Origin of the sequence: Streptomyces sp. Tu 3180, assembly GCF_009852415.1 — a bacterium.
Lineage (GTDB): Bacteria > Actinomycetota > Actinomycetes > Streptomycetales > Streptomycetaceae > Streptomyces.
This window is the reverse complement of record NZ_WOXS01000002.1, coordinates 912,832-969,744: the sequence shown is the minus strand read 5'-3', so window position 1 is coordinate 969,744 and position 56,913 is coordinate 912,832. Positions and strand designations below refer to the sequence as shown.

Below are 56,913 nucleotides of genomic sequence, written 5' to 3'. Positions count from 1 at the left end.
CCGGGCGGGAGGTCCGCCGCGCCCGGGGACGACGGGGCGGGCGCGGACGGGGCCGGCGGCCGGGAGGCCCCCCGGTCGCCCGGCGCGGAGGCCGAGGCCGGCGGGGCCGTCGGCGCGGGGGCGGCGGAGCCGGCGCCGGGCAGCCCCCGCGCCGCGGCGAGCACGGCCACCGCCACGGTGACGACGGCCAGCGCGGTGCCGAGGACCGCCGTCCGTCCGCTCCGCCCCCGGCCGGCGGCCCGCCGGCCGGCGTGTCCGCCGCGCAGCCGGGGGCCCGGCACGGTCTCCGGGGCGGCCCCGGGGTCCTCGTCGAGCACACGGGTGAGCACCTCCCGGACCACCTGGCGGGTCAGCCGCTCCCGCGCGTCCTTGCGCAGCAGCCCCTGGACGACCCGGGTGAGCGGACCGGCCCGCACCGGAGTGCGCAGCGGCAGCCGGTCCACCCCCTTCAGCGTGGCTTCGGGCCGGCCCCGGTCACGGAACGGCGGACGCCCCTCGAGCATCGTGTAGAGGATCGCGCCCAGCGCCCACAGGTCCGCCGCCGGGCCGGTCCGCTCGTCGCGGGCCTGCTCCGGGGCGGCGTACGACGGTGCCGTGAGCCGGGGCGCGGGCGTCGAGCCGGCCAGTCCGTAACCGGTGACGACCACGGGGCCGCTCTCCCGCACGAACACCCGGCCGGGGCTGAGTTCCCCGTGGGTGATGCCCGCGGCGTGCGCGGCGTCCAGCACGTCGAGCAGCTCCAGCGCGATGCGGGCGGTCCGCACGTAGTTGAGGGTGCCCTGCTCGGCGAGGACCTCGCCGAGCGGTGTGCCGTCGATCCAGGCGGTGACGGTCCACAGCGAGCCGTCCTCGCCGACGGCGTCGACGACGGTGGCGATCCGGCCGGGACACAGCCGCGACACGCTCTCGGTCGTCCGCAGGATCCGGGAGGCGGCACGGCGCGCGGTGCCGCCCCCCGGGTCCTCCGGCAGCCCGGTCTGCGTGACCAGGCACGGGCGTCCCGTCTGCAGGTCGTCGGCGTACCAGCAGACGCTGTTGGTCTCGCGGTGGGTGATCTCGACCAGCCGGTACCGTCCGCCGACCGACCGGTGTGTGGAGACGTGCGCCCTGCCCATGGCCATCCCTCTTCGAAACCGCCGGTTCCCCCTTTCCCCAGAGGTACGGGGGACCGGACGGGGTCCGTTCAAGGGGAGATCCGGAAATTGCAGGTAACCGGCGGTAATGAGGAGAGGCGCGCGGCGGCGGCGCCGGGCGCGCCCGTCCGCGAGGGCGAGGACGCTCAGCGCAGCCCGAAGCGGTCCGCCCAGGCGATCACGTCCCCGGTGGTGGCGTTGCCCCCGCACACCACCAGCCCGAGCCGGGCCCCCTCGCCGACCCGCTCCAGCACCCGCCGCGCGGCGGGCAGCAGACAGCCGGCGGCCGGCTCCGCCCACACCTTGGCGTGGTCCGCGAGGTCGAGCGAGCCCCGCACCGCCTCCCGGTCCGGCACCACCAGCACCTCGGTGACCAGCTCGGAGACGTGCTCGTACGTCAGCCGCGAGACGGCCGGTGCGCTGAGCGTGGAGACGACCGACGACAGCGCGACCGGCACCGGGCCGCCCGCCGCCAGCGCCTCGGACATCGCCTGGGCGCCCTCGGTCTCCACGCCCCAGACCCGCACCCCGGGCCGCAGCGCCCGCAGCGCCACCGCCACGCCGGCGATCAGTCCGCCGCCCCCGATGCTCACCAGCACGTCGGTGAGGTCACCGGCGTCCGCGGCGAACTCCAGCCCCACGGTGCCCTGTCCGGCGATCACCACGGGGTCGTCGAAGGGGTGGACGAGGGTCAGCCCCTCCTGCCGGAGCCGCGTCGTCAGCGCGAACGCGCCGTCCATGTCGTCGGTCAGCCGCACCGACGCGCCGGAGGACTCCGCGATCTCCACGGCCCGGGCGGGCGCCGAACGCGGCATCACCACCGTGGCCTTCACGTCGAGGGCCGCGGCCATGACCGCGAGGGCGATCCCGTGGTTGCCGCCGCTGACCGCCACGACCCCGGCGGCCCGCTCGGCCCCGCTCAGCGACAGCAGCTTCGCCACCGCGCCCCGCACCTTGAACGAGCCGGTGCGCTGCAGCAGTTCCAGCTTCGCGGTGACCGGCACCCCGAGCAGCGCCGACAGCCCCGGGCTGTCCACGGTCGGGGTCCGCACCACGTGCCCGGCGATCCGCCCGGCCGCGTCCTCGATGTCGGCCATCCCGATCACGACTGCCGCCTCTCCGGCGCGGGGGACGTGATCCGCGCCGTGAGGAACCCTCACCCGGGAGGGCGGCCGAGGTCAACACCGTTCGCCCGGCCGCCGCGGAACCGGCCGGGTCACAGGTCCCGCCGGACCAGGAAGTCGAGCAGCGACCGCAGGTCGGCGGCCGCCCGGTCCTCCAGCGGTACGGCGGTGAGCGCGGCCTCGACGGCCGCGAGGTGACGGCGTGCCTCGGTGAGCGCCGCCGAGCGGCCGCCCGCCTCCTCGATCAGCGCGGCCGCCGCCCGCGGGTCCGCGCCCGACTCCAGGAGCGCGGCGAGGCGCGGGGCCGCCGGGGTCCGAAGCGCGACCAGGACCGGGAACGTCTTCTTCCGTTCGCGCAGATCGCCGTGCACCGGTTTGCCCGTGACCGCCGGGTCGCCCCAGACACCCAGGACGTCGTCGACGATCTGGAAGGCGACCCCGAGGTGCCGTCCCGCCCGGTCGAGTGCCGCGGACGTCTGTGCGGCGGCGCCGCCGAGCACGGAGCCCAGCGCCGCCGCGCACCCCAGCAGCGCCCCCGTCTTGCGCTCCGCCATGGCCCGGTACTCCTCCGGCCGCACCTGCTCTGGCCCCGTCCAGGGGCGGGCGGCGAACAGCAGGTCGTCGGCCTGCCCGCGCACCAGATCGCCCAGCGCGGCCGACAGCGTCCGGACGGCCGCGGGGCCGCCGGGGCGGGCGGCGAGGGTCTCGACGGCCAGCGCGAACAGGGCGTCGCCCGCCAGGACCGCGGGCCCGGTGCCGTAGGCCTTCCACACGGCCGGGCGGCGGCGCCTGGCCGCGTCGCCGTCCATGACGTCGTCGTGCAGCAGGGAGAAGGTGTGCACCAGTTCCACGGCGACCGCGGCGGCCACCCCGGCCCGTCCGGGCGCGCCGGCCGCCTCGGCGCCGAGCACGGCCAGCGCCTGCCGTACGCCCTTGCCGCCGGAGGCCGCGGCCGGGGCGCCTCCCACCTCGCACCAGCCGAACGCGTACGCCGCCATCTCGCCGACCCAGGGGTGCAGCCGCCCCACGGCCTCGGTCAGCGCGGGCCGCACCAACGCCCGGCAGCGGTCGAGGACCTGGGGGGCGAGGGCCGGCGCGGTGGAGTCGAGCGCCGTCACCGGGCGGCCCCTGCCGCCGTGCCGGCGCCCACGCCGAGCTCCTCCTGGGCCCGCGCGACCATGTCCCGGGCGTGCCTGAGGCCGATCCCCTCCAGCGTCCTTGCCAGATCGGCCAGTTCGGCGGCCGTCTCGCGGCGGTCGCGGCCCAGGCGGGCCAGCGACTTGGCCAGGCCCAGCCGGGAGAGCGCCTCCCCGCGCGGTTCGCCCATGGCGCGGAACTCCTCGAGCGCCCGCTCGTACCACGTGCGCGCCTCGGCGTGACGCCCGGCGCGGTACAGGACGTTGCCGCGCATCTTGTGGTTGTAGGCCAGCGCGCCGGACAGCCTCATGGCGCGGCACGTCGCCTCCGCCTCGGAGAGCAGAGCGAGCGCGCGCCCGGTGTCGCCGTCCCGCACGGACACCACGTCGGCCAGTCCGCGCAGCGCCCAGGCGTGACCGCGCCGGTCCTCGGCCCGGGCGGCGATGTCCGCGGCCTCCTCGAACAGGGCGTACGCGGTGTCGTACGCGCCGGTGTTGCGGTGCATCTGCGCGATGCCCTCCAGCGCCCAGACGGTGTGCCGGGCCTCACCGCGCCGCCTGGCCTCGGCCAGGAGCTGCTCGTGCAGCCGGCCGACCGCCTCGTAGTCGCCCTGGATCCGGCCGGTCTCCGCCAGCCCGGCGAGGGAGTAGCCCCGTACGACGACGTCCCCGCCCTGCTCGCCGAGTCCGGCCGCGAGGCCGAGCAGACGGCGGGCCAGCGGGAACGCGCCGCGCTGCCGGGCGAGGGTGCCGCCGCTCCACAGTGCCCAGGCCATCGCCGCCACGTCCCCGGCCGCACGGGCCGCGCGGTAACTCGCCTTCCACGCCCGGTCGGCCTCCTCGACCCGTCCCAGCCGGCGGTGCGCCTCGGCCACCGCGAGTCCGGAGCGCGCCGCCTCGCCGTGCCTGCCCTCGCGCTCGGCCGCTCTCAGCTGCTCGGTACCGGCGGCCAGCACATCGGTCAGGGAGGAGTTCACCGACAGGGTGGTGAGGGCGCCCTGGTATTCCGGGGCGAATGCCTTGCCGTACATCGAAGCCTTTCGGTCCGTCCGGACGCCCGCCGCTGTACATCACGTGTATACAACACGCGTATACATGGTGTGTATACACACCGTGCAGAGAGGGCCGGAAAAGAGCCCCGGCCCAGGGGCCGGGGCGTCGCCTGTTGCCGGTCAAGACGTCGGCGGAACCGGACGGGTTGCCTCCGAGGCGCAGATCACACCGGCGGTCAGTGCTGCTGCGCCTTCTGCGGCGTCGCCTCGCTGGGGCGCACCACGACATGGCCCTCGCCCCGCAGCACCAGCTGCACCGCCTCGCCCGACCCGCCGCGCAGCATCGAGCCGAGCGACTGCGAACGGTGCAGCGAGGTCGCCAGGCCCGCGGTCCAGCCGACGATCGCGTCCGTGTCCACGTACACCGGACACTGCGGCGAGACCGGGATGACCAGCGGATCGCCCTCGCAGACCAGCCCCAGCCGGCCGTGCCCGGTGAAGACGCTGTTGAACAGGCCGCCGCCGGTGATGCCGGCGCCCTTCACGGTCGCGATGCGGTACGACAACGTGGAGTCGAAGCACAGGACGTTGCGTCCGTTGACGGTGAACTCGTCGCCGGGGTCGACCTCGACGATGAAGCAGTTCTGCGCCTCGTGCGCGAACCAGGCCTCGCCCTGTCCGCGCACCGTCATGAGCGGCAGGCCCTCGCCGGTCACCGCGCGCTTGAGCATGCCGCCCACGCCCTGGCCCTTGCGCTCGAACTGCAGATCACCGCGGTAGGCGACCATCGCGCCCTGCCGGGCGAGCATCTCGCCGTTCACCGCGTACCTGAGGCACTTGGCGTTCTCCACCGTCATGCCCGGGGCCGTGGCGGGTTGCACCATGTGCCGACTCGAAAACAGGTCACCCTTCATGGAGGCATCCTCGCGCGGAGTCCGTCCCTTCGCCACCATCGCGGAAGGCCGCGCACGGTTGAGGCTCCGTCAGGCGCCGAAGAGCTGGGTCCAGTAGGTGCCCGCCCGGCCTCCGCCGGCCAAGCCGACGCCGATGTGGGTGAAGTCCGGCTTGAGGATGTTGGCGCGGTGACCGGGACTGTTCATCCACCCCCTGACCACCTCGGCGGGCGAGCGCTGGCCGCAGGCGATGTTCTCGCCGATGGTCCGTCGCGCGGAGCCCGCCGCCGCGGCCCGGTCCCAGGGCCTGCTGCCGTCGGGCGCGGTGTGGGAGTAGAAGTCGCGGGCCACCATGTCGGCGCTGTGCGCCTGCGCGGCCGCCGCCAGCAGGGGGTCGCGGGACAGGGGCGGCAGTCCGGCGCGCGTGCGCTCCCGGTTGGTGAGGCCGACGACCTCGGCGGCCGTCCGGTCCAGGCCGTCCGGGGTGAGCGGACTGGCCCACACCGCCGTCCAGTAGGTGTCACCGGAGGGACCGCCGCCGGCGTGGGCGAGACCCGCGTGGGTGAAGGCGGGGTCGTGCAGGGTGCGGCGGGGCGGCTCGTTGCGCAGGCAGTAGGAGACGAACTCGGCGGGGGTGCGCGGCCCCGAGACCAGGTGCTCGCCCACGGTGAGATACGGGTATCCGGCGGCGATGACGCGCTGGTAGACGGAGACGCCGTCCCGGCTCTCGACGCCGAGGCGCCCTCCCGCCGCCATGGCCGCGGCGTGCGCCCGCGCCGCGGACACCAGCCGGGCGTCGAGCCCGACCGGAGGGGAACCGGCCATCGAACGGGCGGAGTTGACCAGCCCGAGGAAGCCGTCCGGGCCGGGGGAGGGGCCGGGCCCCGGGCCCACCGGCCGCGCGCGGTCGGCCGGTCCGGGGGCCGCGGGGGGCACCGGGGCGGCGGCCACGGGCTCGTCGTCCGCGACGTCCACGCCGAAGTCCCGGGCCAGCCCGGCCAGTCCGTCGGCGTACCCCTGACCCAGCGCGCGCAGCTTCCACACCTCGCCGCGCCGGTAGATCTCCGCGAGGAGCAGGACCGTCTCCCGCCCGGGACGCGGCGGTGAGAACCGGGCCAGCGGGCGGCCGCGGACGTCGGTGACCCGGAGCGTGGGGGAGGGCAGCTCGCTCAGGGGCGTGCCCGGCTCGGTGGGGCTGACCACCACCGTGACCCGGGTGGCGCCGGGGCGCAGTGCCCGCGGGTCGACGGTGAGCGTGTCCCCGGTCAGGCGGGCTCCCGGCGCGGACGGCTGGTTGTAGAACACGAAGTCGCCGTCGTCCCGGACCGTGCCGCCGTCGTCCGTGATCAGCGCGGACACGTCGAAGGGGCCGGGCACCCGGACGGTCAGGGCACCGCCCGGCAGGGGCAGGTTGCCGCCGGGGACCAACTCGCTCATGGCACCGCCCTGCTGTCGTCGTCCGGACCGGTGGGGGTGTCCGGACAACGACCGGCCGGGAGCGCGGGTTCCCGGCCGGTCGCTCAGTCCGGGACCCGCCCCGCGGTGACGTCCTCGTGCCGCCGGACGGGCGCCCCGGCACGCCGCACCGCCGGCCGCTTCCCGCAGAACGCGGACTCCAGCGTGCGCAGCATCGTGCGCATCACCGCCGCGTTGTTGGAGGTGGTGGCCAGCGCCGTGAGGCTGCGCCGGCCGTCCTCGGAGGCGAACGCGTACGTGTAGTAGCCCTGGACGGCGCCGGTGTGCCCGTACACCGACACGCCGCACGACAGGTCGCGGCGCCGCAGCCCGAGCCCGTACGCCTGGCCGGTGCCGGACGGCACCCAGTGCCGCATCCGGGCCAGGCCCGCGGCGGAGGTCAGCCGCCCGGCGAGCAGTGCCGAGAGGAAGGTGTTGACGTCCCGGGCGCTGGAGACGACGGCGCCCGCGCTCTGGGCCCAGGACACGGTCTGCTCGGTGGCGTCGACGAGGGCGGCCCCGTCCGCGTCCGGGGTGAGGTGGCCACGGGCGTGGCGGCCGGGGATCGCGGTGCGGGGGTGCGGGTAGAAGGTGTCGCGCAGCCCCAGCGGGGCGATGATCCGGTTCCGGTACTCCGTGGCGAGGGAGTGACCGGTCAGCTTCCTGATGAGCATCCCGGCGACGACGAAGTTGGTGTTGGAGTAGCGGTGGGCGCCGCCGGGCCGGGTGGTCGGGGGGTGCCGCAGCGACAGCCGCACCAGCTCCCGGAGGGTGAACGTCCGGGTGCGGACCGCCTCGAAGCCCGGCACGGTCCGCGCGAACATCTCGTCGGTGTGGTCGTGCAGACCGCTGCGGTGGCTCAGCAGATGGCGCACGGTGACGCGCTCGTCCGGCAGCAGCCCGGGCAGGTGGCGGCCGACCGGCGAGTCGAGCTCCAGCCTGCCCTCGTCGACGAGTTGCAGCAGCACCGTGGCGGTCATCGTCTTGGTGACGCTGCCGATGCGGAAGCGGTCGGCGGTGGAGATCGCCCGGCCGGTGCCCGGGTCGGCGACGCCGACGGCCGCCCGGTGGACGGCGCCGTGGTCGTCGAGCCGGGCCAGGGCGCCGGGCGCGCCCTGCGACCGCGCCGTGCGCAGCACGTCCGTGAGGCCGGCCGGATCGGGCGCGGGCAGCACGGTGTCCCGCGCCGGGGGAGCGGCATGCGCCGGGACCGCCAGGAGGAACAGCACGGCCGCCGCTGCCGCGGCACCCCTGCGCGTCGTCGCCGCCGAGACCATCCCGCTCTTCTCCCGCCTTCGCCGGTGCCGGAGAGCGGAACAGTACTGCCGCGAGAGCGTCTCACCGCGGTCATCCGGAGGCGGACGGCGGGTGTGTCGCGGGCGCGCGGACGACGGCGGCCGTCCCCCGGCCCCGGTGGCGCGGGGCCGGGGGACGGCCGCCGGTGACAGGGGTCGGCGCCGACCGACCCGACCGACCCGATCGGCCCCGGCCCGGAGCCCGGCGGCCGGAACCGCGGGCGGAGCGTCAGGCGCCGCCGACGGCCGGACCCGCGCGTCCGCCTCCGTGACGACGGCGCCGGGCGCCGGACCTCAGCGCCGCAGCGTCTCGGCCCAGTTCGCCGGGACCCTCCCCGCCGGGCCCGGGGCCGGCTGGTCCGCCGGACGGCTGACCGGCGGCGCCAGCTCGGGACCGGACTCGTACAGCTCACCGGTGGCGTAGTTCCAGAACCAGTCCTCGCCGGGCTCGTAGCTGCGGATCACGGGATGCCCCGTCGCCTCGTGGTGCGCGGTGGCGTGCCGGCCCGGCGAGCTGTCGCAGCAGCCGACGTGGCCGCACTGCGCGCAGCGCCGCAGATGGAACCACCAGCCCCCGGCGGCGTCGCAGTCGGCGCACCCCGCGCCGCTCGGCGGGACGCTCGGGTCGATGGCGTGGTCGCTGGTCATGCCTGCTCCTCGGGGCTGTCGTCGGGGGACCGCGCGGTGAGCGGAAGGAGCACCTGGAAGCGGGTGTCGCCCGGCTCGGACGTGAACCGCAGGGTGCCGCGGTGCTTGTTGACCACGATCCGCCAGGAGATGTCCAGGCCGAGCCCGGTGCCCTCGCCCACCGGCTTGGTGGTGAAGAAAGGGTCGAAGACGCGGTCGCGGATCTCCGGCGGGATCCCGGTCCCGGTGTCGCGGAACTCCACCAGCAGCCGGTCGTGGTCGCGCGCGGTGCGCACGGTCAGGGTGCCGCCGTCGCCTCCCGCGCCGTCGATGGCGGAGACCGCGTTGTCGATCAGGTTCGTCCACACCTGGTTGAGCTCCGCCGGATACGCCGGGATCCTCGGCAGCGTGCGGTCGTACTCCTTCACGACCTGGATCCGCTGCCCGATCTTGCCCGACAGCATCAGCAGGGTGCTGTCGAGGAGTTCGTGCACGTCGGCCACCTGGTAGGGGGCGCGGTCGAGCTGGGAGTACTGCTTGGCGGCGTCGACCAGGTGGGAGATGCGGGTCGTGGCGTCCTCGATCTCGTCCATCAGCAGCTCGGTCTCGACCGTGTAGTTGAGCCAGCCGACCGCGCCGGGCAGGAGATCCTCGTCCACGGCGGCGACGACCTGGTCCAGCCAGTCCGCGTCGAGCCCGGCCTGCACGAAGGTGGGGGCGATCCGCCAGCCCTCGGCGATGCCGTGGTCGTCGAGCCAGTCGGAGAGGACGTCCTCGCGGTCCGCCGCCTCGAGGGGACTGAGCGAGGGGGCCTTGGCGACCCGTTCGGCCGTGCGCTCCTGGATCTCGATCAGGTTCGCCAGCGTCTCCGGCTCGTACGTGCCCGTCGAGATCACCCGCAGTTTGTGCCGCATCTTGGCCACGCGCTCCCGCAGGGTCGCGGTCGCCCGCACGGCCGCCGCGGCCGGGTTGTTGAGCTCGTGCGTCAGCCCGGCCGACAACGAGCCGAGCGCCAGCAGCCGTTCCCGCTGCCCGATGGCCCGCTGGGTGTTCTTCGAACCGAAGAACAGCCCCTCCAGCAGATGGACCGCCATCGGGAACCACTCCTGCATGATGCCCGCGAACGTGTCCGCGGGCAGCACGAAGAACCGCGTCGGCTCGGTCACCCGCATCGAGTTGTTGTAGACCTGCGGCACCCGGTCCCCGAGGTACGCCTGCATGGCACCCGCGTACACCCCGCGCTGGGACGTCCGGTTGACCTCGACGTCGTCCCCGCCGACCCGGCGGGACAGCACGACGGTGCCCTCCAGCATCACGTAGAAGCACGTGGCCGGATCGCCCTCCGCGTACACCGGACCGGGCTCGAACCGCTCCACCCGCCCCTCGGCGCACAGTCGTCCGAGCTGCTCCGGGGCGAGCTTCTCGAACAGGAACAGCGAACCGATCTCCTGCGGGCTGCAGGGCATCGGCCGCCCGCTCACGACTGCTCCAGGTACCGGTGGACGAGCATCACGGCCATGGCTCCCTCTCCGACGGCGGACGCGACCCGTTTCGCGGACTCCGCGCGCGCGTCGCCCGCCACGAACACGCCCGGAATGCTGGTCTCCAGGTGGTACGGCGGCCGGTCCAGCTCCCAGCCCGCGGGCGGCCGGCCGTCGGGGGTGAGGTCCGGTCCGGCGAGGATGAACCCGCCGGCGTCCCGCAGCACCGTCCCGTCGAGCCAGTCCGTCAGCGGGGCCGCGCCGATGAACACGAACATCCACTGCGCGTCGACGGACTCCGTCTCGCCGCTCCCGACGTCCCGCAGCGTCAGCCGTTCCAGACGGCCGTCACCGTGCGCGGACTCCACGACCGTGCCGGTGCGCACGAAGATGTTGGGGGCCTCGTCGATCTGCTGGATCAGGTAGTACGACATCGACGCCGTCAGGGACTCGCCACGCACCAGCAGCGTCACCGACTTGGCGCCCCGGGCCAGGTACATGGCCGCCTGCCCGGCGGAGTTGGCGCCGCCCACGATGTGGACGTCCTGCCCCTGGCAGGAGGCCGCCTCGGTGAGCGCCGACCCGTAGAACACCCCGCAGCCGATCAGGTCGTCGCAGCCCGGTGCCGTCAGCTGCCGGTACGACACGCCGGTCGCGAGGATCACGCTGTGCGCGGCCACCGACGAGCCGTCCGAGAACCGTACGACCCGTGCGGACCCGTTGACCTCCAGTCCCGTCACCTCGCGCGCGGTGAGGATCTCGGCGCCGAACCGCGCCGCCTGCCGCCGCGCCCGCTCGGTGAGCTGCGCGCCGGACACCCCGTCGGGGAAGCCGAGGTAGTTCTCGATCCGGGAGCTCTGCCCGGCCTGCCCCCCCGTGGCCGACCGCTCCACCAGCACGGTCCGCAGCCCCTCCGAGGCGCCGTAGACCGCCGCGCCCAGCCCGGCCGGTCCGCCGCCGATCACCACCAGGTCGTAGAAGTCGGCCGTCGGTGTCGTCGCCAGCCCCACGTGCGCGGCGAGGTCCACGGGCTCGGGCTCCACCAGCGCCGTCCCCTCCGGGGTGATCACCACCGGCAGCCGCAGGCCGTCCTCGCCCGCGGCCGTCAGCAGCCGCCGGCCCTCCGGTTCGTCGGAGGAGTACCAGCGGTACGGCACCTGGTTGCGGGCCAGGAACTCGCGCACCTCCGAGGAGCGCGCCGACCAGCGGTGCCCGACCAGCTTGGTGCTGGGCACGGGCCGGTGGTCGCTGCGCCGCCACGCCTCGAGGAGGTCGTCGAGGACCGGGTAGAGCTTCTCCTCGGGCGGGTCCCACGGCTTGAGCAGGTAGTGGTCCAGGTCGACCACGTTGATCGCGTCGATCGCCGCGCCCGTGTCCGCGTACGCGGTCAGCAGCACCCGCCGCGCGCCCGGGTACACGTCCAGGGCCTGCTCGAGGAACTCGATGCCGTTCATCCGCGGCATCCGGTAGTCGGCGAGGATCACCGCGACGAGGTCCCCGCGCAGCTTCAGCTCGCGCAGCGCGTCCAGCGCGGACTCGCCGGACTCCGCGCGCACGATCCGGTACGACGCCCCGTAGCGCCGCCTCAGGTCCCGGGCCACGGCGCGGGAGACGCCCGGGTCGTCGTCCACGGTCATGATGACGGTCCGCGCCGCGTCGGCGGCCTGTGCCATGCGTCCCCCACGTGGAGCGGTCGGAATCCCGGCACGGCGGCCTTCCGGGTGCGACCGCGGCCGCCGCGCCGACCAGGCCCATCGTATGTTCGATCGCGCCGGTCCGCTCGGGTATGCGCGAGCCGCACGCGGGGCGCGGGCAGACGGGCGGCCTCGCCCGCTCCTGTGCGAGGGCCGTGGCGGTGGTGTGGGGGAGACTGGTGCGCGCTGAGTGGACACGACACCGGGAGGAACCGCATGACGCGCCCGATCACCGCAGGGATCGACGGAACCGAGGAGAGCCTCGCCGCGCTGGCCTGGGCGGCGCGGGAGGCGGTGCGCCGCGGGCTGCCGCTGCGGGTGGTGCACGCCTGGCGGTTCCAGGCGCACGACGCGGTGGACACGGGTGACGCCGCCACGCAGGAGCGGTGGGCGCGCGAGTCGGCCGGCGGGGCGGCCCGCACCGTCGCCGAACGGCACCGGGGTCTCGCCGTGACGACGGACGTCCTCGAGGGCGACCCCGTCGAGACCCTGGTCGGTGTCGCGGCGGACGCCGAGATGCTGGTGCTCGGCTCGCGCGGGCACGGGCGGATCATGGGCTTCCTGGTCGGCTCGGTCGGCCAGCAGGTGATCGTCGAGGCCCGGCGGCCGGTGGTGTTCGTCCGGGCCGGGGACCAGCCGTCGAGCGAGGTCGCCGGGCGCGAGATCGTCGTCGGCCAGCACGGCGACCCGGAGGACAGCGCCGCCGCGCTCGGCTTCGCCTTCGAGACCGCCGCACGGCGCGGGGCCACCGTCCGCGCCGTGCGCGCCTGGACCCTGCCGCCGATGTTCGCCTACAGCTCCGCCTCGCTCCAGATGCTCGACGAGGCCGGCGGGCTGGAGCCGTACGAGCAGAAGGCCCTCGCGGCGGCGCTCGCGCCCTGGCGGGAGCGCCACCCGGACGTGCACGTGGTCGAGCACGTGGAGATGGGCAGCGCCGGCCAGGTGCTGCTGTCGGTGGCCGGCACGGCCCAGCTGATGGTCGTCGGGCGCCGCGCCCACCGCACGGCCGTCGGCGCCCGGATCGGCTCGGTGGCCCACGGGGTGCTGCACCACGCGGACTGCCCGGTGGCCGTGGTGCCGCAGGCCTGAGGCCGGCCCCGCCTCAGTCGGTCGCGGGCTGCAGCGTGTCCCGGGCCTTCGGCAGGATGTTCCTGATGTAGTCCTCGACCGCCGTGTCCAGACCGATGTCGTGCTGGGCCCGCTCGGAGAGGTACCAGCGGTGCTCCAGGAGCTCGTGGTAGATCTCCGCCGGGTCCATCGCGCCGCGCAGCTCCGGCGGGACGGCGCGCACGGTGGGGCGGAACACCTCCCGCACCCAGCGGTGGGCGAGGACCTCGGGGCGGGCCCCGGGGATTCGCCCGGGGCGTAGTCGTCCTGGGTGGCCATCCAGCTCTCCAGGTCGCTCAGCAGCCGCCGCGCCTGGTTCTCCTCGGCGTCCAGCCCGGTCAGGCGCAGCAGCTGCCGCTGGTGGTGACCGGCGTCGACGACCTTGGGGACGAAGGTGACCGTGTCGCCGTTGGAGGCGTGCTCGATCTGCATCTCGGCCACGTCGAAACCGAGTTCGTTCAGGCGGCGGATGCGGCGCTCGATGTAGTGGTACTTACCCGCCGGGTAGACGGAGGTGCGGGTCAGCTCCTCCCACAGGCCCTGGTAGCGGGAGCAGATCTCGGTGCCGAAGTCGATCGGGTCGACCGACGGGTGCAGCGCGCCCGAGGCCTCCAGGTCCAGCAGCTCGCCGCTGATGTTGACGCGGGCCAGCTCGAGGTCGTACTGGCGCTGACCGGTGCTCAGTTCCGGGTGCAGGTCGCCGGTCTCGGCGTCCACCAGGTAGGCGGCGTAGGCGCCCGCGTCGCGCCGGAACAGCGTGTTGGACAGCGAGCAGTCGCCCCAGGCGAACCCGGCGAGGTGCAGCCGCACCAGCAGCACCGCGAGCGCGTCCATCAGGCGGTGCATGGTGGCCGGCCGCAGCGTCGTCTCGAACATCGACCGGTACGGCATCGAACCGCCGAGGTGCCGGGTGACCAGGACGCTCTCCAGCGGCTCCCCGGCGCGGTCGGTGCGGCCGGTGACCACGGCGAGCGGGTCCACCGCGGGAATGCCGATCCGGTCCAGGTCGCGCAGCAGTTCGTACTCGCGCAGCGCGGGCCGCTGGGCGAGCTCCTTGACCGCGATCACCTCGTCGCCGGCGCGGGCGTAGCGCACCACGTGCCGGGAGATGCCGCGCGGCAGCGGCACCAGGTACTCCTCCGGCCACTCCTCCAGCGGCAGGTGCCACGGCAGTGCCAACAGGAGCGCGGGGTGCTCCGGGTTGGTGGCGTTGATCTGCAGTGCCATGGCGGGTGTGTCCTCTTCTCCTGGGCGGTTCCCGGGCGGTCGTCACCTCACCCTATTGCGCGCGTTCCCGGGCCAGCCGGGCGGCGTCCCGGACGGACCCCTCGTACAGCGGGCCGTGCCCGGGCAGCAGCAGGCCGCCGTCCAGTTCGGCCAGGACGTCCAGTGAGGCCACGGCGGTGGCGCGCTCGTGGTGGAACATGTCCGTCAGCATCTGCGGCCCCTCGACCCGCGAGGTGGGGTGGCCGCTCACCAGGGCGTCGCCCGACACCACCGCTCCGATGTGCGGCAGGTGGAACGCGCAGTGCCCGGCGGTGTGGCCGGGCGTGTGCACGGGCACGGGCCGGCCGGGCAGGTCCAGCGGACCCGGCTCCGGGAACGCCTCGGGCGCCGTGACCGCCACGTCCGCCGTCCCGCCGGAGCGCAGGGCGTGCGCCGCCCAGGGCAGCACGCCCGGCCGCCAGCCGTTGCGCAGCACCTGCCCGACGGTCACCTGGTGCAGGAAGTCCCGCCGGGCGTGCGGGACTTCCGCCTTGTGGGCGTACACGGGAGTGCCGTACGCGGCGCTCAGGTACTCGGCGGATCCCAGGTGGTCGCTGTGGGCGTGGGTGATCAGCACGGCCGCCACCGCCTCCGGTGAACTCCCCACCTCGGCCAGGGAGGCGAGCAGCCCCTCGCGGTCGCCGGGGTAGCCGGTGTCGATCAGCGTGACGGCGTCCCCCTCGCTGAGGATCACCCAGTTGGTGTTCGTGCCGTGCACCAGATAGGTGCCCTCCGCCACGTGCCGCACATCCGCCCGCATGGTCGCCCCGCTTCCCTCGTCCCGGTTCCCGGCACCAGGAAAGCAGGTCGGGAGGACGGCGGAGGCGGCGGGCCGGATCCCGGCGGCTCCGGACGGCCGGTGCCCGCCGGTCGCTCCGTGCCCGCGCCCGTCGCCGCCCCCGCCCGGAGGCGCGGCCCGGTGCGGGGGAGCGGGGCGGCGAAGTTCCACCGCTCCAGGATCTTCGGATACGCCGGTGTATCGGATACGTTCCCGTATCGAACGCAGGAACCGGGAGGACGGAGGGGCGGACGTGGCGGCGGACGGCACGACCGGGCGCGTGACCGGGCGCCGTGCCCGCACGCGCGCGAACCTGCTCGGGGCGGCGTTCTCCGTGTTCGCGGCCAAGGGGTTCGGGCACGTCTCGATCGAGGAGGTCTGCGAGGCCGCCGGCTACACCCGGGGCGCCTTCTACTCCAACTTCGCCGGCCTGGACGAGCTGTTCTTCGCCCTGTACGCGGAGCGCGCCGAGCTGATCGCGGATCAGGTCTCCGCGGCCCTGGCCGCGGACGGCCCCGACCTCGACGTGCCCGCCGCCGTGGACCGGGTCACCGAGGCGCTGCTGCTCGACCGGGACTGGCTGCTGGTCAAGACGGACTTCCTGGTGCACGCCGCCCGCGACCCGGACGTGGCGCGCACACTGCTGGAGCACCGGGCCCGGCTGCGGCGGACCGTCGCGGACCGGCTGGCCAGGGCCCGCGGGCACACCGAACTGCCCGCCGTGCTGGGCGACGCGGACGGCGCCGCGCACGCCGTGGTCGCCGCGTACGACGGCGTCACCACCCGACTGCTGCTGGACCGGGACGTCGCGGGCGCCCGCGCCTGGCTGAAACAACTGCTGACCGCGCTGCTCACCGACGGCAGTGCCGAGCCGGCCGCGCACGGGCGCGGATGAGGAAGGGACCTCTCGCCATGGATGCGGACGTCATCGTCGTCGGAGCGGGCCTCGCGGGCCTGGTCGCGGCCCACGAACTGACCAGCAGGGGCCGCAGGGTCGCCCTGGTCGACCAGGAGAACGCCGCCAACCTCGGCGGCCAGGCCTTCTGGTCCTTCGGCGGGCTGTTCCTCGTCGGCTCCCCGGAGCAGCGGCGCCTGGGCATCAAGGACTCCTTCGACCTGGCCTGGAGCGACTGGCGCGGCAGCGCGGGCTTCGACCGGCTGGACGACGAGGACAGCTGGGGGGTGCGCTGGGCGCGGGCCTACGTCGAGTGGGCGGCGGGGGAGAAGAGGTCCTGGCTGGAAGGGCACGGCATCGGGTTCCTGCCCACGGTCGGCTGGGCCGAGCGCGGCGACCTCCGCGCGGACGGGCACGGCAACACCGTGCCCCGCTTCCACATCGCCTGGGGCACCGGAACCGGTGTCGTCGAACCCTTCGTCCGGTACGCCCGGCAGGCCGCGCGCGACGGACTGCTCACCTTCCACCACCGCCACCGGGTCGACGAACTGGTCGTCGAGGACGGCGCCGCGCGCGGGGTGCGCGGCGCCGTGCTGGCCGAGGACGACGCACCGCGCGGTGTCGCCTCCGGCCGCGAGGCGGTCGGCGAGTTCGAGCTCACCGCCCAGGCCGTGATCGTCGCCAGCGGCGGCATCGGCGCCGACCACGACATCGTCCGCCGCCACTGGCCCGAACGGCTCGGCACCCCGCCCCGCGAGATGGTCACGGGCGTCCCGGCCTACGTCGACGGGCGGATGCTCGACATCAGCGCCCGCGCGGGCGCGCGGCTGGTCAACCGGGACCGCATGTGGCACTACACCGAGGGCCTGCACAACTGGGACCCGATCTGGCCCGGGCACGGCATCCGCATCCTGCCCGGACCGTCCGCGATGTGGTTCGACGCGCTCGGCCGCCGCCTGCCCGAGCCCTGCCTGCCCGGCTACGACACCCTCGGCACGCTGAAGCACCTGCGCACCACCGAGGACATCGCCGGGTACGACCACTCCTGGTTCGTCCTCACCCGGAAGATCATCGAGAAGGAGTTCGCGCTGTCGGGCTCCGAGCAGAACCCCGACATCACCGCCAAGGACCGGGTCGGGTTCCTGCGCGAACGGGTCCTGGGCAAGGGCGCCCCCGGACCGGTGGACGCGTTCCTGCGCAACGGCGCGGACTTCGTGACCGCCCCCACCCTGGAGCAGCTGGTCGAGAGGATGAACGCGCTCACCGACGAGCCCCTGCTCGACGCGGCCGGCCTCCGCCGCCAGATCGAGGCCCGGGACCTCCAGATGGGCAACGCGTACAGCAAGGACGCCCAGGTGCAGGGCATCCGCAACGCCCGCCGCTACCCCGGCGACCGCCTCGGCCGCGTCGCCGCGCCGCACCGCCTCCTCGACCCGGCGGCCGGCCCGCTGATCGGGGTCAAGCTGCACGTCCTCACCCGCAAGACCCTCGGCGGCATCCAGACCGATCTCGACTCCCGCGCGCTCGGCGCCGACGGCCGGCCGGTCGAAGGGCTGTACGCGGCCGGCGAGGTCGCGGGCTTCGGCGGCGGCGGCGTCCACGGCTACAACGCCCTCGAGGGCACCTTCCTCGGCGGCTGCCTCTTCTCCGGCCGCGCGGCGGGGCGGGCGGCGGCCGGACAGACGGCGTAGGGAACGCGGTGCGGCCCGCCCCTCAGTCCTCGAGGAGGCGGGCCAGTACCCCGGCGTGGCTGCGCTCCGGTGTCCTGGACGCGGTCAGCAGCGTCACGGGACCCTTCCCGGCGAGCTCGCGCACCCGCTCCAGCAGCCCGGCGGCCTCGGGAGCGGCCAGCTCCGCCTCGTAACGCTCGCGGAACTCCTCGTACGATCCCTCGCCCGCGTGGTACCAGCGGCGCAGCCCGGTCGACGGGGTCAGGCCCTTGGGCCACTCGTCGACCCGCGCCGCGTCCTTCGACACGCCGCGCGGCCACAACCGGTCGACCAGGACGCGGACCCCGTCGTCCGGCTCGGGCGGTTCGTGGACACGGCGCACGCGCACGCTCATGATCGGCCCCTTCCGGTGGTGTCCGGCGAGCGTACTGCCGTGCGCCGGGACCGGCACGGCGGGCACCGCCCGGGGCCGGACCCCGACGCGTGCGGGCGGAGGACCCGGTTCCGATCGTGTCGGGCGGGTACTACGTCCGCCTGACGTCGTGGAGGGAGGTCATCCATGAGTGCATCGGACGATCTGCCGGTGGTGGAGTCGCTCGCCGAGCTCACGGCACGGGTCGAGCGCGACCGGGGCCTGTACGTGCGCTGGTCCCGGGGGCCCGCGACCGACCTGCGCTCCGTGTCCAGCAAGGACGACCTGACCGGAGTGGCCATGCCGGGGCTGTCCGCCAACCCCCTCGACGTCGAGGAGTGGTGGAGGGACCGCCCGGTGGAACTGTGGGTGGCCCGCAGGCTGCACGACTACGCGCACCTGCCGCACGAGAAGGGCCACGGCGTACGCCCCTGGGTGCTCAAGGGCCGGGAGGCCGGCCGCGGCCCCGACAACGAGCCGCTGGTCACCGACGTCCGGCCGCTGTGCTGGATCGACCTCGGCGTGATCGACGAGGCGCAGACGCAAGTGGCCCGCCAGGAACAGCCCTGGGGGCCACTGCGCCGGACCGGCCGCTGATCGCCGGAGGGGCCGCGGCCGGCCGCCGTCGCACCGGGGTGGAGGAGGGTCAGCCGGAGCCGCGCCGTGCGGCGGCGCGCCGCTTGAGCACACGCCGTTCCGTCTCGCTCGTGCCGCCCCACACCCCGATGGACTGACTCGTGTCCAGCGCCCACTGCAGACACTGCTCCTGCACGGGGCAGCGGCGGCACACGGCCTTGGCCTGCTCCGTCTGCAGCAGGGCCGGTCCGGAGGTGCCGATCGGGAAGAAGAGGTCCGGGTCCTCGGTCCTGCAGGCCGCACGGTTTCGCCAGTTGTCCATCGAAAAGTCACCTGCGATCGGAGTGGATGTGCACCCTTTGGATGCCTTGCTCCTCATCGGGTCACCTGTCGGCTCACGGCGAAACAGCGGAACGGTTGCGAGGTGTCACTGCTCGCGCATGCCCCAGGGTGAGCCGTAGGCGGTCAGCAGGTCCAGGAACGGCTTCGCCGGGAACGCCTCCGGGCCGAGGACCCCGGTGCCGGACCAGGCGCCGGTGGCGAGCAGTTCGAGGGCCACGACCGGATTGACGGCGGTCTGCCAGACCACGGCCTGGCAGCCGTACTCCGCCATGGACCACTCGTTGTCGACCACGTGGTACAGGTACACCTCCCGCGGCGCCCCGTCCTTCACGCCCCGCACCCAGGTGCCGGCGCAGGTCTTGCCGCGCATCCGGTCGCCCAGTGCCGCCGGGTCGGGCAGACAGGCGGCGACCACGTCCCGGGGCGAGACCTCCACCGGGCCCGCGGGGCCGGGCACGGTCACCGGTTCGGTGCGGTCCAGGCCCAGCAGGTGCAGCGTCCGGAGGGTGTCGACGAACTCCCGGCCCAGGCCGTACTTGAAGGTGACGCGGCGCGCGTCGACCCAGCGCGGGACGAGCAGCACCTCCTCGTGCTCGACGTTCACGCACTCCACCGGGCCGATGCCCTCGGGGAAGTCGAAGACCTCCGGCTCGCTGAAGGGCTCGGTGGTGAACCAGCCGCGCCCCGCCTCGTACACCACGGGCGGGTTCAGGCACTCCTCGATGGTGGTCCAGATGCTGAAGGACGGCGCGAAGCCGTAGCCGTCCACCGTGAGGTTCGCGCCGTCGCGGACGCCGATCTCCTCGATGCCGTCGAAGAGTTCGTCGGCGGCGTACCGGGCGAAGACGTCCGACAGACCGGGCTCCACCCCCATGCCGACCAGCGCCAGCGCGCCCGCCCCGGCCCACCGGTCGGCCTGCGCGAACTGCTCGTCGCCGAGCTTGACCCCGCACTCCTCGTACGGCCGCTCGGGGTGCGGCCGGGACAGGGACATCGCCATGTCGACATAGGTGGCGCCGGCGACGCGCGCGGCACCGAACAGCGGCATCACGAACCGGGGATCGGTGGCGTTGAGCAGGACGTCGCAGCCGTGCCGCTCGAGCAGCGCGGTCACCTGCGCCTCGTCGCCGGCGTCCACGCGTTCGGCGCGGAAGCGGGCGCCGTCCCCGCCGAGGGCCGCGACCGCCGCCCCGGCCCGGGCCGGGGCGCGGTCGGCCACGACCATCAGGTCGAAGAACGGCCGCCGGGCCGCGATCCGGGTGACGGCGGTTCCCACTCCACCCGCTCCCACGAGCAGTACACGCATGACGAAGCACTCCCTTTCTCCTCGGGTCCGTCCTCGTGGACGGCGGATGTGTCGGGGGCCCCTGGCCGGAGATACAACGCCCCGCGCCGACGTAAGGTCAATGGCGTTGGCATAAGACCCCGGCGGAAGGAGACGGCGATGCCGAAACCCGTGGTCCCCGAGGAGCGGCGCCGGCGCCGCCGGCCCACCAGGAGCGGCCGCGTCCTGTCCGAGACGCTGATCGTCGAGACCGCGCTGCGGCTGCTGCGCGAGCACGGCGGCGCGGGGCTGACCGCCCGTCGTCTGGGCCTCGCCCTGGACTGCGACCCGAGCACCCTGTACCGCTACTTCCGCGGGATGGACGAGCTGATCCTCGCCCTCGGTGACGCGCTCATCGGCCGGGCGCTGCACGGCTGGCGCCCCACGGGACGGTGGCGCGCCGACCTGCGGGCCGTCGGGCTGCGCATCCACACGGCCTACCTGTCCCACCCGCAGGCGGCGGTCCTCACCGCGAGCCGCGTCTCCGGCCGCGCGAACGAACTGGCGGCCGACGAGGCGGTGCTCGACGTGCTCCGCTCCGCGGGCTTCCCCCTGCCGGAGACGGTCCGCGTCTACCACGCCTTCATCGACACCACCCTGGCCTTCGCCGCCCTCGACGCCGCGTCCCTGGCCCTGCCCAGCGCCTCGCGGCGGGCCGACGAGGACATGTGGCGCTCGACCTACGCCCGCCTCCCCGCCGCCACCCACCCCCGCATCGCCGAAGCGGCCCCGCTCCTGGCCGCCCGGATGGTCACCAGTGCCTACCCGACGGCGTTGGACATGCTCCTGGACAGCGCCGAGGCCCGGCTCGGACCGCACGCGACCCCCGGTCCGGCCTGATCCGCCCCGGTCCGCCCCGGTCCGAACGAGGGTTCAGCCCCGCAGGGCCTCCCGCGCCGCCGCCGCGACCGTGCCGGCCACCGTCGCCAGGGCGGGGGAGTCGAGCTTCCACTGCTGCCAGTGCAGGGGGACGTCGACCGCGCGGTCCGGGGCGAAGACCGTGAGGCGGCCGGTGCGCAGGAGCGGGCCGGCCTGGGCCTCGGGGACCATGCCCCAGCCCAGGCCCGCGGCGACGGACTCGACGAAGCCCTCCGACGTCGGGACGTAGTGACGCAGCGGGCCCGCCTCGGCACGTCCGCGGGTGAGCCGGCGGACGAAGCCGTCCTGGAAGTCGTCCTTCCGGTCGAACACCACCACGGGCGCGGGCGGCAGCACCTCCCGCAGCGGCCCGGCGAGATGCCGTGCGGCGAACCCCGGTTCCGCCACGGGGAGATAGCGCATCCGCCCCAGGTACCGCACGGAGCACCCCGGCACCGCGTCCGGCGACGAGGTCACCGCGGCCATCACCGTCCCCTCCCGCAGCAGGGCCGCCGTGTGGGCCTCGTCCTCCCGGCGCAGTTCGAAGCAGAGCCGCGCCTCGGGCGGCACACGGGTCAGGGCCCCGAGGAACCAGGTCGCCAGCGAGTCCGCGTTCACCGCCACCGACACCCGGGTCGGCTCCCCGGCCCCGCTCAGCCCCAGCTCGGCGTACGCGTCCCGTTCCAGCCGGGCCACCTGGCGGGCCAGCCGCACCAGCACCTCGCCCGACCCGGTCGGGCGCACCGGTCTGGTGCGCAGCAGCAGCACCCGCCCCGTGCGCTGTTCCAGCGCCTTCACCCGCTGGCTCACCGCCGAGGGCGTCACGTGGAGGGCGGCGGCCGCCGCTTCGAACGTCCCCTCGTCCACCACCGCGAGCAGGGTCCGCACCTGGTCCAGGGGAAGATCCGTCATCACGAGGGCTAAGGGTACGTAAGAATCCTTAGCTGTACTGCACGGTGGTGCGGCCCGTAGCGTCCTCGTCGTGAACAGCACCCTCACCACCGCCGCCGCCGGTTTCGGCACCGGCCTCTCCCTCATCGTCGCCATCGGCGCCCAGAACGCCTTCGTGCTGCGCCAGGGCATCCGCCGCGACGCCGTGCTCGCCGTCGTCGGCATCTGCGCGCTGTCCGACGCGGCGCTCATCGCCCTGGGCGTCGGCGGGGTCGGCGCGGTGGTCGTGGCGTGGCCCGGCGCGCTGACGGCGGTCGGCTGGATCGGCGGCGCGTTCCTGCTCGGCTACGGCGCCCTGGCCGCCCGCCGGGTCGTCCGGCCGGCCGGGACCGGGCTGGAGGCGGAGGGCGAGTCCGCGCGGTCGCGCCGCCGGGCCGTGCTCACCTGCCTCGCGATGACCTGGCTCAATCCGCACGTCTACCTCGACACGGTGTTCCTGCTGGGCTCGGTCGCCGCCGACCACGGCCCGCTGCGCTGGACCTTCGGCCTCGGCGCGGTGCTGGCCAGCGTCTGCTGGTTCGCCGCGCTCGGGTTCGGCGCCCGTCTGCTGAGCCGTTTCCTGGCCCGGCCGGCCGCCTGGCGCGTCCTGGACGCCCTGGTCGCCACCACCATGATCGTCCTCGGTGTCACCCTCATCGCCGGGAGCTGAGCCGGCCCGGAACCCGGGGCGGGAATCCGGGAGCGCCCGGTGCTGCGACACTGAGCCCCGACCAGGAAGATGCATAAACCAACCAGGACGGTCGTGGACATCAGCGAGAGCAGTACCGAACCCCGGGCGGACGGCCCGGAGCCCCGGACACCCCCGCGCCGCGGATGGCGCCGCTGGGCGATGGACACCCGCCCCCTGCGCCGCCCGGCCTACCGCCGCCTGTGGGCGTCCACCGCCGTCACGGCGGTCGGCAGCCAGCTCACGGCGGTCGCCGTGCCCAAGCAGATCTACGACATCACCGGCTCCTCCGCCTGGGTCGGCGCCGCGAGCCTGGCCGGGCTGCTGCCGCTGGTGGTCTTCGCGCTGTGGGGCGGGGCGATCGCCGACAGCATGGACCGCCGCAAACTGCTGCTGATCACCAACAGCGGAATCGCCGTCACCTCGCTGCTGTTCTGGCTCCAGGCCGTCACCGGTCTGGAGTCGGTGGCCGTGCTGATGCTCCTGCTCGCCCTCCAGCAGGCGTTCTGGGGACTGAACGCGCCCGCCCGCAGCGCCTCCATCGCCCGGCTGGTGCCCGTGGACGAACTGCCCGCCGCCAACGCCCTCGGCTCCACCGTCATGCAGACCGGCCAGATCGCCGGACCCCTGCTCGCCGGGGCGCTCATCCCCGTCGTCGGCCTGCCCGAGCTGTACCTCGTCGACGCCCTGGCCCTGTGCGTCACGGTGTGGGCGGTGTACCGCCTGCCCGCCCTGCCGCCCCTGACGGCGGCGAAGGCCGGGAGCGCGGGCCTGCGCGGGATCGTGGAGGGCTTCCGCTACATATCCGGACACGCGGTCCTGCTGCTGTCCTTCCTCGCCGACATCGTCGCCATGGTCCTCGGCATGCCCCGCGCCCTGTTCCCGCAGCTCGCCTCCGAGACCTTCGCCCCGTACGGCGAGGGCTTCGCGCTGGGGCTGCTGTTCGCCGCGATCCCCGTCGGCGCGGTGGTCGGCGGACTGTTCTCCGGCGCGTACTCCCGGGTCCGTCGGCACGGCTGGATGGTCATCGGGGCGGTGGTGGTCTGGGGCATCGCCGTCACGGGGTTCGGACTGAGCGACAGCCTGTGGCTCGCGGTGGCCTTCCTCGCCGTCGCCGGGGTCGCCGACATGGTCTCGATGGTGTTCCGCGGGGCGATCCTGCTGTCCGCCGCGACCGACGAGATGCGCGGCCGGATGCAGGGCGTCTTCACCGTCGTCGTGGCGGGCGGCCCCCGGCTCGCCGACGTCCTGCACGGCACGGCGGGCTCGGCCTTCGGCCCCCGGACGGCCGTGGCCGGCGGCGGGATCCTGGTCGTCGTCGTGATGCTCGCCCTGGCCGCCGCGGTGCCGGCGCTGCGCCGCCACCGGGTGTGAGACCGGCCCGGGGACCGGCCGGTGCGCGCCGCCGGACGGGCCCTACAGCGCGCTGCGCCGGCGGAGCGCGTACTGCTCCATCAGCTGGCCCCGGGTCATCTCCAGCCGGTGGGCGAGGATCTCGGCGACCCCGCGCACCAGCGTCAGCCCGAGCCGCGGGTCCTCCTCGCACAGCCGGAGCACGGCCGCCGCGTCGAACTCGTAGGCGCGCACCGGACTGAAGGCCACGGCGCCGAAGTCCCACTGGTGGGGCGGGAACAACCAGGACCAGCCCAGCAGGTCGCCCGCGCCGAGGCCGGCCACCGTCATCCGGTGCAGGGAGTCCATCCGCTGGTCCAGGGAGACCGCACCGGAGCGGATGACCCAGAAGCGGTCGGCGGTGCCTCCCGCCTCGAAGATCCGGGTGTCCTCGGGGAACGACACCTCCCGGGCGAGCGCCATCAGGTGCTGCCGCTGCGGGGGAGGGAGGACGGTCAGGAGTTTGATGGCTTTGGTCATGGGACGGGACTCCTCGCCGGGCATCGGTTCCGGTGCTTTCCCTACGCCCATTTCAGCCGCTGGCGCCGCCCGGAGCACCTCGGCGGACGGAAGTTCCGCCGCCGGGCCCGGACCGCCCCGCCGGCCCCGGTCCGCGCGCGGCGGGCGTACCGGGGTCCGGGCATGAAAAAGCCCTGGCTGGACGGGGGAAACCAGCCAGGGCCGTAAGCGGTGGCGCACGGAGGACCGGACGTCGACTCCGTCACCACGTATGGATGAACGATAAACCATCTCCGGGGGTTCCGAGGAACCGGAACCGGGCCGGGTGACCCGTTTCACTCCCGTTCCGCTCCGGTGTCATTCCGCGTGCCGTTCCGCGTGCCGTTCCGCGCCCTTTTCGACGACCCGGATCGTCTCCAGGCCGGGGTCCGTCGGGTCCGGCAGGTTCATGCCGGCGGCCAGCCCCGTGCGCAGGTAGCGCAGCACCGGTTCCGTGAGCCGCTCGCCCGGCAGGACGGCCGGGATCCCGGGCGGGTACGGCGTGATCATCTCCGCCGCGACCCGTCCGGCGGCCTCGCCCACCGGCACGTCCTCGGCCGGCCCGAAGAACGCGTCCCGCGGCAGCAGGGCCTGCTCCATCCGCAGCCCGCCGGGGGACGGCACGTCCACCCGCGGCGCCTCGGGCAGGTCCCGGGCGGCCCGTGCCAGGTCCCGCAGCGCCGAGAGCAGTTCGCCGGTCGTCTCCCGGTCGTCGCCGAGGGTGATCTGCGCCCCGATGCGGCGGTGGTCGACGAGGTGCGCGTCGATGCCCCGGTGCTCGCGCAGCCAGTCCGCCGCCTGGTACCCCGTGATCCCGAGCTCCTGAAGGTCGATGATGCCGGGCAGCGGGTCGAAGTCGTCCGCCAGCCCGGGGCCGCAGAAGTCGTCGCGGTCGTTGACGTGCATCCCGTCGATCTCCTCGACGGCGGCCCGGACCTCGGCCGCGAGGTCGAGCGTGGCGCCCAGCAGCTCCTTGCCGTGCAGCGCCATCTGCCGCCGCCAGCCGTCCAGCCCCGCGTGGATCAGCACCGACGGGCTGGTGGTGTCCAGCAGGTCCGCGCGGACGCCCAGCAGCGCCGGCGTCACCAGGTCGCCCCGCAGGTGGAAGACGGAACCCTGCTCCAGACCGCTGCCCATCTTGTGGATGCTGGTCACGCAGATGTCGGCGCCCGCGTCCATCGCCCAGGACGGCAGGTCGGGGTGGAACGGCAGGTGCGCGCCCCAGGCCTCGTCCACGATCAGCGGGAGCGAGCGCCGGTGGCACACCTCGGCGATCGCCCGCAGATCCGCGCAGGCACCGTACGGCGTCGGGCTGGTGACCAGCGCGCCGCGCGCCTCCGGGTGGGCGTCGAAGGCCCTGTCGAAGTCCTCGGCCGACGGCGGGTGCGCGAGATGCCGCTCCGCGTCCCAGCGCGGCTCCACCCACACGGGCTCGATCCCGGACAGGATCAGCCCCGCCACCACCGACTTGTGGGCGTCACGCCCGATCAGCAGCTTCTCGTGCGGACCCGCGACCGACAGCATCGCCGCCTTGACGGACAGGGAACTGCCGCAGGTGCTGAAGAAGGTGTGATCGGCGTGCACCGCGTCCGCCATCAGTTCCTGCGCGTCTTCCAGCACCTGACCCCGGGTGAGCCGGTCGTCCAGACCCCCCGTGGCCAGCACGTCACCCAGGAACACGGCGTCCCCGAGCACCCTGCGCACCGCGGGGTCGGCGCCCCGGGCCTGCTTGTGGCCCGGCGGCGTGAACGCCAGCCGTCCCTTGCGGTGGTAGTCCTCCAGAGCTTCCAGAACCGGTGCCCGGCCGTGATCGACAGTCATGCGTCCCGGGTGCCCGGTACCGGCCCGCGCCAATCGGCCCGGTCTCCGTCGCGCCCCGCGGGGCGGCCCGATCAGCCCTGTGCCGGGTGCTTGCCCGGAGTCAGGATCTCGTCCAGCACCCGCAGCACGACCTCGTAGGCCGTCCTGTGCACAGCGGCGTCGCGCGCCGCGTCCGGATCCGTCCCCCCGGCCTCGTCGCCCCTGGCCCGCCACGCCCGCTCCTCCTGTGCCGCGCAGGCCCGCGCCCGCTGGATGCGCCGCATCAGTTCGTCGGAGTCCACCACATCGGTCATGCACTCCGCGTACCCCCGTGCGCCGTTCGGATGGCAGGCATTCGGGAAACGGCCGAGAGGTTTGCCCGTACCGGGACAGGTGAGCCGAAAAAGGAGACCCGCGGCGTCCGGGGACGGGGACCGCCCCCGTGACCGCGGACGGGGCACGGGAACTGTCCGCGTGCCGTGCCGGCGGCCGGACGCCGGGCCCGGCCGCCGCGTCCGCCGGCCAGGGGCCGGCCTCCTTCTTCATCGAACCTCATCGAACCTCATCGAGTTTCGCCATCGACCAGGGAGCCGCAGGATGTGTGAGGAGCACGTGACCGAACCCGTTGTCGAGCCGCCCGGCGCGCGCCGGGTCCGCCCGGCCTGCCCGCGCCGGCCCGCCGAGGTGCGCGAGGCCGTCGAGCGCGCCGTGTCCGAACGCTGCCGCGCCACCCGCACACCCTGCGACACCCACGCCCTGGAGGACGCGCTGCTCGTCGCCTCCGAGCTCACCACCAACGCGATGCTGCACGGAGGCGGCCTCACCGACTTCCAGGTCGACGTCAGCGGTCCCGGAGTGCGTCTGTCGGTGAGCGACCGCAGCGACCGACTGCCCGTCGCCCTGCCGGCGACCGACCCGCAGGGGCGCCGCCGGCCCGGCGGCCACGGCTGGCCCATCGTCTGCCGGCTCTCCCGGGACGTCCGGGTGTCCGACCTCCCCGCGGGCGGCAAGTGCATCACCGCCGTGGTGCCCCTGTTCTGAGACCGCCCGGGCGCCGATGCCCCGGGGCCGCCCCGGCCGCCCGGCGAGGACCCCCGCAGATTGTGCGAGGAAGCGGAGTTTGTTCCACCGGCGGCAGGGCAATCGGAGTTCGTGCTTCGGACCGGAGGCGCGCCAGCGGGAGCGGTACGGCTGCTGCGGACCCTCCGGGCGTCCCGGCGGCGACCGCCCCGCGGTAGATCCCTGAAACCACCGTTCGGGAGCGAAACCGTATGCTCATTGACACGTCCACCCCCGCACGACCACCGCCGCGCCCCGTCGGCGGCACGACGACGCCCCCGACACCGCCGCTCTCTTCGCCCGGCTGGCATCCCTGGAGGACGGCCCCGAGCGGGACGCCGTGCGCGACGAGCTCGTCACCGCGTGGCTGCCCATGGCCCACCGCATCGCCGGCCGTTTCCGTGACCGGGGCGAGTCCATCGAGGACCTGCGCCAGGTGGCCGCCCTGGGACTGGTGAAGGCCATCGACCGGTTCGACCCGAGCCGGGGAGCCTTCGAGAGCTACGCGGTCCCCACCATCACCGGAGAGGTCAAGCGGCACTTCCGGGACCGGATGTGGGCCCTGCGCGTGCCCCGCCGCGTGCAGGAACTGCGCAACAAAGTGCGGGTGGCCCGGCGCGAGCTCACCCAGAACCCGGGCAGTCCCGAACCCTCCGTGGCGGACATCGCGGCCCACACCGGGCTGACCGAGGAGGAGGTCGGCGCCGGGATGGAGGCGCTGGAGAGCTTCAGCACCCTGTCGCTGGACGCCGAACTGTCGGCCGACGACGACGGCTACAGCCTCGCCGACACCCTCGGCGCCTCCGACGCGTCCTACGACACCGTGGTCGACCGCGAGTCCGCCAAGGAGGGCCTGCGCCGCCTGCCGGAACGCGAGCGCGCCATCCTCTACATGCGTTTCTTCGAGGACATGACCCAGAGCCGCATCGCCGACCGGCTGGGCATCTCCCAGATGCACGTCTCCCGTCTCATCAGCCGCAGCTGCGCCCGCGTGCGCGCCGAGGCACTGGGACAGCGCACGGGCCGCCACGGCACCGGCGGACACTCGGCGACGGCGTGAACGCGCCCGCCCCGGACCAGAGAGCGAGAACATGCTGAAGCCCCACCCCGCCGTGCTGCGCCGGCTCGTCGAGGAGTACGAGGCCCTGCTCCCGGCCGGGACCGCGCCCGGACCGGACGCCGGCCACCCGCGCCTGAACGACCTTGCGTACACCCTGTGCGTGTCGACCGGCACCCGTGACGTGGAGGACGCCCTGAGGACCGCGCACCGCTGGCTGGCGGCGGCCGCCCCCGCACCGGTTCCCGCCCCCGCGCCGGTTCCCGCCTTGCAGTCCGGTCCGGACCCGCTCGTGCCGTCGCCCGCGCCCCGCCGGTGGGGCACCACCGCGGCGGCGGGCGCACCGGCCCCCGCGTAGCCCCGCCCCCGCGACGTCGCCGGCCGCCCCCACCCGCACGGGTGGGGGCGGCCGGCGACGTCGTGCCGGCCGCCCCGCCGCCGCGGCCGCGTGTGTGCGCACGAAGCCGGGGCATCCGGAGCCCGGGAGGTGCGATGGACACGAGTGCGATGGCATGGAGGGGGCGGGCCGGCGCCCGACGGGCGGCGAACGGTTCGCTCAGGGAGGGCGCCGCGCGGGCCGGACTGACCGCCCGGGGGGTGATCTACCTGCTGGTCGGCGTACTGGCGCTGCGGATCGCCTTCGGCGACGGACGACGGCAGGCGGACCGCGGCGGCGCCCTGGCGGAGCTCGCCGACAAGCCGTTCGGCGCGGTGCTGCTGTGGGCGCTGGGCATCGGGCTCGTCGGTATGGCCCTGTGGCGGCTGACCGAGGCGCTCTTCGGCTCGGTCGGCAAGGACGGCCGCAGCCCGCGCAAGCGGCTGCTGGCGGTGGGGCGCTGCGTGTTCTACGCGTTCGTCGCCTCCTCGGTGCTGGCGTTCGCCGTGGGCCGCGGCAGCGGGGGCGGGTCGAGCGACCGGCAGTCCCGGGACCTCACCGCCCGGGCCATGGAGGCCCCCGCCGGGCAGTGGCTGGTGGGCCTCGGCGGAGCGGCCGTCGTCGGCGTCGGCGTGTGGATCGGCGTCCAGGCGGTGCGGCGCAAGTACCACGACAAGCTGAAGTTCGGCGAGCTGGGCCCCCGGGCCCGACGGCTGGTGGACGTGACCGGCGTGGGCGGCGGTGTGGCGCGCGGCCTGGTGTTCGCCGCGGTCGGCGCCTTCGCCGTACGCGCCGCGGTCGCCTACGAACCCGACGAGGCCAAGGGCCTGGACGACACCCTCCGCAGCTTCGCCGGCACCCCGCTGGGGCCGTGGCTGCTGGTCTGCGTCTCCGTCGGGCTGGTGCTGTTCGGGATGTTCTCCTTCGCCCTGGCCCGCTGGCGGCGGGTCTGACCGCGGCACCCGCGTCGCACGGCTGCCGTATGACCGGGCGCATGCGGGGAACCCGGAGTCAATGAGCGAATCCGAGATCCCCCGGAAGGCCGGCCCGTGGACGTCTACCTCGACCTCCTGCGCGTCCGGATGGACACCGAGGACTACCGGCTTCTGCTCCGTGTGGTGGAGCCGGTCCTCCAGGCGATCGAGGAGCACCGCCTGTCCGGCCTGGACCTCGCCCTGGACGGCGGGGACGACGAACTGCCCCAGGAGGTCCGTGACGAGGCCGCGCTCGTCATCGCCACCGCCGTCACCGGCCGCCTGGACAACGAGGTGGTCGAGCTGGAGGTGGACGAGAGCGGACCGGTCAGGGTGGTCACCGACGCGGCCACCGCCGCCGACCCGTCCCGCCTCGGCGAGATCGCCGACTACATCAGGGACCGGCACCGGCAGAACGAGGAGCTGCGCGGCATCGCCGAGGCCAGCGGACTGCCCACCGACTTCTGACCCGCCGGCGGGCCGCCGTCCCTCACCGCTCCGGCGCCGCCACCGGGACGCCCAGCGGCCGGGCGAGGCCCACCACGGCCTCGTCCAGCCGCTCCAGGTGCCGCAGCACCCGGCCGGTGATCCGGCCGTGGCGCGCGACGCCGTCGGAGTCGCCCAGCAGCGAGGCGATGCTCGGCCCCGTCCCGACCGCCGCGGTGACCTTCCCGTCCGCGACGCGGTCCGCGATCGTCCCGATGTTGCGCACGGTGCGTCCCGCCGCCGCGCGCAGCCGGGGGTCCGCCGCGATCGAGGGATGGGACGGCAGCAGTTCGGCCGTCGCCGCCAGCGAGCGCGCGTGGTACGCGCAGGTCTCCAGCAGCGCCACGACGTACCGGGCGGTGGTGCGCCGGGCCCGCAGCGGGGTGACCGGATGGGTCAGCGGCTGGGTGGCACCGCGCAGGTCGCCCAGCGCCCGGTCCAGCTCCCGCGCCTTGTCCAGCAGGTCGTCCGCGGCTTTGCCGCTGAGCTGTCCGACGGCGGCCTCGGTGACCCCGGCCAGCCGCTCCAGCACGGTGACCAGCAGCTCGTTCGTCCGCCGGTCGGTGTTCACCGGCAGGACCAGTGCCGCCGCGACCACCCCGCAGGCCGCGCCCAGCGCCGTCTCCTCCAGGCGCAGGACCAGCACCTCCCAGCTGTAGGTGTGCAGCAGGGTGTAGAGCAGCCCGAGCATCGCGGTCACGAAGAACGACATCAGCGTGTACGACAGCGGTGCGGTGTAGAACATCGCGAAGACCAGCACCAGCACCAGCGCGAACGCCGCCACGGTGTGCCCGCCCACCAGACCGGCCAGCACGATGCCGGCGCCGACGCCGAACACCGTGCCCAGCACCCGCCGGTAGCCCTTGACCAGGATCTCGCCGGTCGAGGCGGTGTTGATGAACACGATCCAGCAGGCCAGCACCGCCCAGTACCAGCGGTCCGCGGACAGCAGCTCACCGCCGACGACGGCCAGCGTCGAGCCCACGGTGACCTGCACGGCGGCGCGCGTGGTGGGCCGTCGCAGCCCCGTCGGCTGCTCGTCCCGCCCGGACTCCCCGCCCGCGTCGATGGCGGCGTCCTCGGCGTCCAGCTCCTCCCGGGAACGGGCCGTCGCCGGGGTGTCGTCCGACTCGTCCTGCGGACCGTCCAGCGCGATGCGCAGCCCCATGACGGCGCGGGCGGCCTCGCCGACGGCCCGGAACACGTCCCGCACGGCCGGCGTGGCGGCCGGCAGGTTCTCCTCGTCCCGGTAGCCGAGCAGCCGGTTGCGCACCTGGGCCACGGCCGTCCCGGGCGTCCCGGTGCGCAGCACGAGCGCGCGCAGCGCGAGCAGGTCCCGGCGCAGCAGGGCGGTGGCCTCCTCCGGCCCGGGCAGCCGGCCGACCCGCGGGGCGGGCGCGCCGGGCAGGTGCAGGGTGAGGGTGTCCGCCCGTTCGGTGCTGCGGGCCGACAGCAGCAGCAGGGTGAGGCGCTCGGCGGCGATCTCGGCGTCCGCGATCCGGCGCTGCACCAGCCGCGCCGTCGACTCGTCCGGGGTGCCCTCCTCCAGCCGCGTCTGGATCATCAGGGCCGTCTCGTGCAGCCGCGAGGTCCCCGTGCGCACGTCCTCCAGCGCCTTGTCCACCTCGTCCGGCCCGTCCGGACCGGCGTCGAGCAGCGCCAGCTGCGCGGAGACGAGCTGGGCCAGCCGGACCCGGAAGGCCCGGCGCAGCCGCGCGAGCAGACCGGCGGGCGTCACGGGGACGACGGCGAACCGCACCACGGCGCTGCACGCGAACGCGACGGTCAGGGCGGCCCACAGCCCGGGCAGCTGCGCGGCGGAGGCGCCGACGAACAGGGAGACGAAGTAGAGCTGGAAGCCGATCAGACCGAGCGCGGTCCCGCGCTCGCCGAACCGGCGGCCGTAGACCGCGCAGAAGATGAGGACGACGAAGAAGACGTCACCGACGACGACCCACTCGTTGAGCACCGCGCCCAGGGACACGGACACGAGCGCGACCGGCAGGCCGAGGGCGAGCGTGACCGCCTGGGCGGCGCGCCGCTTCTCCCGGACGGAGAAGGTGGCGACCATCGCCGCCATGGCCCCCGTCACCAGACGGGTGATCCCAAAGCCCGTCGAGGCGAGCACGGCCAGGGTCAGCGCGATGGCGGTCACCGTGCGCAGCCCGGCGGTCAGCCGCAGCAGCCCGGGATCGGACGCCGCGAGGCGGTCCCGCAGTCGTGCCCGTACCGGGCGTCCCGCCGCTCTCACGCCGTCGCGCTCTCTCCCGTCGCGGACGTCGGTCCCGGGGCCGGCACCGCGGGGCGCGAACGGCCGCTCCCGGGCCGCGTCACCGCACCGCCCGGCCCGCTTCCTCGACGTGCGCCCGGACCTGCTCCGGCGTCAGGTACGCGTTCGTGTACTCGAAGTCGTGCAGCTTGGCCGGCTTGCGCGCCTGGAAGCCGGTGCGGACGAAATCGTCGCCGGCGACCGCGTTCAGCAGCCAGTTGGTCGCCACCCGGGCCTTGGCGACGTTGGTGCGCAGCGCCGCGAAGTGGTAGCCGCGGGCCACCGCCTGGGCGGGCAGGCCGCGCAGCTCCAGGCCGAGCGGCTTGGAGACCGCGTCGGCGCCGCCGAGGTCCACCACGAGTCCGAGGTCCTTGTGGTGGTAGGGCCGCGTCGGCAGGCCGCGCAGCGTCGCGATGACGTTCTCGGCCACCTGCCTGCCCTGCCGCAGGGCGTGCTGCGCGGTCGGCGGGCACACGGCACCGCCGCCCCTGGCCTCGTCGGGCACCGCCGCGGCGTCGCCGAGCGCGAACACCCCGTCGTGGCCCGGCAGGCACATGTCCGCGTTGACCGCGAGCCGGCCCTTGACGGTCTCCGCGCCCAGCGTGGCGATGAGCGGGCTGGCGACCACCCCGGCGGTCCAGATCAGGGTGCGGGTGGGGATCACCCGGCCGTCGGTGAAGGTGACCTCCTCGGGGCCCGCCTTCGCGATGGACACGCCCAAGGAGATCTCGATGCCGCGGCGCGTCAGGACCTCCTGCGCGCTGCGGCCGAGCTTCTCGCCCAGCTCGGGCATGAGCTTCGGGGCGATGTCGATCAGGTGCCACTTGATCAGGCCGGGGTCCAGCCGCGGATAGCGCTTGACGGCGGCGTGCGTCAGCCGCTGCAGACAGGCCGCGGTCTCGGTGCCCGCGTAGCCGCCGCCGACCACCACGAACTGCAGCCGCGAGGCCCGTTCGGCCGGATCGTGGCTGGCGTCGGCGAGGTCGAGCTGGGAGATGACGTGGTCGCGGAGGTAGGCGGCCTCGGCCAGCGTCTTCATCCCGAACGCGTGGTCGGTCAGCCCCGGGATGTCGAAGGTGCGGGTGATGCTGCCGGGGGCCAGCACGATGTAGTCGTAGGGCTGGTTGACGATCTCGTCGGTGATGGTGCGGACGACGCAGACCTTGGACCTCAGGTCCACTCCGATGGCCCCGCCCGGGATGATCCGGGTCCGGTACCTCTCGCTGCGGCGCAGGGAGAGGGCGATCGACTGCGGGGTCAGCACCCCGGAGGCGACCTGGGGGAGCAGCGGCAGGTAGAGCTGGTAGGAGAACGGCGTCACCAGCGTGAGGTCGGCCTCGTCGGGGGAGAGCCTGCGCTCCAGCCGGCGCACGCACTCCACACCGGCGAAGCCTGCGCCCACCACCAGGATCCTGGGTCGTGTCACGGTGTTCATCCCTTCCTGCGGCTCCAGACGGTCTGCCTCGAACGTCCGCACCTCTCGCGTGCCCCTCTTCAGCACCACGATGCCCGCACACTCGCCGGACCGCACCGGGAAGTGGGGGGGGCGGGACGCCGCCGGACGACCGGCCGTCACCCCTGCTCCGGGGCGATGCCCCGGATCAGTGCTCCGGGTTCAGCCGCGCAGGTGGCACAGCAGCAGACAGACGTCGTCGTCGCGCTCGGAGTCGCTCAGCAGGGGGTGGAGGATCCGGTCCGCCGATCCCTCCAGGTCCGCCTCCAGCTCCGCGGGGCCGAACGAACCGAGGGCCGCCGCGAGCCGTTCGATGCCCGGGTCGATGCCCCGGGCCCGCCGCTCGACCAGCCCGTCCGTGTAGAGCGCGAGCGTCGCCCCCGGCATCAGCCGCTCGGTGTGGTCGGTGATCTCCTGCTTCAGCGGGATGCCGAGCATCGCGCCCGGCTTGGCGTCCAGCGTGCGCACCCGTCCGTCGGGCAGCCGCAGCACCGGCGGCGGATGGCCCGCGGCGGCCCACGTCAGCGTGGGCTCGTCCGGGTGGAACCGGGCGATGACGGCGGTGGCGTACAGATCGGGCTGCAGGTGGTGCAGGAACCCGTGCAGCCGGGTCAGCAGCCGGCCGGGGCTGCCGCCGTCGACCGCGTAGGCGCGCAGGGCGGTGCGCAGCTGGCTCATCATCACCGCCGCGTGCAGCCCGTGCCCGGTCACGTCGCCGATCACGGTGATCAGACTGCCGTCCCGCTGGCGGAACGCGTCGTACCAGTCACCGCCGATGTTCAGCCCGTGCGTGGCCGGCAGGTAGCGGGCGGCCAGGCTCAGTCCCGGCGTGGCCGGGAGGTCCGTGAGCAGGGCGCGCTGCAGCGTCTCGGCGATGTCCCGGTTGTGCTCGAAGCGGCGGGCGTTGTCGATGGCGATGCCGGCCCGCCGGGTGAGCTCGATCAGCATCACGGCGTCGTCCGGGTCCCAGCGCTCACCGGGCGGTGACAGGGTCAGCACGCCCAGCGGCGCCCGGCGCGTCAGCAGCGGGATGCACAGCAGGGGCCGGCCGGGATCCAGGGACGACGGCGGCTGGTCGTCGACGCCGGGCAGGCCGCCGGGGTGGTCGGCGGCGTACTGCGGCCGCCCGGTGCGGGCCGCGCGGACCGCCGCGGCCGGCTGCGCCGCGGGCCGGTGCCGGTCGTCCTCGTCGTCGAACAGCCACACGTCGACGCTGCGGGCGTACCGGGGCACCAGCAGCTCCGGCAGCCGGCGCACGATCTCGTCGTGGTTCAGCGAGGCGTTGAGCACCGGGCTCGCGTCCGCCAGGAACGTCAGCCTGCGGCGGGCGTCCTCCGCCTCGTTGCGCGCCCGGCGCTCGGCGGCGAACGCCTCGCGCTGGGCGCGTCCCGCCGCGTCCAGTTCGGCGTGCAGCGCCAGCACGCCCTGGTTGGTCTGGTGCAGCTCCTCCCGGTGGAAGGCGACCAGCTCCTCCTGCTCGGCGAGCTTGTCCAGCACGGCGGCGGTGTCCTCGTCGGCGCCCAGCAGCGCCTCGGACAGGTCCGCCGGATCCTCCGTCACCGCGGTGCCGTTCCCGGCCCGGCCCGGCTCGGGGCAGGGGACGGTCACCGCCCACGGCGTCCGGTCCGCGGCCTCCTCGCCGGGCGAGGGCGTCAGCACGGCGTGCAGCGTCCCCTCCCCGCCCGGGGAACCGGGCACGTCCAGGGTGAGCACCCAGGCGCCGCCCTTGGTGAGGCACTGCCGCAGCCGGCCGCTGAGCGCCGCGGCCAGCCGGGCGCGCTCGACGGTCGGCACCCCGCACTCCGCGGCCAGCTGCGCGACGGCGATGCGGGCGCGCGCCGCGTCGGTGACGGTGCCGATCTGCCACGTGCGTCTCATGGGCGGCCCGCCGGGGTGGGGGCCAGCACGGCCACGGCGGTGTCGTCCCGCACCGGGCGCGCGGGACTCCTGGCGTCCCGGATCGTCACGGCGGCCGTCACGGCCGGGTCGGACACCGGCACGCCGGTGTCCGGGGACGGGATCCAGCGGCTGGACAGACCGTCGGTGTGCAGGATCAGCATGCTCTCCTCGGACCAGGCGACGTCGTCCTCGCGCAGGGTGCGGGGCCGGTGCACGCCGACGATGCCGGGCCGGGACAGCAGCGACCGCCACCGCCCGCCCTCACGCAGCCGGGCCCCCACGTTGCCGATCCCCGCGAAGCGCAGCCGGCCGGCCCCGGTGTCCACCTGGGCCACGGCGACGGCCGCGCCCCGGGTGCCGGCCAGCGCCCCGTGGATCTCCCGCAGCGCCTCGGCGGGCGGCAGGTGGGGCCGGCGGCGCAGGGCCTCGGCCGCGGCGGTCGAGGCGCGGGCGGCCTCGCCGCCGTGGCCCAGCCCGTCCGCCAGCATCAGCGTCAGACGGTCGCCGGACCTGGCCCAGGCCCAGGCGTCCCCCGAGAAGTCCGCGCCGGCGAACGGGACGTTGACGCCGCCCGCCCGCACGCCGGGCGCCTGCGGGAGGCCGTCGCCGGGCGGCGCGCCGGCGGGGGCGGCGCCCACGCGGGCCACCGCCACCGTGCCCCGGCCGAGCACGCTGTGCAGGTCGAAGTCGTCGGCGAGACGCCGGCAGGTGCCGAGGCCCGCGCCGAGCGAACGCGCCGTGGTGAACCCGTCCCGCAGCGCACCGGCCACGTCGGCGATGCCCGGCCCGTGGTCGATCGCCGCTATCTGCACGGCCCGTCCCGTCCGGCCCTCCCGCAGGACGGGCGGGTCCACGACGTCGACGAGGACCTCACCGTCCCGCGCGTGCTTCAGCAGGTTGGTGGCCAGCTCGGTCGCCACCAGCGACACGGCGGCGGTGCGCCGCTCGTCGAGCCCGGCCAGGGCCGCCGCCTCCTCCGCCGCGACCCGCACGTCGCGCACCCGGGTCGAGTCCTGCACCGGCACGTCCCAGACGCGGGGCATCACACCTCCTCGCGCGGACGCGGCGGCCGTCCCGCCCAGGACGTCACCCGCACCGTGGTCCCCGCCCCGGGAGCGCTCTCGACCTCGAAGTCGTGCACCAGGCGCCGCGCGCCGCCCAGCCCCATCCCCAGCCCGTCGCCCGAGGTGTAGCCGTCGCTGAGCGCCCGGTCCAGGTCCGCGATGCCCGGGCCCGAGTCGCTGAAGACCAGCCGCAGTCCGCTGACGCCGTCCGAGGTGACGTGCGACGCCTCCATCCGGCCGCCCCCGCCGTGCACCAGGGTGTTGCGCGCCAGCTCGCTGGCGGCGGTCACCAGCTTCGTCTGGTCCACCAGGCCGAAGCCGAGCCGGGCGGCGGCCTGCCGCACGTGCTGGCGCACCCACACCAGGTCCATGTCCGACCGGATGGGCAGGCAGGCCTCGACGCCCGCGGCAGTGTGCATCACGGACTCTCCCGGCGCATGCCGCCGAAGCGGGACGGCGCGACGGGCTGCGCGAGGAGCTCCATCGCCGCCTCGGTGGTGAGCGCGGTCCGCAGCCCCGGCAGCGTCAGACCGAGTTCCACCAGCGTGATGGCGACCGCGGGCCGCATGCCGGCCACCACGGTCCGCGCGGCCAGCAGCTCGCTCTGGGCCGCGATCTCGGCCAGCACACGCCCGAGGAAGGAGTCGACCATCTCCACGCCGGAGATGTCGATGACCACACCCGTGACCCTGCTGCGGGTGACGGTCTCGGAGCTGTGGGCGATGGCCTCGGACAGGTCCTGCTGCAACTGCTGCGCCGTGCTGTCGTACAGGTCCCCCTGGAGGGTGACCAGCAGGACGTCGCCGAGCCTGAGGACCGGCACGTGTCCCGCGACCGGGCGGGAGAGCTCCTCGCTCACCGGCGGCCCACACCGTCGGGCGCCGCGTTCACGATGTTCGCCCCCAGCTCGTGCAGGCAGTACCCGAGCGCGTCGGCGAGGCTCGCGCGGGTCTTCACCGTGCCGAGGTCCAGACCCAGGTGCACGATGGTCTGCGCGATCGCCGGACGGATACCGGACACCACGCACTCCGCGCCCATCAGCCGGGCCGCGGCGACCGTCTTCATCAGGTGCTGCGCCACCAGCGAGTCGACGGTCGGCACACCGGTGATGTCGAGGATCGCGAAGCGGGCGTGCTGGTCGACGACCGCGTTCAGCAGCGTCTCCATCACGACCTGGCTGCGGGCGCTGTCGAGCGTCCCGATCAGCGGGACCGCCACGATGCCGTCCCAGAGCTTGATCACCGGCGTGGCCACCTCCAGCAGCTGCAGCCGCTGCCGGTCGATGAGGGCCTGCCCCTCGCTGAGCGCCGTCTGCATGGCCACCAGCCGCAGCGTGCCCATGAGCACGCTGAGCGTGGTCGAGCACTCCCGCAGCCCCTCGGGCGACGCCTGTTCCAGATCGGCGACCAGGAGGTTCTCCACCGGCGGCCACAGCGCGGCCAGCTCGCTCGACACCTGCGTGGTCGACAGCCCCGCGCGGGAGCGGGCCGCTCCCATCCGCGCCAGCTGCTCGCGCACACCCGTGAAACCCGCGGCGTCCGGGTCCTCGACCCGCTGCGCGTCGGCGACCTGCGCCAGCGCGTCGACGACCGCCTTGCCCGCCTCCACCGCCTCGTCGCGGGAGACGGTGAACACCGTACGGAACAGGGGCTCGTCCGCCCACCGCTGGGCGATCTGCTCACGCCGGCGGAGCAGGAAGTCCCTGACCTCGAGTGTCGGCGTTCCGAGCGTTCCGCCCGCTTCGTGCTCCGGCACCTGCTGTTCTCCTCATCATCGTTGCGTGTCGAGCCCGTTCGGGACCACCGGACGGCGATCGGCCCCTGCCGGGCGACCACTTTAACGACGTCCCGACCTCGCACGACACCGTGCCCCGCACCCGCGGCCGGCCCCTTCCGGGGGCCGCGCGAACAGCGCGACGGCCGGTGGCGGGCGGCCCGGGGGCCGCGCTGCCCACCGGCCCGACGCGGGGACGTGGTGGTCTCTCGCGGATGTCGTTCAGCTCGCGGGCTCCTCCGGGACCTCCGGGACCTGCGGCAGCCCGTCGACGCGCTCCAGCGCCTCGTCGACGCTCTCGGAGACCGGGACCGTGATGCTGACGCCGGTCAGGTCCAGGATGCGGCGCACCGCGGGCGTGGGGGAGATGATGTGCACGCTTCCCGGCAGCTCACGCGCCTCCTGGTAGACGCGCAGGATGATGTTCATGCCGGACGAGTCCATGAAGGGGACCTCGGACAGGTCGAGAAGGAAGTGCCGCCGGCCGTGATGGAGCTGGTTCGCCAGGTGATGCTGGAACTCGGTCGCGGTGTCGACGTCCAAATACCCCTCCACCCTGAGCAGGGCCACGTCCTCCCGGGGCAGGGTCACCTCGACGGACAGGGGATTCTGGGCAATGGGCACGAGTACCTCCAACAAATGACGGCCAGGGCTGGTTACCCCTGCGGGGGCGTCGACACGCGCCGGTCCTGGCGCGCGGGGTGATCACGCTCTCATGGGCGCCGGCCGGGGAGGACGCCTCCGGGACGGGAAGCGGCGCAGCCCACTGCCCGCTCCCTCCCGGTGCTCCCTCACCTGATCGGACACTCCCTCACCCGCCGGTCGACTCCACCGCGCAGCCGCGCGTACCCCCGAATCGCCGTGTCATGCCTCGGTGCGTCGCCGGCGGTGCCCGCCGTGCCCTGTCACCCGACCCGGATGCCCACGATGCAGGTGTCGTCGTCCGTGTCCGACCTGCTGTACGTGAGCAGCCGGTCCAGCCGCTGGTCGAGCGTGCCCGGGGCCGTGGCGGCGGTGGTGAGCAGGTGGGCCAGGGACTCCTCGACGGAGCGGTCCCGGCGCTCGATCAGACCGTCCGTGTACATCAGCAGGTTGTCCCCGGCCGCCAGCCGCACCTCCGCCTCCTCGTACGCGGCCTCGGGCACGGCACCGAGCAGCAGCCCGCGCACCAGCGGCAGGGGAGATGCCTCGCCGCCCCGCACCAGCACGGGCGGCAGATGGCCCGCCCTGGCCCACCTCAGCGTCCGCGAGGCCGGGTCGTACAGGCCGCAGACCGCGGTGGCGGTGACCGCGCCCGTCAGGTGGTGCGCCACGATGTTCAGCCACGACAGCAGCTGCCCGGGGCCCGCGCCGGTGACGGCCAGACCGCGCAGCGCGTTGCGCAGGACGACCATGCTGGTCGCCGCCTCGATGCCGTGGCCGGCGACGTCGCCCACGCACAGCAGCACCAGCCCGGACGGGAGCACCACGGCGTCGTACCAGTCGCCGCCCACCAGCTGCTCGGTCTCCGCGGGCCGGTAGCGGACGGCCACGTCCAGATCGGGCACCTGCAGCGGCGCCTGGGCGGGCGGCATGATGGCGCGCTGCAGCTGCAGCGCCAGCCGGTCGCGCTCGCTGGCCTGCTGCTCGGTGTGCGCCAGCTGGTCGCGGGTGGCCGCCAGCGCCACCTCCGTCCAGTGCTGTGCCGAGATGTCCTGGTAGGCGCCGCGGACGGTGAGCGGCCGGCCGTCGGTGTCCAGGACCGGTTCGGCGACGACCCGGATGTGCCGGGTCACCCCGTCGGGCCGCTGCAGCCGGAAGGCCGCCGAGGCGGGGCGCCGGTGGTGCAGCAGCGTGCGCAGGAACCGGCCGATGGCGACGGCGTCGTCCGGGTGGGCGTGCGCGGGCAGGTTCTCCAGCGGCACCGGCGGACTCGTCTGCGGGCGCCCGTAGAGGTCGAAGAGCTGCCCGTTCCAGGTGATCTCCCCGGTGAGCAGGTTCTCCTCGAAGCCGCCGATCCGGCCGAGCCGCTGGGCGTGCTGGAGCAGGCTCGCCAGCCGGGCCGCCTCGTCCTCGATGCGCCAGATGAACAGGAGGCCGGAGCCGTGCCGGCTCACGCTGATGTCCGCGACCGCCGACAGCGGCACCTGGCCGACGAGCGCCGTCAGGTTCATGCGCCGGGCCCGGAACGGCTCGCCCGTGGCGTACACCCGCTCGATCCGCTGGAAGAGCTCGCCCTCCCCGGCGGCCATCGGGTAGGCCTCCAGCAGGAGGGCGCCGCTGACCATGGCGCGCGGCCGTCCCGCCGGGTCCAGGAAGCGGCCGTTGACGTGCTGGATGCGGAAGTCCAGCAGGTTCCCGGAGGCGTCCAGGTGCGGCAGGAGGACCAGCGCGGGGTCGTGCAGACCGTCGGCCAGGTCCATCAGCTCCGCGGCGTCCGGCAGCGTCCGCGGCCGGTGCGGCGGTCCGCTCGGCGGCGTGTACGTCTCCAGGGTGTGGGCGCACAGCTCGGCCAGGGCCTCCACCTGGCGGACGATCTGCGGCGGCTGCTCGGGCAGCGGCGACGGCCAGACGATCTCCAGCACACCGTGCACGCGTCCCCCGGTCCCCGCGGGCAGGGCCGCCCTGCCCCCGTCCGGGTGGTGGTGCCGGCCGACGCTGGGCAGGCCCGTCTCGGCCAGCGACGTGATCCACAGGCCGTCGCGCTCCAGGAGCCCGCAGCGGGCGACCGTCGCCACGTCCGGCGGGACGTAGCACCAGCGCGCCGCCTCGGCCGGGGAGAACCCGGCGCTGCCCGCCAGCGTGAGCGACCCGTCGGCGCCCGCCGCCCAGATGGCCACCGCCGTCGCCCCGAGCGGGCGCAGCGCCTGCTCCAGCAGCGACTCGGCGACCGCCTGGGTGTCGTCCGCCGCCAGCGCCCCGCTCTCGGCCGCGCGCAGCCGCACGGCGGCCTCCTCGGCCCGCGCGTCGTCCGCGGCCCGGGTGGCGGCCAGGAAGGCGTCCGTCACCTCGGACATCCGGTCCCGGGCGGCCTGGTTGATGACCTCGACCGCGAACTCCAGCTGGGTCGTCCCGGCCTGCTCGGTCAGCTCGGCGAGCTGACGCGCGGCCTGCGAGGGACCGCACCCCAGGCGTTCGACGAGGATCCCCTTGGCGAGTTCGATCAGGGCCCGCCCCTCGGCCTCGGCCTGCGCGGCGCGCACCTCACGGCTGAGCCGGTCCACGGTGGCCGCGAGCCGGCCCACGGGCGAGTCGGCGGACACGCCGGCGGGACCGGCGGACGGGGTGTCCGCCGGGGAGGGGACGGAGAGGGTCCCGTCCACGGAGAGGGCCCCGTCCGACGGCACCGGCGCGTCGGCGGGCGCGGGAGGGGCGGGTTCGAGCCGCGGCTCACCGCGCTGCGGCTCGCGCGGATGCTCGGTGATGCTCACGGTGCGGACGCTCCTCGGCGGCGGGGCCCTGGGGTGCGGAAGGGGAGGTGCGGTGGGGCGCCGGTCCCGCCGGGGGCGGGACGCGGCGCGTCGTCGTCGCGCGGATCATGAGGGCAGCCAGCGCCGGACGCAGGCGATCAGGTCCTGGGTGTCGACCGGCTTGGTGACGTAGTCGCTGGCCCCCGAGGCGAGGCTCTTCTCCCGGTCGCCGGGCATCGCCTTCGCGGTGACCGCGATGATGGGCAGGTCGGCGTACTGCGGCATGGCGCGGATCTCGGCGGTGGCGGCGTAGCCGTCCAGCTCGGGCATCATCACGTCCATCAGAACGAGCGCCACGTCGGGGTTGTTCACGAGCCGCTCGATGCCCTTGCGGCCGTTCTCCGCGTGCAGGACGCGGAAGCCGTGCAGTTCCAGGATCCCGCTGAGCGCGAAGAGGTTGCGCGCGTCGTCGTCGACGACGAGGATCGTGCGGCCGGAGAACGAGCCGTCGACGACGGTCTGCGGAGCCGGCCGCTGCGCCTCGTCCGGACGGACCAGGGACAGCACGTCGCCGGGTTCCTCGGCGGAGAGGTGCAGGGCGATGCGTTCGCGCAGCTCGTCGAGGCTGGACAGGAACTCCAGCGCCGTGCCCTCGGCGCGGGACCGCAGGGCCTCCTCCACCGCCGCGTCGGGCCGGTGACCGCTGTGCACCAGCACCGGCACGCTCGCCAGGGCGGAGTCGCCCCGCAGCGCCTCCAGGAACCGGGTGACCTCCTCCTCGGCCATGCCGAGCTCCAGCACCACGCAGTGGCACGGCTCGGCGGCCAGCGCACCGGCCGCCTCCTGGGCCCCGACGGTGGTGATGATGTCGACCGGGGGCCGGAAGGTGCCGTCGCCCCGGCCGTGCGTGACGTCCTGGACCACGCTCTCCGCGACCAGGGTCAGCAGGCCCCGGGGCCGCTCCTCCACGACGAGCAGCCGCCGCGGGCGCCGGCCCGATCCGGTCCCCGCCTCGATCGCCGGCCGCTGCGGGGAGGGTGCGTCCGGGGCGGCCTCGACCGGGGTCCGGTCCGCGCCGTGCCGCAGCAGCTCCTCGAAGTCCGGCCGGGCCACGGGCAGGAACAGCGTGAACGTGCTGCCCTGGCCCGCGACGCTGTCCACCGTGACCGCGCCGCCGAGCAGGTGCGCGATCTCCCGGGTGATGGACAGGCCGAGCCCCGTGCCGCCGTACTTGCGGCTGGTCGTGCCGTCCGCCTGCTGGAAGGCGCCGAAGATCGTCTCCAGGTGCTGTTCCTGGATGCCGACCCCGGTGTCCTTCACCCGGAAGGCCACCACGGAGCCGCCGCGCACCACACCCTCGGGCACCTCGTCGTCCGCCGCGGGCTCGATCCGCAGCTCCACGCTGCCCCGCTCGGTGAACTTGACCGCGTTGGACAGCAGGTTGCGCAGCACCTGCCGCAGCCGGGAGTCGTCGGTGAGCAGGTCGGCCGGCGCGCCCGGGGCCGTCGTCACGGTGAAGTCCAGGCTCTTCTGCATCGTCATGGGCCGGAAGGTGGCCTCGACGTACTCGATGAGCTGGCGCAGCGCCACCCGTTCGGGGCTGACGTCCATCTTCCCGGCCTCGACCTTGGACAGGTCGAGGATGTCGTTGATCAGCTGCAGCAGGTCCGAGCCCGCGGAGTGGATGATCTGCGCGTACTCGACCTGCTTCGGGCTGAGGTTGCGCGAGGGGTTCTGGGCGAGCAACTGGGCCAGGATCAGCAGGCTGTTCAGCGGGGTGCGCAGCTCGTGGCTCATGTTGGCCAGGAACTCCGACTTGTACTTCGAGGCGAGCGACAGCTGCTGGGCCCGTGCCTCGAGTTCCTGACGGGCCTGCTCGATCTGGAGGTTCTTCGCCTCGATGTCCCGGTTCTGCGTCGCCAGCAGCGCGGCCTTCTCCTCCAGTTCGGCGTTGGAGTGCTGGAGTTCCTCCTGCTGCGCCTGCAGCTCCGCCGAGCGCTCCTGGAGCTCGGCGGTCAGCCGCTGCGACTCCACCAGCAGCTCGTCGGTGCGGGCGTTGGCCACGATGGTGCTGACGTTGACGCCGACGGTCTCCATCAGCTGGGCCAGGAAGTCCCGGTGGATCTGGGTGAACGGGGTCACCGACGCCAGCTCGATCACGCCGAGGACCTGGCCCTCGACCACGATGGGCAGCAGCACCAGCGCGGTCGGCACCACCCGGCCGAGCCCGGAGGAGATGGTCACGTAGTCCGGCGGCAGCTCGTCCACCATGATGGTGCGGCGGCTGCGGGCGGCCTGGCCGACCAGGGTGCGGCCGAAGGGGATCCGGGTGGGCCGGGCGTCGTCGTCGGGGTAGCCGTAGGAGCCGACGAGCCGCAGCTCGGGGCCGCTCTCGCCGTCCTCCGCGAGGTAGAAGGCGCCGTACTGGGCCGACACCAGCGGCACCAGCTCGTCCATGATCAGCTCGGCGACCACGGGCAGGTCGCGGTGCCCCTGCATCAGGCCGGAGACCCGGGCGAGGTTGCTCTTGAGCCAGTCCTGTTCCTGGTTGGCCCGGGTGGTCTCGCGCAGGGACTCCACCATCGAGTTGATGTTGTCCTTCAGTTCGGCGACCTCGCCGGAGGCCTCCACGGTGATCGAGCGCGTCAGATCGCCCTCGGCGACGGCGCTCGCGACCTCCGCGATCGCCCGCACCTGCCGGGTCAGGTTCCCGGCCAGTTCGTTGACGTTCTCCGTCAGGCGCTTCCAGGTGCCCGAGACGCCCTCCACCTCGGCCTGTCCGCCGAGGCGTCCCTCGGTGCCGACCTCGCGGGCGACGCGGGTGACCTCGTCGGCGAAGGCGGAGAGCTGGTCGACCATCGTGTTGATGGTCGTCTTCAGCTCCAGGATCTCGCCGCGCGCGTCCACGTCGATCTTCTTGGACAGGTCGCCCCGGGCCACCGCGGTCGTCACCAGCGCGATGTTGCGCACCTGGCCGGTGAGGTTGTTGGCCATGGAGTTGACGTTGTCGGTGAGGTCCTTCCAGGTGCCGGCGACGTTCGGCACGCGCGCCTGTCCGCCCAGGCGTCCCTCGGTGCCGACCTCGCGGGCGACGCGGGTGACCTCGTCGGCGAAGGCCGACAGCGTGTCGACCATGGTGTTGATGACGTCGGCCAGCGCGGCGACCTCGCCCGCGGCCTCGACCCGGATCCGCTGCGACAGGTCGCCCCGGCCCACGGCGGACGCGACCTGGGCGATGGAGCGGACCTGGCCGGTCAGGTTGGACGCCATCACGTTGACGTTGTCGGTGAGGTCCTTCCAGGTGCCGGAGACACCCCGCACCTGGGCCTGTCCGCCGAGGCGTCCCTCGGTGCCGACCTCGCGGGCGACGCGGGTGACCTCGTCGGCGAAGGCGGAGAGCTGGTCGACCATCGTGTTGATGGTGTTCTTGAGCTCGAGGATCTCGCCGCGGGCGTCGACGGTGATCTTCTGCGACAGGTCGCCCTTGGCGACCGCCGTCGCCACCAGGGCGATGTTGCGGACCTGGCCGGTGAGGTTGCCCGCCATGAAGTTCACCGAGTCGGTGAGGTCGCGCCAGGTCCCCTTCACGCCCTGCACGTCGGCCTGTCCGCCGAGGCGTCCCTCGGTGCCGACCTCGCGGGCGACGCGGGTGACCTCGTCGGCGAAGGCGGAGAGCTGGTCGACCATCGTGTTGATGGTGTTCTTGAGCTCGAGGATCTCGCCGCGGGCGTCGACGGTGATCTTCTGCGACAGGTCGCCCTTGGCGACCGCCGTCGTCACCTGGGCGATGGAGCGGACCTGCGCGGTGAGGTTGCCCGCCATGGCGTTGACCGAGTCCGTCAGATCGGCCCAGGTGCCCGAGACCCCGGGAACCTGCGCCTGCCCGCCCAGCGCCCCCTCGGTGCCGACCTCGCGGGCCACGCGCGTCACCTCGGAGGTGAACACCGACAGCTGGTCCACCATCCCGTTGAAGACCTTGGCGATGTCCCCCATGAGGCCGTCCGCGTCGTCCGGCAGCCGGGTGCCGAAGTCCCCGTCCCGTACGGCGGTCAGTCCCGCGAGGAGCATCTTGAGCTCCTGGTCCCGTGGCACCGCGTCGGTCACCTCGGTGCTCTTGCCGGTCATGCGCACCCTCGTTCCGCTCCCCAGGAGCTCTCGCCGCCGAGAACTCGAAACCCCTCCGAGCCGTCCCCCGGCCCGGCCAAGTCATGTGCATTTCCGCTGTTCACGGATCTGCGTGATGAGAAAATACGCCGAAGGCTAACCCAGTTTCCGGGCGGGGAACAAAGCGCGGTCACCGCCCCGGGGCCCGCCCGGAAAAAATCGCGAGGGCCGTGCATACCCTGGTCGTGAAGGGGTACTCGAAGGGATTTCCTCCGGGGTTCCGGCCGAGGGGGAGCGGCTCTCCGCGAGGGGAGGCGCCCGGTCCGGCGGGGAGCGGTGGCGCGGGATCGCCGGCGTGCGGTTTTGGGTCCGCGCCCTCCGAATGCGCCCGCCCCTGCCGGGTATTTGCTGCTGTGGAGCCGGGTGGCCGACCGTGCACGGGACTCGCCGCCCGCTCCCGGGATCCGCATCCACCGGGGAGGCAAGGAGCAGCGTGCCCATCGACAGCATCTGGTCATACGCGCCGGACCTGAGCGACGTCCAGGGGCAGGACCTGACGGGCTACACCGTCGTCGCGAACGACGGCACCATCGGCCACGTGGACCGGCAGGCCGACCACTACGGCATGCGGCACCTCGTCGTCGACACCGGCGTCTGGGTGTTCGGCCGCAGCGTCCTCGTGCCGGTCGGCCTCGTCGCGGGCGTCGACGTCGGGGAGCGCAGGATAACGGTGTCGTGCAGCAGGGCGGAGGTGAAGGCCGCGCCCCGCTTCCGGACCGACAGCGAGACCATGGACCCCACCTACCTCGGCACGGTCGGTGACTACTATCACCGGCTGCCGTCGCGCGGGACCCCCGCCGGGTGACCCCGGCCGGGGTCACCACGGCAGGAAGACGTGGATGTCCTTGCCGCGGTCGTCGCTGACCACACTGACCTGGTCGCACAGCGTGTGAATCAGGTGCCAGCCGATGCCGCCCCCGCCGCGGCTCGGCTGGAAGGGCCGAGGGGCGGGTTCGGTGCTGCTCGTGTCGTGCATCACGACGTGCACGCCGTCGAAGGTCCTGCGCAGACGCAGCTGGAAGGGCCCCGGCGCGTACTGGACCGCGTTGGCGGCCAGTTCCGTGACGACCAGCAGTATGTCGTCCCAGTGTTCCGGAGCCGACGGTGCCGACACGCGGGCCAGGTCGAAGAGGAACTCCTCCGCGACCAGCCGTGCCTCCGTGACGTCGTGCAGCTCCCCGGGGAAGCTGGCGACGCGGCTCGTGATCTCCTCGGCAGCCAGTGTCCTGTCCCAATGCGGCTCGGTTGCCATCTCGCCTTCCAGGCCCCGGCGTCGCGGGGCGGTCGTCTTTCCTCTGCCTCTCCCGTCTGTGGGTTCCCGTGCCGGCGGAGCCTACGCGCCCGCATGCCCGTGAGCGGTCGGTGACAAACACGTCACCCGGTGCCCCGGCCCGGTCGGGGCGGACGCGGGGAAGGGGGGACGGCCGCGACCGTGCCGCACGCCGCCGGCCCCGGACGCGCGAAAGGGGGCGCCCACCGGTACCCACCGGTGGGCGCCCCGGGGCGCCGGACGGTCAGCGGAACACGTTGTCCGAGTCGTCCCAGCCCGCCGCCTCCTCGGGGGTCCGCGCCGGCCGTGGACGCGAACGCGACTGGTACATCGCGTCGATCTCCAGCGCGTAGTGCCGCACTATCTCGTCCCGGCGCAGCTTCATCGACGGGGTGAGCAGCCCGTTGGTCACGTCGAAGGGTTCCGGCAGCACCCGGAACACCCGGATCGACTCCGAGCGCGACACGCTGCTGTTGGCCGCGGCGACCGCCCGCGCGATCTCCTCGCGCAGCGCGTTCTCCTCCCGGGCCTCCCGGGTCGGCGCGTCGCCCGGCAGGGACAGGGCCGCCCGCCAGTGGGTCAGGAACTCCGGGTCCAGCGTGATCAGGGCGCCCACACAGGGCCGGCCGTCGCCCACGACGACGGCCTGGTGGACGAGCGGGTGCGTCCGCAGCCGCTGTTCCAGCGCCGCCGGCGCCACGCTCTTGCCGCTGCTGGTGATGATGATGTCCTTCTTGCGGCCGGTGATCGTGAGGTAGCCCTCGGTGTCCAGCCGGCCGAGGTCGCCGGTGGCCAGCCAGCCGCCGCTCAGCGCGGCCCGGGAGGCGCCCTCGTCGCCCACGTACCCCTGGAACACCGACGGCCCGCGCACCAGGATCTCCCCGTCCTCGGCCACCCGGATCTCGGTGCCCGGCAGTGCCCGCCCCACGGTGCCGGACTTCTCCCGGCCGAACGGCTGCATCGTCACCCCGCCGCCGGTCTCGGTGAGCCCGTACCCGTCGTGGACGTAGATGCCGATCCCCTCGTAGAAGAGGGAGAGGTCGCGGCTCAGCGGCGAACCGCCGGAGGTGGCCCGGCGCACCCGGCCGCCCAGCGCGGCCCGCAGCCTGCGGTAGACGGTGCGCTCGTACAGGGCGTGCTGCAGCCGCAGATCGAAACCCGGCCCCGGGCCGTGGCCCAGCCGCTGCCGCTCCAGTGCGGCGGCGAAGTCCCGCGCGGTGTCGGCGGCCCGCTCGAACAGGGCCCCGCGGCCCGCCTGCTGCGCCGTGCGCAGGAAGTTCTTGTAGATCTTCTCCAGCATCGAGGGGACGGCGTACAGATAGGTGGGCCGGAAGGTGCGCAGGGCCGAGGACAGGGCCTCCCCGCCGAGATCGGGCTCGTGCCCCATCAGCAGGCCGCCGCGCACGCACAGCCCCTGGATCATCAGGCCGTAGACGTGGGAGAAGGGGAGGAAGGCGAGGACCGAGCCCTGTTCTCCGGGCGGCGCCGCCGTGTGCCCCCAGCCCGCCAGCAGCGTGTCGCAGGGAAAGGCCAGGTTGCGGTGGCTCAGGGCGCAGCCCATGGCGCGGCCCGAGGTGCCGGAGGTGTAGGCGATGGCGGCCGTGGAGTCCGGCAGCACGATGCGGCGCATCGAGTCGACCGTGGCCAGCGGAATGTACTCGCCGCGCGCCACCAGCTGGTCCAGCGCGCCCGCGTCCAGCTGCCAGACGTGCCGCAGCAGCGGCAGCGAGGCGCACACGGACCCGACGGTCATCACGCCCTGTTCGTCCTCCACCAGCACGGCCACGCAGCCGGAGTCCCGGAGGATCCACTCCACCTGGTCGCGCGAGGAGGTCGGATAGATCGGGACGACCTCGGCGCCCACGGTCCACAGCGCGTGGCACAGGACGGTCCACTCGAACCGGGTGCGTGCCATGATCGCCACCCGCCGGCCGGGCGAGATCCCCGACGCGATCAGACCCTTGGCCAGGTCGACGACCGCGTCGCGGAACTCCACGGCGGTGACCTCCTCCCAGGTGGAGGAGGCCGGGGAAGCGCGGCGGGCGAGCATCGGCAGGGTGGGGCTCTCGGCCGCCGTCTCGAACAGGCTGTCGGCGAGACCGCCGGTCAGGGGCGGGGCGGACGGGGGAGCGAGAGCGAGGTCGCGCATGCACTGCTCCTGACGTGTACGGGGTGTGACTCGGCCGACGGGCACCGTCATCGGCGGTGCCTGAATGTAGCCGAGCCGGAGCGCTCCGGGGCCGGGATCACGACAACTGTTCCCACACTGATGATCTCGGCGGTATCGGGGGACCCGGACGGCATGAAACACGTCAGTCCAGACCCCGAACCCGAACGCAGCACCGGCCTCGAACCGGGCGGCGGCGTCCCCCCGGGCGAGACCCCGCCCGTCGAGAGCAGCATGCCCGAGGCCGGCCCCCGGGAGACCCACAACCCTCCCAAGGGCTGGGCCAAGGCGCCCCTGACCCTGATCCTCGTCCTCGTCGCGCTGGTCGCGGCCTTCTTCCTCGCCTACGCCCTCGTGCTCATCCTCTGAGGACCCGCCCGCCGGGAGGCCGGCCCCGCGGATCCGTCCGACAAGAGCCCGCCCCCCGGGCACCGGAGCGCCCGCGGGACGCCTCACCCCTGGGTGTGCCGCACGCACTCCGTGACGACGTCCCGCAGGCTTCCGGTGCGCTCCATCAGCTCGCGCTGCACCCGCGCCCCGTTGCCCTCGCGCAGCAGCCGGGCGCAGCCCTCGCGGGCCCGCTCCAGGTCCCCGAGGTCCTCCAGCGCCCCGGCGACGTGGTCGAGCAGGGCCCGCACCACCGCCTCGGCGGGCATGCGGCGCATGGTCGCCGGGTGCAGCAGCTCGCCCGTCAGCCCCGACCGGGCCGCCTGCCAGGCGGCCAGCCGCAGCAGGCTGACCCCGGGATCGAGCGGTTCCCGGCCGGCCTTCCACTCGCGTGCGGCGGTCTCCACCAGACCGCGGGCGAGGGTGGCGATCAGTCCCGCGGTCTCCGCATGCAGACAGACGTCGGAGACACGGATCTCCACCGTGGGGTACCGCTGGGACAGCCGCGCGTCGAAGTAGATCATCCCCTCGTCCAGGATGGTGCCGGTGGCCACCATGTCGGCGACCCGCCGGTGGTACCGCTCGGCCGAGCCGAAGAGTTCCGTCGGGCCGGCCGACGGCCAGCGCTGCCACACCCGGCTGCGGTAGCTGCCGTACCCCGAGTCCTTGCCCTGCCAGAACGGCGAGTTCGCGCTGAGCGCCGTCAGCACCGGCAGCCAGGGCCGCAGCCGGTCCACGACGCCGACGCCCTCCTCGTCGGACTCGACGGACACGTGGACGTGGCAGCCCAGGACGAGTTGCTCCCGGGTGGCGATGCCGTACTGCTCCTCCATCCACCGGTACCGCCGGTTCATCCCGATCGCGGGGCTGACCGGCAGCGGCGAGGTGGCGAGCGCGGCGACGGTGCAGCCGATCTCCCCGGCGTGCCCCGCGGCCTCCTTGCGGCAGCGGACGATCTCCGCGTGCAGGCTCTCCATCGAGGACTGCGGATGCGTGGCGAACTCCAGCATCTGCTCGTGCAGTTCCTTCTCGAAGACGTCCTGCTCCGCGTCGTCCCGCTCGGCACGGGCGAGCACCGCCGCGGACATCGCCCGCGGTTCACCCGTCTCCGGATCGACCAGGAGGAGCTCCTCCTCCACTCCGACGGTGCGCACGTGATGCCGCCTTTCTGTGACCTGCCGCGACGACGCCGAGATGCCCTCGGTCGTACGACCCCGGATGCCCCGCTCGGGGGCTCGGACACCTGGCGGTGCCGCCGGGCTTCACAGAGCGGTCGGAGCCAGCCACACCGTCGCGAGCGGCGGCAGGGTGAGCCGGAGGCAGCCCTCCTCGGGTTTGACCGGGTCCGGGTTCGTGACGTCCCCGCCGCCGTAGCGGGCCGCGTCGGTGTTCAGGACCTCCTGCCAGGCGACCACGTCGTCGCCCGCGTCGAGCCGGTAGTCGTGCCGGACCACGGGTGAGAAGTTCGACACCGCCAGCAGCGGCCGGCCCTCGGCGTCGAACCGCAGGAACGCGAAGACGTTGTCGTCGGCGGCGTCGACCGCGACCCAGCGGAAGCCGGACGGGTCGGTGTCGCGCTGCCACAGCGCCGGGGTCGCCCGGTAGCGCGCGTTGAGGTCGCGGACCAGGTCCCGCACCCCGCGGTGGTCACCCGCGGAGTGGTACCCGTCGTCGAGCAGCCACCACTCCGGCCCCTGCTTCTCGGACCACTCGGCGCCCTGCGCGAACTCCTGTCCCATGAACAGAAGTTGCTTGCCGGGGTGGGCCCACATGAAACCGAGGTAGGCGCGGACGTTCGCGCGCCGCTGCCACCAGTCGCCCGGCATCTTCGACACCAGCGCCTGCTTGCCGTGCACCACCTCGTCGTGCGAGATGGGCAGCACGTAGTTCTCGCTGTAGGCGTACACCATCGCGAAGGTCATCTCGTGGTGGTGGTACTTGCGGTGCACCGGCTCGTGGGAGACGTACTCCAGCGAGTCGTGCATCCAGCCCATGTTCCACTTCAGTCCGAACCCGAGGCCGCCGGCGTCGGTGGGCCGGGTCACCCCGCTCCACGCCGTGGACTCCTCCGCGATCGTCACCACACCGGGGCAGCGCCGGTAGACGGTCGCGTTCATCTCCTGCAGGAACGCCACCGCCGCCAGGTCCTCCCGGCCGCCGTACGCGTTGGGCTCCCACCCGCCGTCCTCGCGCGAGTAGTCGAGGTAGAGCATGGAGGCGACCGCGTCCACGCGCAGCCCGTCGATGTGGAACTCCTGGCACCAGTACACGGCGTTCGCGACGAGGAAGTTGCGCACCTCGGTGCGGGCGAAGTCGAAGGTGTACGTCCCCCAGTCCGGGTGCTCGGCGCGCCGGGAGTCCCCGGGCTCGTACAGCGGGTCCCCGTCGAACCGGGCCAGCGCCCAGTCGTCCTTCGGGAAGTGCGCCGGCACCCAGTCCATGATCACCCCGATCCCGGCCCGGTGCAGGGCGTCGACCAGGTACCTGAAGTCGTCGGGCGAGCCGAGCCGCGCGGTCGGCGCGTAGAAGCCGGTGACCTGGTAGCCCCAGGACGGGCCGAAGGGGTGCTCGGCGACCGGCATCAGCTCCACGTGGGTGAAGCCGAGGTCCCTGACGTACGCGGGCAGCACCTCGGCCAGCTCGCGGTAGGTCAGCCCGGGGCGCCAGGAGGGCAGGTGCACCTCGTACACCGAGAACGGCGCCTCGTGCACGGGCGTGGCGGCCCGCCGCGCGAACCACTCGGCGTCGCCCCACTCGTAGTGCGAGGCCGTCACGACGGACGCCGTGTCCGGCGGCTCCTCGGTGCGGCGGGCCATCGGGTCGGCCTTGAGGAACCGGTGGCCGTAGCGGGAGTGGATCTCGAACTTGTAGCGGGTGCCCTCGCCGACGCCCGGCAGGAACAGCTCCCACACCCCGGACGAGCCGAGCGAGCGCATCGGGAACGCGGTGCCGTCCCAGAACGTGAAGTCCGCGGCGAGCCGCACGCCCTGCGCGTTCGGCGCCCACACCGTGAAGCGGGTGCCGGCCACGCCCTGGTGCGTCATGGGGTGCGCGCCCAGTGCCGTCCACAGCTCCTCGTGCCGGCCCTCGCCGATCAGGTGCAGGTCGAGCTCGCCGAGCGCGGGCAGGAACCGGTACGGATCGTGGGTCTCCACGGGCTCGTCGTCCCCGTAGGTCACCGCCAGGGTGTACGTAGGGATCGCGTCCAGCGCCAGGACGCCGGAGAACAGGCCGTCGCCCTCCGGGACGAGCGGGGTGCGCCCGCCGTCGACGACCACGCTCACCTCGCGCGCGAAGGGCCGCAGCGCCCGGAAGGCGATCCCGCCGGGCACCGGATGGGCGCCGAGCAGCGCGTGCGGATCGTGGTGGGCGCCGGCCAGCAGGCGCCCCCGGTCGGCCGGGTCGAGGGCGGGCGCGGCCCGGTGGGCCGCGGTGGCGGACGGGACGGGCCCGGCCGGCTCGGGAAGCGGGGTGTCGCGCAGGGCCACGGCTTCAGTCTCCTCTCACGGCGAGGCGCTCGATCGCCGCCATGGGTACGGGCAGCCAGTCGGGTCGGTGCCGGGCCTCGTACAGCACCTCGTACACGGCCCGGTCCGTCTCGTAGGCGCGGAGCAGGCCGTGCTTCTTGCGCGGGTCCCAGCCGGCGCGGACCGCGTAGCCCGCGCAGTAGGCCTCACGGCAGCGACGCGCCCACTCCGGGCGCCAGGGGCGGCGCTGGCGGGCGGCGTAGTCGAAGGAGCGCAGCATCCCGGCGATGTCCCGCACGGGGGAGTGGGCGCTGCGCCGTTCGGTCAGCGGGCGGGACGGCTCGCCCTCGAAGTCGATGACGAACCACTCGCGTCCGGCCCGCAGCACCTGGCCCAGGTGCAGGTCGCCGTGGATGCGCTGGGCGGGCGGCCCGGGGTCGCAGGTGGTCAGCGCGGCGAAGGCGGCCCGCAGCCCCGGCACGAAGGGCTGGAGGGCGGGCACGCAGTGCGCCGCGGCCGTCAGCCGCTCGGTCATCCCCGCGGCCGTCCGCCTGTTCTCCCCGGGCGCGCCCACCGGGAAGGCCGAGGCCAGCGCCAGGTGCACGTCCGCCGTGGCCCGGCCCAGCGCGTGCGCCTGCGCGGTGAAGTCGTCACCGCCGGCGAGCGCGTCGAGGGCCAGCGTCCAGCCGTCGGAGGCGTTGCGCAGGTACGGCTGGAGCACGCCCAGCGTCGCCTTGAAGGGGTGCGTGGTGCGGAACCAGGCCACCGGGGCGGGGACGCGGTGGCAGCCCTGGCGGGCCAGCGCGCCCGGCACCTCCAGGTCGGGGTTGACGCCGGGCTGGATGCGCCGGAAGACCTTCAGGATGTACTCGTCGCCGTACACCAGCGAGGAGTTGGACTGCTCGGCGTCCAGCAGCCGCGGCACCAGGCCGGCCGGCACCTCCTGGGGCGCGTCGCACGCGAAGCGCAGCGGGCCCGACGCCCCGGGGCGGCGCAGCCGCTCCAGGAGCATCTGGGCCGCGCGCGGGTCGTGGAGGGCGTCGTAGACCGTCATGCCGGCCAGTTGTCCGTCCCGCACCCGGCCGATGAGCGCCCGGCCGAGGCGCGGCGAGGGGGTCTCCCGCACGCCGAGGAGGAGCTGGTAGCAGTCACCGGCCGGGGGGTTGCCCCCGGGGGCGGGCACGCCTCCGTGGCCGGCGTGGACCAGCACGTGCAGACAGCCCGGGAACAGTTCCGTCATCGACAGCACCCCGAGGTCGGTGACGGGCCGGTCCTTGCCGGCGAACCAGCGCTGTCGCGGCAGCCACTCGCGCAGCAGCCCGGTGAGTGACCCCGTGTGCTCGGCGGGCGCGCTGCGCGGGCGCAGGAATGCGGTCTTCGTCATGGTGACGCCTCCTCTCGCCGGCACACGCTCACAGTCGTCGGCCGGTGCGGGATGCGACTCGGGTGAGCCGGAACCAGTAGAAGCCGTGGCCCCCGAGGGTCAGCAGGTACGGCAGTTCGCCGATGGCGGGGAAGCGCACCCCGCCGAACAGTTCGACCGGATGGCGTCCGTCGAACTCACGCAGGTCGAGCTCGGTGGGTTGGGAGAACCGGGAGAAGTTGTGGACGCAGAGCACCAGGTCGTCCTCGTACTCGCGCAGGAAGGCGAGGACGGCGGGGTTGGAGGAGGGCAGTTCGGTGTAGGAGCCGAGACCGAAGGCCACGTTCTGCTTGCGGATCTCGATCATCCGGCGGGTCCAGTGCAGCAGCGAGGACGGCGAGGCCATGGACGCCTCGACGTTGGTGACCTGGTAGCCGTAGACCGGGTCCATGATCGTGGGCAGGAACAGCCGGCCGGGATCGGACGAGGAGAAGCCGGCGTTGCGGTCCGGGGTCCACTGCATCGGGGTGCGCACCGCGTCGCGGTCGCCGAGCCAGATGTTGTCGCCCATGCCGATCTCGTCGCCGTAGTACATCACCGGGGAGCCGGGCAGGGACAGCAGCAGGGCCGTGAACAGCTCGATCTGGTTGCGGTCGTTGTCCAGCAGCGGGGCCAGGCGGCGGCGGATGCCGATGTTGGCGCGCATGCGGGGGTCCTTGGCGTACTCGGCCCACATGTAGTCGCGCTCCTCGTCGGTGACCATCTCCAGGGTCAGCTCGTCGTGGTTGCGCAGGAAGATGCCCCACTGGCAGCCCGAGGGGATCGCGGGGGTCTTGGCCAGGATCTCGGAGACCGGGTAGCGCGACTCGCGGCGCACCGCCATGAAGATGCGGGGCATGACCGGGAAGTGGAACGCCATGTGGCACTCGTCGCCGCCGGAGCGGTAGTCGCCGAAGTAGTCGACGACGTCCTCCGGCCACTGGTTGGCCTCGGCGAGCAGCACGGTGTCCGGGTACTGGGCGTCGATCTCGCGCCGGACGCGCTTGAGGAACTCGTGCGTGGCCGGGAGGTTCTCGCAGTTGGTGCCCTCGGCCGCGTACAGGTACGGCACCGCGTCCAGGCGGAAGCCGTCGATGCCCAGGTCCAGCCAGAAGCGCAGGGCCGCCAGGATCTCCTCCTGGACGCGGGGGTTCTCGTAGTTGAGGTCCGGCTGGTGCGAGAAGAAGCGGTGGAAGTAGTACTGGCCCCGCACCGCGTCGTACGTCCAGTTCGACACCTCGGTGTCGACGAAGATGATCCGGGCGTCCTGGTAGCCCTTGTCGTCGTCGGCCCACACGTAGTAGTCGCCGTACGGCCCGTCGGGGTCCTTGCGCGACTCCTGGAACCACGGGTGCTGGTCGCTGGTGTGGTTCATGACGAAGTCGATGATCACGCGCATGCCGCGCTGGTGCGCGGAGTCGACGAACTCCACGAAGTCGGCCAGGTCGCCGAAGTCGGGCAGCACGGCGGTGTAGTCGGAGACGTCGTAGCCGCCGTCGCGCAGGGGCGACTTGAAGAAGGGCGGCAGCCACAGACAGTCGACGCCCAGCCACTGCAGGTAGTCCAGTTTGGCGGTCAGGCCCTTCAGGTCACCGATGCCGTCGCCGTTGCTGTCCTGGAAGGAGCGGACGAGCACCTCGTAGAAGACGGCGCGTTTGAACCACTCCGGGTCCCGGTCCTTGGCGGGGGTGTCCTCGAAGGTGTCCGGGACGGGTTCGTTGACGGTCATGGCGTTCCTCGCCCTCCGTTTCGCTGTGCGGCGGGCGGTCGCTGGACGTGCAGGACGTGTGCGGGAGCCCGCCCCGGCTCCAGCCGCACGTAGTCGGCCCTGCCCCAGTGGTGGGTCTCGCCGGTGAGCTCGTCGCGCACCGGCACCGACTCGTGCCAGTCC

At 74.1% G+C, this 56,913-nt stretch carries 49 protein-coding genes and 1 pseudogene (2 of these 50 cut by a window edge); 14 read left to right on the top strand and 36 right to left on the bottom strand.

Translation table 11 applies throughout. The features are described from left to right. The 10 genes from GL259_RS05235 to GL259_RS05190 form a co-directional block, all read right to left on the bottom strand. A protein-coding gene (locus tag GL259_RS05235) for a serine/threonine-protein kinase (protein ID WP_208026437.1) crosses the window boundary here: on the bottom strand, positions 1–1,115 show its 5' portion. Its footprint begins 475 nt before the window's first position; the window shows 1,115 of its 1,590 coding nt (coding positions 1–1,115); the start codon lies at positions 1,113–1,115; its stop codon lies beyond the left edge, outside the window. 164 nt (positions 1,116–1,279) lie between these two features. Further along, complete coding sequence (locus tag GL259_RS05230; RefSeq protein ID WP_159529611.1) at positions 1,280–2,239, bottom strand: threonine/serine dehydratase; 960 nt, start codon at positions 2,237–2,239, stop codon at positions 1,280–1,282. Between the two features lie 110 nt (positions 2,240–2,349). Beyond that, entirely contained in the window at positions 2,350–3,375 is a 1,026-nt protein-coding gene (locus GL259_RS05225; RefSeq protein ID WP_159529609.1) for a polyprenyl synthetase family protein, read from the bottom strand. After that, positions 3,372–4,424, bottom strand: a complete 1,053-nt coding sequence (locus GL259_RS05220) for a tetratricopeptide repeat protein (RefSeq protein ID WP_159529607.1) — start codon at positions 4,422–4,424, stop codon at positions 3,372–3,374. The genes GL259_RS05225 and GL259_RS05220 overlap by 4 nt, the downstream gene beginning before the upstream one ends. 197 nt (positions 4,425–4,621) lie before the next feature. Beyond that, a complete protein-coding gene (locus GL259_RS05215) occupies positions 4,622–5,299 on the bottom strand; it encodes an AIM24 family protein (protein ID WP_159529605.1) in 678 nt (225 codons plus the stop codon). A 69-nt stretch (positions 5,300–5,368) separates the two neighbouring features. Continuing rightward, positions 5,369–6,715, bottom strand: a complete 1,347-nt coding sequence (locus tag GL259_RS05210) for a CAP domain-containing protein (protein ID WP_159529603.1) — start codon at positions 6,713–6,715, stop codon at positions 5,369–5,371. 83 nt (positions 6,716–6,798) lie between these two features. Continuing rightward, positions 6,799–8,010, bottom strand: a complete 1,212-nt coding sequence (locus GL259_RS05205; RefSeq protein WP_159529601.1) for a serine hydrolase domain-containing protein — start codon at positions 8,008–8,010, stop codon at positions 6,799–6,801. 312 nt (positions 8,011–8,322) lie between these two features. Continuing rightward, on the bottom strand, positions 8,323–8,676 hold the full coding sequence (locus tag GL259_RS05200; protein WP_159529599.1) for a UBP-type zinc finger domain-containing protein: 354 nt from the start codon (positions 8,674–8,676) through the stop codon (positions 8,323–8,325). Continuing rightward, entirely contained in the window at positions 8,673–10,136 is a 1,464-nt protein-coding gene (locus GL259_RS05195; protein WP_159529597.1) for an ATP-binding protein, read from the bottom strand. The genes GL259_RS05200 and GL259_RS05195 overlap by 4 nt, the downstream gene beginning before the upstream one ends. After that, positions 10,133–11,809, bottom strand: coding sequence for an FAD-dependent oxidoreductase (locus GL259_RS05190; RefSeq protein WP_159529595.1), 1,677 nt, complete (start codon positions 11,807–11,809; stop codon positions 10,133–10,135). Before GL259_RS05190 ends, GL259_RS05195 begins: the two co-directional genes overlap by 4 nt. Before the next feature lie 237 nt (positions 11,810–12,046). On the opposite strand from GL259_RS05190, the gene GL259_RS05185 reads away from it, so the two are divergent. After that, the gene (locus tag GL259_RS05185) at positions 12,047–12,919 is read left to right on the top strand and encodes a universal stress protein (protein ID WP_159529593.1); all 873 of its coding nucleotides are present in this window, start codon (positions 12,047–12,049) and stop codon (positions 12,917–12,919) included. Positions 12,920–12,932: 13 nt separating this feature from the next. Here the strand turns inward: GL259_RS05185 and GL259_RS05180 are convergent. Both GL259_RS05180 and GL259_RS05175 read right to left on the bottom strand, forming a co-directional pair. After that, a pseudogene (locus tag GL259_RS05180) lies at positions 12,933–14,164 on the bottom strand (DUF4032 domain-containing protein). A 52-nt stretch (positions 14,165–14,216) separates the two neighbouring features. Continuing rightward, complete coding sequence (locus GL259_RS05175; protein WP_159529590.1) at positions 14,217–14,963, bottom strand: MBL fold metallo-hydrolase; 747 nt, start codon at positions 14,961–14,963, stop codon at positions 14,217–14,219. A 271-nt stretch (positions 14,964–15,234) separates the two neighbouring features. Here GL259_RS05175 and GL259_RS05170 point away from each other — a divergent pair, with 271 nt between their 5' ends. Together GL259_RS05170 and GL259_RS05165 are read left to right on the top strand one after the other, a co-directional pair. Beyond that, on the top strand, positions 15,235–15,876 hold the full coding sequence (locus GL259_RS05170; RefSeq protein WP_159529588.1) for a TetR/AcrR family transcriptional regulator: 642 nt from the start codon (positions 15,235–15,237) through the stop codon (positions 15,874–15,876). Between the two features lie 17 nt (positions 15,877–15,893). Continuing rightward, on the top strand, positions 15,894–17,567 hold the full coding sequence (locus GL259_RS05165; RefSeq protein ID WP_159529586.1) for an FAD-binding dehydrogenase: 1,674 nt from the start codon (positions 15,894–15,896) through the stop codon (positions 17,565–17,567). A gap of 22 nt (positions 17,568–17,589) precedes the next feature. Here the strand turns inward: GL259_RS05165 and GL259_RS05160 are convergent, their stop codons facing one another. Beyond that, positions 17,590–17,940 (bottom strand): DUF488 family protein, encoded by a 351-nt coding sequence (locus GL259_RS05160; protein WP_159529584.1) that lies wholly within the window; start codon positions 17,938–17,940, stop codon positions 17,590–17,592. Between the two features lie 165 nt (positions 17,941–18,105). Between GL259_RS05160 and GL259_RS05155 the strand changes: the two genes are divergently transcribed. Next, positions 18,106–18,555, top strand: a complete 450-nt coding sequence (locus tag GL259_RS05155) for a DUF6098 family protein (RefSeq protein ID WP_159529582.1) — start codon at positions 18,106–18,108, stop codon at positions 18,553–18,555. A 49-nt stretch (positions 18,556–18,604) separates the two neighbouring features. Here the strand turns inward: GL259_RS05155 and GL259_RS05150 are convergent, their stop codons facing one another. Next, positions 18,605–18,856 (bottom strand): WhiB family transcriptional regulator, encoded by a 252-nt coding sequence (locus tag GL259_RS05150; protein WP_159529580.1) that lies wholly within the window; start codon positions 18,854–18,856, stop codon positions 18,605–18,607. 105 nt (positions 18,857–18,961) lie between these two features. Beyond that, a complete protein-coding gene (locus GL259_RS05145; RefSeq protein WP_159529578.1) occupies positions 18,962–20,182 on the bottom strand; it encodes a saccharopine dehydrogenase C-terminal domain-containing protein in 1,221 nt (406 codons plus the stop codon). Positions 20,183–20,320: 138 nt separating this feature from the next. Between GL259_RS05145 and GL259_RS05140 the strand changes: the two genes are divergently transcribed. Continuing rightward, the gene (locus GL259_RS05140; protein ID WP_159529576.1) at positions 20,321–21,040 is read left to right on the top strand and encodes a TetR/AcrR family transcriptional regulator; all 720 of its coding nucleotides are present in this window, start codon (positions 20,321–20,323) and stop codon (positions 21,038–21,040) included. A 33-nt stretch (positions 21,041–21,073) separates the two neighbouring features. Here GL259_RS05140 and GL259_RS05135 read toward each other — a convergent pair whose 3' ends face one another. Further along, positions 21,074–21,970: a LysR family transcriptional regulator ArgP gene (locus GL259_RS05135; protein WP_159538407.1), complete on the bottom strand. Its 897-nt coding sequence runs from the start codon at positions 21,968–21,970 to the stop codon at positions 21,074–21,076. Positions 21,971–22,040: 70 nt separating this feature from the next. Between GL259_RS05135 and GL259_RS05130 the strand changes: the two genes are divergently transcribed. Further along, positions 22,041–22,658, top strand: a complete 618-nt coding sequence (locus GL259_RS05130) for a LysE/ArgO family amino acid transporter (RefSeq protein ID WP_159529574.1) — start codon at positions 22,041–22,043, stop codon at positions 22,656–22,658. A 69-nt stretch (positions 22,659–22,727) separates the two neighbouring features. Then, a complete protein-coding gene (locus GL259_RS05125) occupies positions 22,728–24,050 on the top strand; it encodes an MFS transporter (RefSeq protein WP_159529572.1) in 1,323 nt (440 codons plus the stop codon). 42 nt (positions 24,051–24,092) lie between these two features. On the opposite strand, the gene GL259_RS05120 is transcribed toward GL259_RS05125, so the two are convergent. The 3 genes from GL259_RS05120 to GL259_RS05110 form a co-directional block, all read right to left on the bottom strand. Then, entirely contained in the window at positions 24,093–24,548 is a 456-nt protein-coding gene (locus tag GL259_RS05120; protein WP_159529570.1) for a cyclic nucleotide-binding domain-containing protein, read from the bottom strand. Positions 24,549–24,884: 336 nt separating this feature from the next. Beyond that, positions 24,885–26,387 carry an ornithine decarboxylase gene (locus tag GL259_RS05115; RefSeq protein WP_159529568.1) on the bottom strand — a complete coding sequence of 501 codons (1,503 nt, stop codon included), beginning with the start codon at positions 26,385–26,387 and terminating at the stop codon, positions 24,885–24,887. Between the two features lie 71 nt (positions 26,388–26,458). Then, positions 26,459–26,680 (bottom strand): hypothetical protein, encoded by a 222-nt coding sequence (locus GL259_RS05110; RefSeq protein ID WP_159529566.1) that lies wholly within the window; start codon positions 26,678–26,680, stop codon positions 26,459–26,461. Positions 26,681–26,963: 283 nt separating this feature from the next. Between GL259_RS05110 and GL259_RS05105 the strand changes: the two genes are divergently transcribed. The 5 genes from GL259_RS05105 to GL259_RS05085 all read left to right on the top strand — a co-directional run bounded on the left by GL259_RS05105 (position 26,964) and on the right by GL259_RS05085 (position 30,300). Then, positions 26,964–27,407, top strand: a complete 444-nt coding sequence (locus tag GL259_RS05105) for an ATP-binding protein (protein WP_159529564.1) — start codon at positions 26,964–26,966, stop codon at positions 27,405–27,407. Positions 27,408–27,765: 358 nt separating this feature from the next. Further along, positions 27,766–28,485: a SigB/SigF/SigG family RNA polymerase sigma factor gene (locus GL259_RS05100; protein WP_243762255.1), complete on the top strand. Its 720-nt coding sequence runs from the start codon at positions 27,766–27,768 to the stop codon at positions 28,483–28,485. A 31-nt stretch (positions 28,486–28,516) separates the two neighbouring features. Beyond that, a complete protein-coding gene (locus GL259_RS05095) occupies positions 28,517–28,840 on the top strand; it encodes a DUF5133 domain-containing protein (protein WP_159529562.1) in 324 nt (107 codons plus the stop codon). Positions 28,841–28,974: 134 nt separating this feature from the next. Further along, positions 28,975–29,811, top strand: coding sequence for a DUF1206 domain-containing protein (locus GL259_RS05090; RefSeq protein ID WP_159529560.1), 837 nt, complete (start codon positions 28,975–28,977; stop codon positions 29,809–29,811). A gap of 129 nt (positions 29,812–29,940) precedes the next feature. Next, entirely contained in the window at positions 29,941–30,300 is a 360-nt protein-coding gene (locus GL259_RS05085; protein ID WP_347814647.1) for a hypothetical protein, read from the top strand. Positions 30,301–30,322: 22 nt separating this feature from the next. Here GL259_RS05085 and GL259_RS05080 read toward each other — a convergent pair whose 3' ends face one another. The 10 genes from GL259_RS05080 to GL259_RS05035 all read right to left on the bottom strand — a co-directional run bounded on the left by GL259_RS05080 (position 30,323) and on the right by GL259_RS05035 (position 46,290). Beyond that, on the bottom strand, positions 30,323–32,569 hold the full coding sequence (locus GL259_RS05080; RefSeq protein ID WP_159529558.1) for an FUSC family protein: 2,247 nt from the start codon (positions 32,567–32,569) through the stop codon (positions 30,323–30,325). Positions 32,570–32,648: 79 nt separating this feature from the next. After that, positions 32,649–34,022, bottom strand: coding sequence for an NAD(P)/FAD-dependent oxidoreductase (locus GL259_RS05075; protein ID WP_166461428.1), 1,374 nt, complete (start codon positions 34,020–34,022; stop codon positions 32,649–32,651). Positions 34,023–34,202: 180 nt separating this feature from the next. Beyond that, the gene (locus tag GL259_RS05070) at positions 34,203–35,918 is read right to left on the bottom strand and encodes a SpoIIE family protein phosphatase (RefSeq protein WP_159529554.1); all 1,716 of its coding nucleotides are present in this window, start codon (positions 35,916–35,918) and stop codon (positions 34,203–34,205) included. Beyond that, a complete protein-coding gene (locus tag GL259_RS05065) occupies positions 35,915–36,982 on the bottom strand; it encodes an ATP-binding SpoIIE family protein phosphatase (RefSeq protein ID WP_159529551.1) in 1,068 nt (355 codons plus the stop codon). Before GL259_RS05065 ends, GL259_RS05070 begins: the two co-directional genes overlap by 4 nt. Next, positions 36,982–37,422 carry an anti-sigma regulatory factor gene (locus GL259_RS05060; RefSeq protein WP_159538403.1) on the bottom strand — a complete coding sequence of 147 codons (441 nt, stop codon included), beginning with the start codon at positions 37,420–37,422 and terminating at the stop codon, positions 36,982–36,984. Before GL259_RS05060 ends, GL259_RS05065 begins: the two co-directional genes overlap by 1 nt. Further along, a complete protein-coding gene (locus GL259_RS05055; protein ID WP_159529549.1) occupies positions 37,422–37,862 on the bottom strand; it encodes an STAS domain-containing protein in 441 nt (146 codons plus the stop codon). The genes GL259_RS05060 and GL259_RS05055 overlap by 1 nt, the downstream gene beginning before the upstream one ends. After that, a complete protein-coding gene (locus GL259_RS05050) occupies positions 37,859–38,758 on the bottom strand; it encodes an STAS domain-containing protein (protein WP_159529547.1) in 900 nt (299 codons plus the stop codon). The genes GL259_RS05055 and GL259_RS05050 overlap by 4 nt, the downstream gene beginning before the upstream one ends. A gap of 240 nt (positions 38,759–38,998) precedes the next feature. Then, positions 38,999–39,400 carry an STAS domain-containing protein gene (locus GL259_RS05045; RefSeq protein ID WP_159529545.1) on the bottom strand — a complete coding sequence of 134 codons (402 nt, stop codon included), beginning with the start codon at positions 39,398–39,400 and terminating at the stop codon, positions 38,999–39,001. Between the two features lie 281 nt (positions 39,401–39,681). Next, positions 39,682–42,186: a SpoIIE family protein phosphatase gene (locus GL259_RS05040; protein ID WP_159529543.1), complete on the bottom strand. Its 2,505-nt coding sequence runs from the start codon at positions 42,184–42,186 to the stop codon at positions 39,682–39,684. Positions 42,187–42,291: 105 nt separating this feature from the next. Then, the gene (locus GL259_RS05035; RefSeq protein ID WP_159529541.1) at positions 42,292–46,290 is read right to left on the bottom strand and encodes a HAMP domain-containing protein; all 3,999 of its coding nucleotides are present in this window, start codon (positions 46,288–46,290) and stop codon (positions 42,292–42,294) included. Between the two features lie 472 nt (positions 46,291–46,762). Here GL259_RS05035 and GL259_RS05030 point away from each other — a divergent pair, with 472 nt between their 5' ends. Beyond that, on the top strand, positions 46,763–47,134 hold the full coding sequence (locus GL259_RS05030; RefSeq protein WP_159529539.1) for a PRC-barrel domain-containing protein: 372 nt from the start codon (positions 46,763–46,765) through the stop codon (positions 47,132–47,134). Positions 47,135–47,146: 12 nt separating this feature from the next. On the opposite strand, the gene GL259_RS05025 is transcribed toward GL259_RS05030, so the two are convergent. Together GL259_RS05025 and GL259_RS05020 are read right to left on the bottom strand one after the other, a co-directional pair. Further along, positions 47,147–47,581 carry an ATP-binding protein gene (locus GL259_RS05025; RefSeq protein WP_159529537.1) on the bottom strand — a complete coding sequence of 145 codons (435 nt, stop codon included), beginning with the start codon at positions 47,579–47,581 and terminating at the stop codon, positions 47,147–47,149. A 262-nt stretch (positions 47,582–47,843) separates the two neighbouring features. Then, positions 47,844–49,748 (bottom strand): AMP-dependent synthetase/ligase, encoded by a 1,905-nt coding sequence (locus tag GL259_RS05020; protein ID WP_159529535.1) that lies wholly within the window; start codon positions 49,746–49,748, stop codon positions 47,844–47,846. Positions 49,749–49,901: 153 nt separating this feature from the next. On the opposite strand from GL259_RS05020, the gene GL259_RS05015 reads away from it, so the two are divergent. After that, positions 49,902–50,135, top strand: coding sequence for a DUF6480 family protein (locus tag GL259_RS05015; protein WP_159529533.1), 234 nt, complete (start codon positions 49,902–49,904; stop codon positions 50,133–50,135). A gap of 83 nt (positions 50,136–50,218) precedes the next feature. Here GL259_RS05015 and GL259_RS05010 read toward each other — a convergent pair whose 3' ends face one another. The 5 genes from GL259_RS05010 to GL259_RS04990 form a co-directional block, all read right to left on the bottom strand. Beyond that, positions 50,219–51,307 carry a glutamate--cysteine ligase gene (locus GL259_RS05010; protein ID WP_159529531.1) on the bottom strand — a complete coding sequence of 363 codons (1,089 nt, stop codon included), beginning with the start codon at positions 51,305–51,307 and terminating at the stop codon, positions 50,219–50,221. A 108-nt stretch (positions 51,308–51,415) separates the two neighbouring features. Next, positions 51,416–53,641 (bottom strand): 1,4-alpha-glucan branching enzyme, encoded by a 2,226-nt coding sequence (glgB, locus tag GL259_RS05005; RefSeq protein ID WP_159529529.1) that lies wholly within the window; start codon positions 53,639–53,641, stop codon positions 51,416–51,418. Positions 53,642–53,645: 4 nt separating this feature from the next. After that, a complete protein-coding gene (locus tag GL259_RS05000; protein ID WP_159529527.1) occupies positions 53,646–55,004 on the bottom strand; it encodes a maltokinase in 1,359 nt (452 codons plus the stop codon). Positions 55,005–55,032: 28 nt separating this feature from the next. Further along, positions 55,033–56,751 carry a maltose alpha-D-glucosyltransferase gene (gene treS / locus GL259_RS04995; protein WP_159529525.1) on the bottom strand — a complete coding sequence of 573 codons (1,719 nt, stop codon included), beginning with the start codon at positions 56,749–56,751 and terminating at the stop codon, positions 55,033–55,035. Next, positions 56,748–56,913, bottom strand: the final stretch of a protein-coding gene (locus tag GL259_RS04990) for an alpha-1,4-glucan--maltose-1-phosphate maltosyltransferase (RefSeq protein WP_159529523.1). It continues 1,832 nt past the right edge of the window; 166 of the gene's 1,998 nt are visible here — the last part of the coding sequence; its start codon lies off the right edge, out of view; the stop codon is at positions 56,748–56,750. The genes treS and GL259_RS04990 overlap by 4 nt, the downstream gene beginning before the upstream one ends.

Excerpts from the sequence above, each read along its gene's own strand:
- GL259_RS05220 (WP_159529607.1), bottom strand. The coding sequence starts at position 4,424 with ATGTACGGCAAGGCATTCGCCCCGGAATACCAGGGCGCCCTCACCACC.
- GL259_RS05215 (WP_159529605.1), bottom strand. The coding sequence starts at position 5,299 with ATGAAGGGTGACCTGTTTTCGAGTCGGCACATGGTGCAACCCGCCACG.
- GL259_RS05210 (WP_159529603.1), bottom strand. The coding sequence starts at position 6,715 with ATGAGCGAGTTGGTCCCCGGCGGCAACCTGCCCCTGCCGGGCGGTGCC.
- GL259_RS05205 (WP_159529601.1), bottom strand. The coding sequence starts at position 8,010 with ATGGTCTCGGCGGCGACGACGCGCAGGGGTGCCGCGGCAGCGGCGGCC.
- GL259_RS05200 (WP_159529599.1), bottom strand. The coding sequence starts at position 8,676 with ATGACCAGCGACCACGCCATCGACCCGAGCGTCCCGCCGAGCGGCGCG.
- GL259_RS05190 (WP_159529595.1), bottom strand. The coding sequence starts at position 11,809 with ATGGCACAGGCCGCCGACGCGGCGCGGACCGTCATCATGACCGTGGAC.
- GL259_RS05185 (WP_159529593.1), top strand. The coding sequence starts at position 12,047 with ATGACGCGCCCGATCACCGCAGGGATCGACGGAACCGAGGAGAGCCTC.
- GL259_RS05175 (WP_159529590.1), bottom strand. The coding sequence starts at position 14,963 with ATGCGGGCGGATGTGCGGCACGTGGCGGAGGGCACCTATCTGGTGCAC.
- GL259_RS05165 (WP_159529586.1), top strand. The coding sequence starts at position 15,894 with ATGGATGCGGACGTCATCGTCGTCGGAGCGGGCCTCGCGGGCCTGGTC.
- GL259_RS05160 (WP_159529584.1), bottom strand. The coding sequence starts at position 17,940 with ATGAGCGTGCGCGTGCGCCGTGTCCACGAACCGCCCGAGCCGGACGAC.
- GL259_RS05155 (WP_159529582.1), top strand. The coding sequence starts at position 18,106 with ATGAGTGCATCGGACGATCTGCCGGTGGTGGAGTCGCTCGCCGAGCTC.
- GL259_RS05150 (WP_159529580.1), bottom strand. The coding sequence starts at position 18,856 with ATGGACAACTGGCGAAACCGTGCGGCCTGCAGGACCGAGGACCCGGAC.
- GL259_RS05145 (WP_159529578.1), bottom strand. The coding sequence starts at position 20,182 with ATGCGTGTACTGCTCGTGGGAGCGGGTGGAGTGGGAACCGCCGTCACC.
- GL259_RS05140 (WP_159529576.1), top strand. The coding sequence starts at position 20,321 with ATGCCGAAACCCGTGGTCCCCGAGGAGCGGCGCCGGCGCCGCCGGCCC.
- GL259_RS05135 (WP_159538407.1), bottom strand. The coding sequence starts at position 21,970 with ATGACGGATCTTCCCCTGGACCAGGTGCGGACCCTGCTCGCGGTGGTG.
- GL259_RS05125 (WP_159529572.1), top strand. The coding sequence starts at position 22,728 with ATGCATAAACCAACCAGGACGGTCGTGGACATCAGCGAGAGCAGTACC.
- GL259_RS05120 (WP_159529570.1), bottom strand. The coding sequence starts at position 24,548 with ATGACCAAAGCCATCAAACTCCTGACCGTCCTCCCTCCCCCGCAGCGG.
- GL259_RS05115 (WP_159529568.1), bottom strand. The coding sequence starts at position 26,387 with ATGACTGTCGATCACGGCCGGGCACCGGTTCTGGAAGCTCTGGAGGAC.
- GL259_RS05110 (WP_159529566.1), bottom strand. The coding sequence starts at position 26,680 with ATGACCGATGTGGTGGACTCCGACGAACTGATGCGGCGCATCCAGCGG.
- GL259_RS05105 (WP_159529564.1), top strand. The coding sequence starts at position 26,964 with ATGTGTGAGGAGCACGTGACCGAACCCGTTGTCGAGCCGCCCGGCGCG.
- GL259_RS05095 (WP_159529562.1), top strand. The coding sequence starts at position 28,517 with ATGCTGAAGCCCCACCCCGCCGTGCTGCGCCGGCTCGTCGAGGAGTAC.
- GL259_RS05090 (WP_159529560.1), top strand. The coding sequence starts at position 28,975 with ATGGACACGAGTGCGATGGCATGGAGGGGGCGGGCCGGCGCCCGACGG.
- GL259_RS05085 (WP_347814647.1), top strand. The coding sequence starts at position 29,941 with ATGGACACCGAGGACTACCGGCTTCTGCTCCGTGTGGTGGAGCCGGTC.
- GL259_RS05075 (WP_166461428.1), bottom strand. The coding sequence starts at position 34,022 with ATGAACACCGTGACACGACCCAGGATCCTGGTGGTGGGCGCAGGCTTC.
- GL259_RS05070 (WP_159529554.1), bottom strand. The coding sequence starts at position 35,918 with ATGAGACGCACGTGGCAGATCGGCACCGTCACCGACGCGGCGCGCGCC.
- GL259_RS05065 (WP_159529551.1), bottom strand. The coding sequence starts at position 36,982 with ATGCCCCGCGTCTGGGACGTGCCGGTGCAGGACTCGACCCGGGTGCGC.
- GL259_RS05060 (WP_159538403.1), bottom strand. The coding sequence starts at position 37,422 with ATGCACACTGCCGCGGGCGTCGAGGCCTGCCTGCCCATCCGGTCGGAC.
- GL259_RS05035 (WP_159529541.1), bottom strand. The coding sequence starts at position 46,290 with ATGACCGGCAAGAGCACCGAGGTGACCGACGCGGTGCCACGGGACCAG.
- GL259_RS05025 (WP_159529537.1), bottom strand. The coding sequence starts at position 47,581 with ATGGCAACCGAGCCGCATTGGGACAGGACACTGGCTGCCGAGGAGATC.
- GL259_RS05020 (WP_159529535.1), bottom strand. The coding sequence starts at position 49,748 with ATGCGCGACCTCGCTCTCGCTCCCCCGTCCGCCCCGCCCCTGACCGGC.
- GL259_RS05015 (WP_159529533.1), top strand. The coding sequence starts at position 49,902 with ATGAAACACGTCAGTCCAGACCCCGAACCCGAACGCAGCACCGGCCTC.
- GL259_RS05000 (WP_159529527.1), bottom strand. The coding sequence starts at position 55,004 with ATGACGAAGACCGCATTCCTGCGCCCGCGCAGCGCGCCCGCCGAGCAC.
- treS (WP_159529525.1), bottom strand. The coding sequence starts at position 56,751 with ATGACCGTCAACGAACCCGTCCCGGACACCTTCGAGGACACCCCCGCC.